The 47,702-nt window shown below is 56.5% G+C and carries 39 protein-coding genes; 17 read left to right on the top strand and 22 right to left on the bottom strand.

Features of this window, described 5'->3' with window-relative positions:
- Positions 1–179: 179 nt before the first annotated feature.
- Positions 180–1,286: a LacI family DNA-binding transcriptional regulator gene (locus tag VNX88_14425; protein HWY69863.1), complete on the bottom strand. Its 1,107-nt coding sequence runs from the start codon at positions 1,284–1,286 to the stop codon at positions 180–182.
- A gap of 463 nt (positions 1,287–1,749) precedes the next feature.
- Between VNX88_14425 and VNX88_14420 the strand changes: the two genes are divergently transcribed.
- Positions 1,750–5,319 (top strand): TonB-dependent receptor, encoded by a 3,570-nt coding sequence (locus VNX88_14420; GenBank protein ID HWY69862.1) that lies wholly within the window; start codon positions 1,750–1,752, stop codon positions 5,317–5,319.
- 27 nt (positions 5,320–5,346) lie between these two features.
- Complete coding sequence (locus tag VNX88_14415; GenBank protein ID HWY69861.1) at positions 5,347–6,885, top strand: hypothetical protein; 1,539 nt, start codon at positions 5,347–5,349, stop codon at positions 6,883–6,885.
- Between the two features lie 106 nt (positions 6,886–6,991).
- On the opposite strand, the gene VNX88_14410 is transcribed toward VNX88_14415, so the two are convergent.
- Entirely contained in the window at positions 6,992–8,269 is a 1,278-nt protein-coding gene (locus VNX88_14410; protein ID HWY69860.1) for a glucoamylase family protein, read from the bottom strand.
- A 265-nt stretch (positions 8,270–8,534) separates the two neighbouring features.
- On the opposite strand from VNX88_14410, the gene VNX88_14405 reads away from it, so the two are divergent.
- The 4 genes from VNX88_14405 to VNX88_14390 all read left to right on the top strand — a co-directional run bounded on the left by VNX88_14405 (position 8,535) and on the right by VNX88_14390 (position 13,503).
- Positions 8,535–8,834, top strand: a complete 300-nt coding sequence (locus VNX88_14405; protein ID HWY69859.1) for a hypothetical protein — start codon at positions 8,535–8,537, stop codon at positions 8,832–8,834.
- A 222-nt stretch (positions 8,835–9,056) separates the two neighbouring features.
- On the top strand, positions 9,057–10,271 hold the full coding sequence (locus tag VNX88_14400) for a S41 family peptidase (GenBank protein HWY69858.1): 1,215 nt from the start codon (positions 9,057–9,059) through the stop codon (positions 10,269–10,271).
- Positions 10,272–10,435: 164 nt separating this feature from the next.
- Positions 10,436–12,706, top strand: a complete 2,271-nt coding sequence (locus tag VNX88_14395; GenBank protein HWY69857.1) for a PBP1A family penicillin-binding protein — start codon at positions 10,436–10,438, stop codon at positions 12,704–12,706.
- Positions 12,703–13,503 carry a PASTA domain-containing protein gene (locus VNX88_14390; protein HWY69856.1) on the top strand — a complete coding sequence of 267 codons (801 nt, stop codon included), beginning with the start codon at positions 12,703–12,705 and terminating at the stop codon, positions 13,501–13,503. The genes VNX88_14395 and VNX88_14390 overlap by 4 nt, the downstream gene beginning before the upstream one ends.
- 91 nt (positions 13,504–13,594) lie before the next feature.
- Here VNX88_14390 and VNX88_14385 read toward each other — a convergent pair whose 3' ends face one another.
- Positions 13,595–14,023: a VOC family protein gene (locus tag VNX88_14385; protein HWY69855.1), complete on the bottom strand. Its 429-nt coding sequence runs from the start codon at positions 14,021–14,023 to the stop codon at positions 13,595–13,597.
- Between the two features lie 142 nt (positions 14,024–14,165).
- Positions 14,166–14,861 (bottom strand): hypothetical protein, encoded by a 696-nt coding sequence (locus VNX88_14380; GenBank protein ID HWY69854.1) that lies wholly within the window; start codon positions 14,859–14,861, stop codon positions 14,166–14,168.
- Positions 14,862–14,963: 102 nt separating this feature from the next.
- Between VNX88_14380 and VNX88_14375 the strand changes: the two genes are divergently transcribed.
- Entirely contained in the window at positions 14,964–16,469 is a 1,506-nt protein-coding gene (locus tag VNX88_14375; protein ID HWY69853.1) for a hypothetical protein, read from the top strand.
- 23 nt (positions 16,470–16,492) lie between these two features.
- Here the strand turns inward: VNX88_14375 and rsmB are convergent, their stop codons facing one another.
- From rsmB to VNX88_14360, 3 genes are all read right to left on the bottom strand, one after another.
- The gene (gene rsmB, locus VNX88_14370; protein ID HWY69852.1) at positions 16,493–17,806 is read right to left on the bottom strand and encodes a 16S rRNA (cytosine(967)-C(5))-methyltransferase RsmB; all 1,314 of its coding nucleotides are present in this window, start codon (positions 17,804–17,806) and stop codon (positions 16,493–16,495) included.
- A 4-nt stretch (positions 17,807–17,810) separates the two neighbouring features.
- Positions 17,811–18,746 (bottom strand): methionyl-tRNA formyltransferase, encoded by a 936-nt coding sequence (gene fmt, locus VNX88_14365; GenBank protein ID HWY69851.1) that lies wholly within the window; start codon positions 18,744–18,746, stop codon positions 17,811–17,813.
- A 90-nt stretch (positions 18,747–18,836) separates the two neighbouring features.
- Positions 18,837–19,217, bottom strand: a complete 381-nt coding sequence (locus tag VNX88_14360) for a hypothetical protein (GenBank protein HWY69850.1) — start codon at positions 19,215–19,217, stop codon at positions 18,837–18,839.
- Between the two features lie 157 nt (positions 19,218–19,374).
- On the opposite strand from VNX88_14360, the gene pgeF reads away from it, so the two are divergent.
- Positions 19,375–20,280, top strand: a complete 906-nt coding sequence (gene pgeF / locus VNX88_14355) for a peptidoglycan editing factor PgeF (GenBank protein HWY69849.1) — start codon at positions 19,375–19,377, stop codon at positions 20,278–20,280.
- A gap of 6 nt (positions 20,281–20,286) precedes the next feature.
- Here the strand turns inward: pgeF and VNX88_14350 are convergent, their stop codons facing one another.
- Together VNX88_14350 and sppA are read right to left on the bottom strand one after the other, a co-directional pair.
- Positions 20,287–20,622 carry an HU family DNA-binding protein gene (locus VNX88_14350; protein HWY69848.1) on the bottom strand — a complete coding sequence of 112 codons (336 nt, stop codon included), beginning with the start codon at positions 20,620–20,622 and terminating at the stop codon, positions 20,287–20,289.
- Positions 20,623–20,706: 84 nt separating this feature from the next.
- Entirely contained in the window at positions 20,707–21,618 is a 912-nt protein-coding gene (gene sppA, locus VNX88_14345; protein HWY69847.1) for a signal peptide peptidase SppA, read from the bottom strand.
- A 257-nt stretch (positions 21,619–21,875) separates the two neighbouring features.
- Here sppA and VNX88_14340 point away from each other — a divergent pair, with 257 nt between their 5' ends.
- Complete coding sequence (locus tag VNX88_14340) at positions 21,876–23,066, top strand: alanine--glyoxylate aminotransferase family protein (GenBank protein ID HWY69846.1); 1,191 nt, start codon at positions 21,876–21,878, stop codon at positions 23,064–23,066.
- 263 nt (positions 23,067–23,329) lie between these two features.
- Entirely contained in the window at positions 23,330–24,949 is a 1,620-nt protein-coding gene (serA, locus tag VNX88_14335) for a phosphoglycerate dehydrogenase (GenBank protein HWY69845.1), read from the top strand.
- 66 nt (positions 24,950–25,015) lie between these two features.
- On the opposite strand, the gene hslV is transcribed toward serA, so the two are convergent.
- From hslV to VNX88_14270, 13 genes are all read right to left on the bottom strand, one after another.
- Entirely contained in the window at positions 25,016–25,645 is a 630-nt protein-coding gene (hslV, locus tag VNX88_14330; GenBank protein ID HWY69844.1) for an ATP-dependent protease subunit HslV, read from the bottom strand.
- A gap of 122 nt (positions 25,646–25,767) precedes the next feature.
- Positions 25,768–28,224, bottom strand: coding sequence for a glycogen/starch/alpha-glucan phosphorylase (locus VNX88_14325; protein HWY69843.1), 2,457 nt, complete (start codon positions 28,222–28,224; stop codon positions 25,768–25,770).
- A 166-nt stretch (positions 28,225–28,390) separates the two neighbouring features.
- A complete protein-coding gene (locus tag VNX88_14320) occupies positions 28,391–28,816 on the bottom strand; it encodes a hypothetical protein (protein HWY69842.1) in 426 nt (141 codons plus the stop codon).
- A gap of 240 nt (positions 28,817–29,056) precedes the next feature.
- Positions 29,057–29,719, bottom strand: coding sequence for a phosphate signaling complex protein PhoU (phoU, locus tag VNX88_14315; GenBank protein HWY69841.1), 663 nt, complete (start codon positions 29,717–29,719; stop codon positions 29,057–29,059).
- A complete protein-coding gene (gene pstB, locus VNX88_14310) occupies positions 29,716–30,477 on the bottom strand; it encodes a phosphate ABC transporter ATP-binding protein PstB (protein HWY69840.1) in 762 nt (253 codons plus the stop codon). The genes phoU and pstB overlap by 4 nt, the downstream gene beginning before the upstream one ends.
- On the bottom strand, positions 30,477–31,340 hold the full coding sequence (gene pstA, locus VNX88_14305; protein ID HWY69839.1) for a phosphate ABC transporter permease PstA: 864 nt from the start codon (positions 31,338–31,340) through the stop codon (positions 30,477–30,479). The genes pstB and pstA overlap by 1 nt, the downstream gene beginning before the upstream one ends.
- Positions 31,333–32,352: a phosphate ABC transporter permease subunit PstC gene (gene pstC / locus VNX88_14300; GenBank protein HWY69838.1), complete on the bottom strand. Its 1,020-nt coding sequence runs from the start codon at positions 32,350–32,352 to the stop codon at positions 31,333–31,335. Before pstC ends, pstA begins: the two co-directional genes overlap by 8 nt.
- Positions 32,353–33,002: 650 nt before the next feature.
- A complete protein-coding gene (locus VNX88_14295; protein HWY69837.1) occupies positions 33,003–34,862 on the bottom strand; it encodes a hypothetical protein in 1,860 nt (619 codons plus the stop codon).
- A gap of 822 nt (positions 34,863–35,684) precedes the next feature.
- The gene (locus VNX88_14290) at positions 35,685–36,674 is read right to left on the bottom strand and encodes a hypothetical protein (GenBank protein ID HWY69836.1); all 990 of its coding nucleotides are present in this window, start codon (positions 36,672–36,674) and stop codon (positions 35,685–35,687) included.
- Between the two features lie 165 nt (positions 36,675–36,839).
- The gene (gene purN, locus VNX88_14285; GenBank protein HWY69835.1) at positions 36,840–37,484 is read right to left on the bottom strand and encodes a phosphoribosylglycinamide formyltransferase; all 645 of its coding nucleotides are present in this window, start codon (positions 37,482–37,484) and stop codon (positions 36,840–36,842) included.
- A gap of 193 nt (positions 37,485–37,677) precedes the next feature.
- Positions 37,678–38,736, bottom strand: coding sequence for a phosphoribosylformylglycinamidine cyclo-ligase (gene purM, locus VNX88_14280; protein HWY69834.1), 1,059 nt, complete (start codon positions 38,734–38,736; stop codon positions 37,678–37,680).
- Between the two features lie 49 nt (positions 38,737–38,785).
- Positions 38,786–39,523: a signal peptidase I gene (gene lepB / locus VNX88_14275; GenBank protein ID HWY69833.1), complete on the bottom strand. Its 738-nt coding sequence runs from the start codon at positions 39,521–39,523 to the stop codon at positions 38,786–38,788.
- A 409-nt stretch (positions 39,524–39,932) separates the two neighbouring features.
- The gene (locus tag VNX88_14270; GenBank protein ID HWY69832.1) at positions 39,933–40,379 is read right to left on the bottom strand and encodes a PilZ domain-containing protein; all 447 of its coding nucleotides are present in this window, start codon (positions 40,377–40,379) and stop codon (positions 39,933–39,935) included.
- A gap of 328 nt (positions 40,380–40,707) precedes the next feature.
- On the opposite strand from VNX88_14270, the gene argR reads away from it, so the two are divergent.
- From argR to argH, 7 genes are all read left to right on the top strand, one after another.
- Positions 40,708–41,148, top strand: coding sequence for an arginine repressor (argR, locus tag VNX88_14265; protein HWY69831.1), 441 nt, complete (start codon positions 40,708–40,710; stop codon positions 41,146–41,148).
- Complete coding sequence (argC, locus tag VNX88_14260; GenBank protein ID HWY69830.1) at positions 41,148–42,185, top strand: N-acetyl-gamma-glutamyl-phosphate reductase; 1,038 nt, start codon at positions 41,148–41,150, stop codon at positions 42,183–42,185. Before argR ends, argC begins: the two co-directional genes overlap by 1 nt.
- Positions 42,182–42,970: an acetylglutamate kinase gene (gene argB / locus VNX88_14255; GenBank protein ID HWY69829.1), complete on the top strand. Its 789-nt coding sequence runs from the start codon at positions 42,182–42,184 to the stop codon at positions 42,968–42,970. The genes argC and argB overlap by 4 nt, the downstream gene beginning before the upstream one ends.
- Complete coding sequence (locus tag VNX88_14250; GenBank protein HWY69828.1) at positions 42,967–44,244, top strand: aspartate aminotransferase family protein; 1,278 nt, start codon at positions 42,967–42,969, stop codon at positions 44,242–44,244. The genes argB and VNX88_14250 overlap by 4 nt, the downstream gene beginning before the upstream one ends.
- A complete protein-coding gene (gene argF / locus VNX88_14245) occupies positions 44,241–45,266 on the top strand; it encodes an ornithine carbamoyltransferase (protein ID HWY69827.1) in 1,026 nt (341 codons plus the stop codon). Before VNX88_14250 ends, argF begins: the two co-directional genes overlap by 4 nt.
- Entirely contained in the window at positions 45,259–46,482 is a 1,224-nt protein-coding gene (locus VNX88_14240; GenBank protein ID HWY69826.1) for an argininosuccinate synthase, read from the top strand. The genes argF and VNX88_14240 overlap by 8 nt, the downstream gene beginning before the upstream one ends.
- 2 nt (positions 46,483–46,484) lie before the next feature.
- The coding region (argH, locus tag VNX88_14235) for an argininosuccinate lyase (protein HWY69825.1) at positions 46,485–47,702 on the top strand (1,218 nt) is incomplete at its 3' end.

Raw genomic sequence — 47,702 nt, 5'->3', positions numbered from 1 at the left:
TGGACTCCGCTTCGTGACCGAAAATCTTAAATCGGTTGCCCGAAACCTAAATAGCTAACTCCATCGAGAAACACAACCGCAGCGGCTAAAGCCTGATCAATCCGAAACTTCAAACGGCACGGCTGAAGCCGGTGCCCTTCCTAAGACTAATTTGGACAGCCCTGCAGCATGCTGCGTCTCTACCTTGCCTTGCGCGCCTCAGCCGCTGCGATCTCTCGCAATCCCTCAAAACTCTCGATCGGCGGAGCCGCCGTCGACTCGCGCACGATCAATTCCGGCTCTACGGCGATCACTTTGTGATGTTCCGTGCCGCGAATTCGTTTGAGCAGCGTCTCGGCGGCGAGTTCGCCCATGCGACGTAATGGTTGGCGGATCGTGGTGAGGCGCGGGTTCTGGAAGGCGGCGCTCTGGATGTCGTCAAAGCCGATCACGGAGACATCGGCTGGGACTTTCATTCCCGAATCGAGAAGCGCGCGGATGGCGCCGATGGCGGAGATGTCGTTGAAGGCAAACATCGCGGTGAAGTGGCGGTGCTTTGCCAGCAAGGACTTGGTCACGTCGTATCCGGGCTCTGGGGTAGGGGAATCCGCCTGGAGCTGTGTGACCAGATTGGGATCGATTGGCAGGCCCAGCTTGCGCGCGGCGTCGCGGATCGAAGACCAACGTGTCTCGGTATCAGAGCTGAATGGCTGGCCCTTGATGAAGGCAATGCGCCGGTGTCCGAGCTGCAAGAGATGTTCGAGGGCGAGCACTGCGGCACGACGGTGGTCGAGTACTACGTTGGTGATGCCGGGCATCCGGCGATGTCCGGAGACAACGGCTGTGGGAACCTGCGGGATAAATGGCAGCTCCGTGGTATCGACGGCGATGATCCCTTCCACCAGGCGATCCATAAACAGCCGCGGATATTGCTCGAGCAAATGCGTCTTATGGCGATGACTGACCACAAAATAGAAGTAGCCGGCCTGGAGCAGATAGTCCTCGATGCCGGCCAGCACCAGCGCGGCATAGCCTTCGCTTACTTCAGGGACGAGGACGCCGATAGTAAACGTCTGCTGCTTGCGGAGAGAGCGGGCGACAAAGTTGGGACGATAGTTGAATTTGGCGGCAGCGGCGAGAATGCGTTTTCTTGTCTTTTCGGGAAAGCGCGTTGCCCTGGGTGTCGAGTTCAACACCATCGAGACAGCGGCGGGGGAGAGTTTCAGATACTTCGCGAGACTGCTAATTGTTACAGGCGCATTCTGTTTGGGCTGCGCGGTTCGTCGTGTTTTCTTTCGGCGTTGCATGTGTGTGTGATCGGTGCCGGTCACTGCTCAATTTGCTAAGCCTGTCATCCTGAGGCCCGATGTTAGCCGAAGGATCTCCCGGAATATGTCGGACTTGATTGTCGCATCCTGGCCTTAGGCCAACGATTATCGTGTAAGAGCCAGGACGCAGCAATTACGTTCTACATATTCCGGGAGATCCTTCGGCTAACATCGGGCCTCAGGATGACAGTCGTTAGAGGGCAATTCCATTGTGAACACTGTTGTAATGTTTACAAAACTTGCGCCCAGCAGATTTGGCGCCGCTGCATTAGGCCACGTTCCCTCCTGAAACACCAGCCCACACTTTTGTCGCCCCCGGCTTGACTTCGATTGTGCACCAGTGCTAAAAGTTGCCGTTTCGGTTAATCGTTTAACCAAAATACGTAGTTCCTGATTACGAACCTACGCGTGAATTAGCTTCGCGTCCCTCCGGAGGTTGAGAATGTCCCGTTTGCGTACGATCTTTTTGGCAGCGATTTGCCTCTGTATCTCCGCCCCTGCTTTTGCTCAGTTCAACGGCTCGATTCAAGGAACGGTACAGGATACCTCTGGCGCCGTGATTCCCGGTGCAACTGTGACTGTTACTAACCAGGCGACGGGGGTGGCGGCCACGGCAACCTCAGACTCCTCTGGTCTTTATCGAGTCGACCACCTGCCGCCGGGGGCATACACAGTGAACGCAAGTGCGACCTCCTTCAGCCCGGTTACTAGTGGCGTGGTGCAGGTACAGGCGGAGTCGCCGCGGGGATTGAATCTCACAATGTCGGCAGGACCGGCAACTGAGCAGGTGACAGTCACCGGCGGAAATGATCTGCTTCAGACCGAGACGGCCAATAACCAGGCAACGATCGGCACACGCGAAGTGTTGGAGATTCCCGAACAGGGACGCGACCCATACGAGCTTCTACGAACCATTCCGGGAGTATTTGGGACTGGAGCGCGTTCCGCCAATGGGAACTCCGCTAATCTTCCGCAGCAGGTGGGGCCAGGGCAGTCAAATAGTCAAATCTTCCAAACAGAGAATCAGGTTCAGGTAGTGGCGAATGGCCAGCGCGTGAGCGCGAATCACTATCTTGTCGATGGCGTTCAGGTGGACAGCCTGGGGAATGGTGGCGCTGCGGTTATTACGCCTAACCAGGAATCAGTGTCGGAAATCACTGCGGTGGCTGGAAGTTTCGATGCTGAGGATGGTCGCAACTCCGGACTCATCACGAAGACAGTTTCCAAGAGCGGCACAAACCGCTTGCATGGAAGCGGAGCGATCCTCTTTCAGGACCCGGGTTTCAACGCGTTTAACAAGTTCTACGGTCCTACTCCGGCAGCCGGAGCGAAGCCGATTACCTGTAACAGCGGCACCACTCAGTTCATGATCGTCGCCAGCCAGTGTCCGGAGAGAAGTGAGCAGAAGTACCGCCAGTTCGCGGGCAGCGCCGGCGGACCAATTATCAAGAACCACTTATTTTTCTTCTTCTCCTATGAAGGTGTGCGCCTGCACAACACGGTGCTGCAGCGTTCGGTGACCCTGGAAACTCCGCAGTTCGAACAGTACGTAAAGTCGACAAATCCGAACAGCCTCGCGGCGAAGATCTTCGGCCTGTCGGGAATTGCGCCGCGCATTTCGAGCACAACCAAGACGGTGGACTGCTGCTCGCTTGATGGCCGCGCGGTAGGTACCTGGTATCAGCCCGGAACAGCAGTTGGGCAGGCAATTGGTAATGGGCCGGACGGGATTCCCGATTGGGGAGTCTTCGATCTGCGAATCCCAAACAGCTCGAACGGCAATCAGTACAACGGGCGCATGGATTACAGTGCGGGCAAGAACCAGTTCTTTTTTGGGACTTACTACACGTTGCTCGATAACCTAAACGGTGCTGTGCGGCCGACCCAGGATATCGCATTTTCACCCGACAACTGGACAGCCGCGATTGGCTGGACCCGCGTTATCAGCAACTCACTGCTGAACGATGTTCGGGCAAACGTCACCCGCTTCGCCTTCAACCAGGAAACGAGCAGCGGGACGACTAACTTCGGATTGCCGCAAATCGGCATCTTCGATTTCGATGCGAATGGTTTTGGTGACCAGAGCCGAAACGGGAACTTGGGAATCATTGCTTCCGGCACCACTCCGGGCAAGTTGGCCGAGAACACTTACGACTTCAGGGACACACTCACCTGGGTAATTGGCCGCCATGCTCTAAGACTTGGGGGAGATTACATTCGGGAACAAAATAATGACGATGAATCCGGTTTTTCTCGTCCTTTCTATCAATTCCGCGGACTACTGAATTTCGCGAACGATGCATGCTGCTTCAACGAGCAGGTGGGCGTGAATCCGCGGACCGGCGGACCTGAAAATGGCTTGCGCCACTTCCGAACCAGCGACTATGCGGTCTTCGCCCAGGATACGTGGAAGATGCGGCCAAATCTGACCCTCACGCTGGGTTTGCGATGGGAATACTTCACGCCCCTCAAAGAAACAGACAATTTGCTGACGAATTATGTCTTCGGAGGCGCGACAACAGGCGCGGGTGGTCTGACCTGCATTAATTACTTCCCAACCGCATGTTCCGGTAGCGTAAGACCGGCGAACGAGTTGTACAACGCTGATCGCAACAACTTCGCTCCCAAGCTCGGTTTTGCCTGGAGTCCGTCCGGTGGTGGAGGCAATCTTGTACTGCGCGGGGGATTCGGCATCTCCTTCAACCGCGACATGGGAATTGTCTTCTCCAACACTCGTCAGAACACTCCTTTCACCGCGGCGGCGCAGGCCTGCTGTTTCTTCGATCCTGGACGGATTCAGGGTCCGCCACCGGGCTCGAACATTCTGTATGCCCTGGGCTCGAGCAACTCCGCATTCAGCTTCCCCGCCAATCCCGGATTGGCATTTGGTGTGGCCCCGGATGGCGCGCTGTGCGGCAATCCGGCATGCACAACGACCACGAAAACGGATCTATTTGCCTCGTTGCCGGATGAGCCGAATCCGTATGTGTACTCCTACTCTCTGGAGATGCAGGAAGGATTTACAAAATACGACGTGCTGAAGATCGGTTATCACGGCAGCCGCACTCGCAAGCTGGTGCGCACGATCGACGTCAACCGCATCACCCCAGGCGATACTTTCGACGGCAATATCGATGAGGTGAAAAACAAGAGTGCGAATGGCATCGCGTGTGGTGCATCGAATCCAGCGTGTCCAACGCCGGTGGCGGTTGGCAACAATCGCTTCGGCAGAGTCTTCTTCCCGCTTCCCGATGTGAACGCGAGCTATGACGCACTGATTACCAGCGTTACTCATCAACTCAGCCATGGTGTCAGCCTCTCGGGCTCGTATACCTGGAGCCACACCATCGATACCGCTTCGTACGACATCGGCGGCCAGCAGTTTGAGCCGAGCAATCCGATATTGAACAAATCGGACTCGGACTTCGATTCGCGGCACTACTTCCAGTTGGCTGCGGTATGGGACTTGCCGATCTTTCGTGGGCGGCATGACACCGTAGGCACGCTGTTGGGCGGTTGGCAGATAAGTACCATCGCCACTCACAACACCGGCTTTCCCTTCACGGCGGCGATCGGGAGCTGCAACACTTCGGCAGACCGCAATGGCGACAGCTTCTGTCCGGACTACCCATTCGCTTACTTCGGCGGCGCGATTCAGGATCCGTCGAAGCAACAGTTCATCAATGGCATATTCCCGAATCCGAAGGCCGAGTTCGACGTGACCACACCAGGTCCTGGCTGCCGCTGTCGCAACCTCTTCCGCGGTCCGGGCTACTCTGACATTGACTTGTCGCTGGCAAAGAGCTTTTCGTTCGGGAAATTGCCTTTGGTCGGCGAAGGCGCTCGCATACAATTCCGCGGCGACGCGTTCAACGTCTTCAACATACTAAACCTGTCGAACTTTGCTCCGGCTACGGCTCCAACTGACATCATTAACACGGGCCAATTCGGGAAGGCGAACAGCGCGTTTGCCGGCAGAGTGATCCAGCTTCAGGCAAAGATCCAGTTCTGACGGATTCTTTTTAATGGGGCGGCAGATATGATCGCCGCCCTACTTGTACTCATGAACAGGCACGTGACTACAAAACTGCTTATCCCTCTATTACTACTCGTTGCGGAGACTGTCGCCGGGCAAGAACAGCCTTCGAATCCGGCGAATGAGCTTGTGCGTGTCGATCTCTCTGCTCCTACTACTCCATTTCCGCATTTCTGGGAACAGATGTTCGGCGCGGAGCGCGGTAACGTCTCGATGCGTGAGAGCTATCGGCGTGATCTGGACTGGACGCGGGAGATCACTGGATTTAAGTACGTCCGTTTCCACGCCATCTTTCACGACGAGAATGGCGTGTATGACGAAGACGCGCAGGGCAATCCGGTCTACAACTTTTCTTACGTCGATCAGATCTATGACGGGCTACTGGCGCATGGAGTGAAGCCGTTTGTTGAACTGAGCTTCATGCCGAAGAAGCTAGCTGCTTCTCCCGTGCTGCATGCCTTCTGGTACAAGTTTTCTCCCGCGCCGCCAAAGGATTACGGGAAGTGGGATGCGCTGATCACGGCCTTTACACAGCATCTGGTCGAGCGCTATGGCCTGGATGAAGTAGCGCAGTGGTACTTCGAAGTTTGGAATGAGCCCAATCTCGACTTCTGGGCAGGCGAACCAAGACAATCGACGTATTTTGAGTTGTACGATCACACCGCGCGGGCGGTGAAGGCCGTGAGTCCGCGATTGCGTGTCGGCGGTCCTGCGACGGCGCAGGCGGCATGGGCTGAGCCTTTTATTCAGCACGTCGTGAAGGCCAATGTGCCTGCTGATTTCTTTTCGACCCACGTTTATGCCAATGACAAAGCCGAAGACGTCTTTGGCACGCACGAGAACATCCCGCGCGACCAGATGGTTTGCCGCGCGGTAAAGAAAGTTCATGACGAGATTAAAGCCTCGCCGAAGCCGAACTTGCCGCTGATCTGGAGCGAGTACAACGCGAGCTACATGAATGAGCCGCAGATCACCGATCAGGTCTTCATGGCTCCTTGGCTTGCCGACACCATTCGCCAATGCGATGAGCTAGTCGACGTTATGTCGTACTGGACCTTCTCTGACGTTTTTGAGGAACAAGGCGTGGTGAAAACGCCTTTCTACGGCGGATTCGGAATTATTGCTGCCGGAGGATTGCCTAAGCCGGCGTTCAACGCTTTCAAGGTCCTGCACTTGTTGGGCGACCAGCGGCTGCCACTTAGTTCCAATATGGCACTAGCCTCTACCAAAGAAGGTAAACCGGTGCTCGCCGCCTGGAATCTCGTTTTGCCCGGAGCTACCGGAGCAGCGAAGAGCGTGACGTTTCAGTTTTCCGGACTTACCGGAAGGCACATTGCCGTGATCTATCGTGTCGACTCTACTCATGGATCTCTGCTGGACGCGTATGCGCAGATGGGAAGTCCGAAGTACCCGACGCGCTCGCAGATTGTGACGCTGCAACGAGCTGCGGCGCTGCCCGAGCCTGAGCGTCGGCAGATTACAGACAATCAATTGAGTTTGGATTTGCCGGCCCAGAGTTTGGTGGTGGTGGAAGTGAAGTAGGTATCGAAACAGGCACCGAGAAGAGCGCACACGAAGGTCACGGAGGCAACTTAGAAGGTCACAAAGAATCTTCGTGACCTTTGTGTCCTTCGTGTTCACCTTGTTTTCAGTGCTGTTCTGACCTGAATCCCACCGCTTTCATCGCTCGCATAATCTCTTCGTTGCGCATAAACACTTTCCACAGGCCCTCGTTGCGCAGATTCTCGGCCATCAGGAGCATGATGCCCTGATCGATGCCGAGGACCTCAGGATCATACCATCCCGTTTTGGGATTAAAAGCGTCGACGAATCCGTAGCGCGTCCAGGCCTTTGGATATCGGTCGAAAATGGTCTTAAGAACAAGCTTGCAGTCATCAGCAAGGAAGACCAGTGATCCTCCCGCTGCGCAGGGAACAACGCTGCCGTCGATGGGTCCCATTTCAGGCGGACCTCCCCACACAACATAGCCGTGCTCGGAGTCGGAGGCGGTGATTCCCCACAGCTCGTCGCTGTACCAGGGATACTTGTCGCGCAGGCTCAGGCAGAAGCGTCTGTGAGCGAGGGTGGCAATCCGGGAATTCTCGAAGTAATCGGCGTGAGTGTCTCGCTTGTGACGAAAGTCGATCCAGGCATGGGCTGACTGATGAATGAATAGAGGCGCTGGTGCGCTGATGTAGCGCAGGTCGCCGTATTCGTAGATGGGTCGAGTCCAGGCTTCCCAGGAAGACGGCGGAATGGGATGCGTCGGGGATCCGATCGCCAGGAGATACATCCCCTTCAACTCGGAATATGAATCCCAGCGGGACGGAAGAAAGCCGATTTCGGGCTTGAATCCGTGATCGAGTGTTTCGCCGCTATTCAGCATCCACTTCCAGTCCACACGCGCGTAGATCTCGGTGGCGAGTTGGCGGATCGGCTTGGAATCGAAGTAGGCGCGCGTGTGCAGGACCCCAAGCAGCAACAGTGCCGTATCGATGGACGAAATCTCAGAACGGAATGCGCGCTCGGCCGTATGCATATCGACGAAGTGATAGAAGAAACCGTGCTCGTGCGGCATGCGGCGGGCCAGAAATTCAAGTGTCTGCTGCACTCGACTCTGCGCTTCGGACCGTTTCAGGAAACCGTTGGCATGGGCGATGCACATGCCGCTCAGGGCAAAGCCAACTGCTGCGATGCTCGAGACCGTGTGCGTGTCGGGTCCGGTATGCCGGGCTCGGTCTTTCACCAGTCCGGTTGCCGGATCAGCTTGTTCGTACAAAAAGAGGCACGCACGGCGCTCGATTTCGACCAGAAGGTCATCGACGGTGTCGCGCTTCCTTGAATCCGCGCCTAGGTGTGGCAGGAGAAGTGAGTAGCCAAGGCCGCAAAGGCTGCTGCGGAGAAAATCGCGCCGGGTAAAGGGCATGGCAGAGGAACTAAATCAGCTGCGGCCATTCCGATTCCCATTCGCGCTGGAAGTCAACGCAGTTCAGGGTGAATCGGAAGCGTCTTCCCAGTCTAACAGCGTGAAAGCTGATCACCTCGAGGGGCCAGGGGAGCTTCAAGGTGTTTTCGTGCTCTTGCCACGTGGATTTCATGACAGCTTGGGCGAAGCGCGCTGCGATAATCTTCTCCGGATTTGATCTCGCATAAGCCGAGCACACGATATCGCCAGTCGCGTCTACCTCGAAATGGCGAAGGACGTAAACGCGATGCTGCTCCAGGGCGAAATCGGCGAGGTTTTTCATCGCGAGCGTATGTGCCGCACTTACTTCCCATCTTTGCACGCATTTGTGAGCACGAAAGTCCAAGGGAAACGCGGCAAGCAACAGCAATGGAGAATCACCGGTAAGGCTGTGCGGACGACCGCACAGCTGGTTGTGCAAGAGACACCGCTATCTCCCAGCCTGGGTCCGAAGAGCCGGGAGTTGGGTTTGGATGGCTATCCCCGGGACCTGAAGCACCAGCAATTCCCGGTCGGCCAACAGTAGAGCAACCTCTATCCACAAGAGCAGCTTAGGGTTAACGACATCCCAGCCAAATATGAACTGAGCACCAACTCGACTGTTGGCCCTGATTCGTACTCGTCAGCAGGGTACGTCTAAAGTGCGTAAATGCAACAAAAAAGGCTTTGAGACGGGGGCTGCAAACAGAGCATCCAAAGCTATAATCGCATTGTGAGCGGCGGCCTATCGCGCTTGCCAGAAGGTCTAATGTCGAAGCATTTGAAGATTGGTCTCCTTTCCCTCTCGTTCTTAATCGTTCTCCTGGTTGTGCTTGGTGGACTAGGTGTCCACGCGGCCAGCAGTAACAATGACGGCGCCTACCGCCAGCTTGGCGTGTATAGCGAAGTCCTTTCTCGCATTCGGACGGAATATGTCGAGGAGCCGAACTTCTCGGCCGTCACCAGCGGCGCTTTACACGGGCTGCTGGATTCACTTGACGCCAACTCGAGCTACCTGAATCCGGAAGAGTACAAGTTCTACAAGAACCACCAGAACGACGGCCACGCGAACATCGGAGCGACGGTGTCGAGGCGCTTCGGTTACGCGGCGGTAGTATCAGTGCTTCCGGGTGGACCAGCCGACAAGGCTGGCGTCCAGACGGGCGACATTATTGAGGCGATCGAGGGCAAGAGCACGCACGAGATGTCGCTGGCGGCCGTCGAGGAACAACTCGCCGGCAAGCAGGGATCGAACATTGAATTTGCAGTTGTGCGTCCCGGCAAGGCTGAGCCCCAGAAGATTACGATCACGCGCGACAACGTCGTGATCCCCGGCACGACTGACAAGATTCTGGAAGACGGGATCGCGGACATCCAGCCGGTGACTCTCACCAAAGGCAAGGCACAGGAAGTAGCCAACAAGATTCGCGAAGAGCAGAAAAAGGGCGCGAAGAAGCTGATCCTCGACTTGCGGAACGTCTCTCAGGGTGACGCGACCGAAGCGGCTTCCGTCGCCAATCTCTTTCTGAATCACGGGACTATTACGTATCTGCAGGGTCAAAAGTATCCGAAACAGACGCTGATTGCTGAGCCACAGAAGGCAATCACCACCCTGCCGCTGGTTGTGCTTGTAAATCGCGGAACTGCAGGACCCGGCGAGATCGTGGCGGCGGCGATCCTCGACAACAATCGCGGCGACGTGGTGGGCGACAAGACCTTCGGCAGCGGTTCGGTGCAGAAAGTTATCGACATCCCTGATGGCTCAGCGCTGATCCTGTCAGTCGCGAAGTACTACACGCCTAGCGGCAAAGCGATTGAAGATAACGCCGTGACACCCAACGTTGTGGTAGCCAGCAACCTCGACGATGCATTGTCGGATGACGAAGATGGCGCGGCGGCGCCAGCTCCGCAGGAGAAACCGAAGCAGCAGAAGGATGACGATCAGCTTCGGCGCGCAATTGAAGTGTTGAAGGCTAGAAGCTAGTCAGTTGGTTAGGAGTTCCCAGAGCGCCAGATAAGCATCTGGCGCTTTTATTTTGCGGCCATTCACTGTTGGCTTCACCGGCTAGCGGGCGATTTTCCGCCACCAACCTGGCCCTCGCTCCGCGATAATAGGCAACACAGCTCCTAAGACGATTCGCGAGTTGTATGCACGTTGAAACCAATCCGCCTGTTGAGCAGGAACACGACGAACAACTTGCCCTCACGCCAAAGCAGACGGCTGGCAAGATTGGGTTCCTCTTCCTGGCATTGATCGCCGCTACAGTTGGTGTGCTTTGCGGCTTGCTGCTCGTCTACTCAACCGACCTTCCACAGATCGACGAGCTCGAGCACTACCGTCCCAGTTCTATCACGGAGCTTTACGACGATCAGGGACGGCAGATCGGATCGTTCGCCCTGCAGCGCAGGGTTATTGTCACTTATGACGATCTCCCCAAACTCCTGCGAGATGCCGTAATCTCCATCGAAGACAAAGACTTCGAGAAGCACTGGGGAGTCGACGTGTGGAGAGTGCTCGGAGCCGCTTATCGTGACTTCCGCTCCGGGGGACGCGTGCAGGGCGCATCAACCCTGACGATGCAGCTCTCGCGCAACCTGTTTCTCTCCGCCGACAAGAATTTCGGACGGAAACTTCAGGAAGTCATGCTCGCTATCCAGATCGAGCGGAGATTCACTAAGCCGCAGATCTTCACGATGTACGCTAACCAGATCTTTTTGGGCCATGGCGTTTATGGGTTTGAGGCCGGCTCGGAGTACTACTTCAGCAAACACGCTCGCGATCTTACGCTCGAAGAGGCATCGTTGCTGGCGGGGCTGCCGAAGGGACCATCCGTATATTCCCCAATTAGGAATCCCGAACGTGCGCTGCATCGCCGGAACATGGTGATTAACGCGCTGCTCGAAGATGGGAAGATCACTGCCGAAGAGGCCGCGCTGGCTAAGTCCACTCCCATCCGGCTGCATCTTCAGAGCGCGCCGAATTCCATGGCTCCGTATTTTGTCGAGGAAGTTCGACGCTACCTCGAATCAAAGTATGGAGCCGACGAGGTCCACGAAGGCGGACTGCGGGTTTACACCTCGCTAGATCTTGACTATCAAAGGATGGCCGAGCGCGCGATACTCGACGGTCTCGCAGCCTACGAACATCGTCATGGCTGGAAAGGTCATCTCCAAAACATCTCCAGCACCGGCCAGACGGTCTCCAGCTACACAGACCCAGATTGGGACCAACCCATCGAAGCCGGTAGCTACGTGCACGGACTGGTCATTGCCGTAAGTCCGGGTGTTGCCATTGCGAAGCTTGGCAGGGTCAACGGTCTGCTCACCGCGGCCGACATCGCGTGGACCAAGCAAAAAGATCTGCGCGCAGTGTTGAAGATCGGAGACCAAGTCTACGTTCACGTTACGGATATCCCGCCGCCCAGACCAGATGGAACGAGCCCACCGCTGCACGTCACTCTCGAGCAGGAGTCAGGAGTGCAAGGCGCTTTGATGGCCATCGAGAACTCTACCGGCGACGTAAAAGCGATGGTGGGAGGACGCGACTTTGACGTGTCAAAGTTCAATCGCGCGACCCAGGCGCTGCGGCAAGTGGGATCGTCATTCAAGCCCTATGTCTACACCGCGGCCATAGATCGAGGCGCGAAGCCGGACGATACCATTCTCGACGCGCCTGTGAGCTTCACGAATGCATCGGGCGTATGGGCGCCCCATAACTATGACAACAAGTTCGAAGGTCTGGTGACGCTGCGCCATGCCCTGGCGCAGTCACGAAACGTTCCAACCGTGAAACTCGCGGCTCAGATCGGAATGCCGACCGTGATTTCGTACGTCCGAAAATTTGGCATTACCTCCAAAATGGAGACCTATCTTCCGGTCGCTCTGGGTGCTGCAGAGGTTACGTTGCAGGAGCAGGTCTCGGCCTATAGCGCCTTCCCCAACGATGGTGTGCGCGTCATTCCCCGCTACATTCGACGAGTTGTGGACTACGAAGGTCACTCACTCGAGGAGAATTATCCGGAAGTAAAGGATGTGATCAGCGTGGACACAGCGCGCACCATGACCGACCTGCTACAAGGCGTGATGCTTCACGGCACGGCGGCCGCTGCCGGAGCAAGGTTGAAGCATGCTTTGGGCGGAAAAACCGGCACTACCAACGACTTCACCGACGCCTGGTTTATCGGATTCTCACCCTCGATCACCTGCGGCGTCTGGATCGGCTTCGACGAAAAAAAATCATTGGGCGAAAAAGAGTCAGGGGCGTTGGCTGCTCTCCCAATCTGGGAACGGCTCATGCAGGTTGCGCTAGTCGAGCATCCTGAGGAGAGCTTCCCCGGAAAGCCTGCTCCTCAATCCCCTGTAATCAAGGCCCAGAGCACGACAGTTCATTCGCAGGCGGCCTCCGTGGTCTCCCGATGACTGCCGATAAACGAGAATGGCGCATCATCAGGCTCTTGCGGCTCATCACCCGCTCGCTCATTCTTCTGCTGATTGCGCTCTTCTCTGCACTCGCGGCCATGCGGTTCGCTATTCACGGACGTGAGGCGCGCGTCCCAAACGTGAAGGGATTGCCGCTGTTCCAGGCGCAGGAGGCTGCAAATCACGCCGGTCTCACCATATTTGTCGAGGATAAGTTCTACAGTTCCTACGTCCCTGAAGGCAGCATCATCTCGCAAATCCCGGTGACGAACAGCAGAGTGCGCCGCGGAGGACGTATACGCGTCGCCGAGAGCATCGGACCGTTGCGTGTTTCCATTCCCGATTTGGTCGGCCAAACCGAGCTTGCCGCAACTCTCAATCTGCGGCGTCGTGGACTCGATGCGGTCACGATTCCTGGAGTCCCAGTTTCCAATGTGTCACCGGATCAGGTGATCGCACAAGTGCCCGCCGCAGGCGCAACGGAATTCACCTCGCCGAAGGTAAGCCTGTTACTCGCCCAGCCGCCCAAGACGCCCGAATACGTAATGCCCAATTTTGTTGGCCGCCAACTAACCGAGGCCAAAGAGAAGATCGCCCGTGCAGGATTGCAGCTTGCCAGCGTAGCTGTGGTCGGGAGAGCCATCGTGCCCAACCAGGAAGGAAGTCCTCCCGGCGCTCTAGTCCCTTCCCCGACACCTACGACAACTCCCACCTGGGGAACCATAGCCGCCCAGAGCCCGCCCGCTGGAGCGCGTATAACGCCAGATTCGCAGATCAGGTTGTCGGTCACGCAGTAGGCAGGGATAGCCCTTTGATTAATCCGAGAGGCAAACCAGGATTTGCCCAGCTTGTCGTTACTCCCGCTTACCAGTGGCCAGCTCGAAGCCGTCAGGATTTAAGGTCGCTCCCGAAACAGAGTCTATAGCCGTTGCAGTCCTCGACATCGAAGTCGCGGTTTCCATAGGGCTGATCGCAGATATCTCGCGCGATCTTTATTCCCTTGGTTTTGAACTCGCCATATAACGCATCGGCGTCTTCTACCCAGATGTAAGCGTCCCAGGCATCGCCATTAGGAACAGCCTTTCCGTTCGGACGCATTAGACCGGTCTTGCGAAACTGGCTGAGCATGATGATGATTCCGCCGCGCGTAACCATGCAGAATGCCGGCGGATCTCCCCAGAAGCGCTGGTAGCGGAAGCCTAGCTTGTCGCGATAGAAGTTTGCGGTCATTACTACATCGTCAACGATGAAGTACGGTGCGATGGCCCAGCGGGACCGGGTCGCCGTCGGTTCTGAAGGTGTGATGTTGTCGGACATCGGTTTGCCTTCTGTATCTGGAGCACGCGGATTGCTCAACCTGGCGGTTCAGAAATTCTTGGATTGGACCGCTCGCTAAGAACAGCAACGAATCTAACAGACGTTCACAAACAGTTCGCAACCGATGTGCAGTGTTTGGAAATTAATTGTGAGGTCTATCCCCAGATTCGCCTAACACCATGGTTCGGTACATACGCTGCACTAGATCTCGTTGCTCTGGCGTCATAGGACCGTCTTCCTTCAAACCCATGGCTTTGAGTGAGCGCCGATAGACTTCTTCGCGCTCCTGCCTGGTGAGTCCTTTAGCTTGCTTCGGATCCAACATTTTGAGGCCGTTCGCCTGCATGCGTGCATCGTCGGCTGCGCGTTCACGAGCTTGCTGTTCTCTCTTCGCTTGATCGGTTTCTCCAAGGGTGTGAATTTCGGAGCGCACCACGGTTGCTCTTTGGCGAGTTTCTGGCGAGCAGACGGTTAAATTCTCGATCAAGTTCATTGTGTCTTCGGCATCGAGGAACGACATCGTATGGTCTGCAGCAGCATCACGAACCGGAGCAATGGCGGCTTCACATTGTGACGCCAGCGCAAACTGCGCACCCACGTGTAGATCTATATCCGCCAGCAAGTTGACCAGAATCGGAATGTCGGACGGACTCAGCTTTCTGGAGAGTGCTTCCATGGATTGCTCGTTATATCCGAGTCCGTGAGCACCGAGGTGGCGGCTGCTAAGGATAGCCTTGCGGACTCGGCGGGCAGCTTCATTTTCCGCTTGTGGAGCTTGTGCGTGCGCGGCCAGGCAGAAGCTCCCTAAGACGATCGCTGATAGTAAGCGCTCTTTCACAGTGCCATTCTAGGCTGCGTCGACGAATGTCAGTTGGTACTTCGGTACAATGGCTGCGCGTACCCTGAACGTGTACTGAATTGCGATTATGGTTGGCGAAATATGTGGCGATTGTTTCTGGCAGGTCTCATCACATATGCCTCTTGCCTGACTGCTCAGGAGGCTCACTCCCACGGTGTGCCGGAGAAGTTGGGAGAGGTGTCGTTTCCTGTCTCGTGCAATCCTGCGGTTCAGCAGCAGTTCAACCGCGCAGTTGCTTTGCTTCACTCATTCGCTTACGCTCCGGCAGAGACTGCCTTCCGCGGCGTAGCAAAGCAAGATCCTCAGTGTGCGATGGTTCACTGGGGCATCGCCATGACGCATTTCCATCAGTTGTGGGAGCCACCACTTCCTGCATCCGAAATTCCCGAAGCGAAAAATGAAATCAAAGAAGCTCAACGGCTGGGATCTGGTTCGGAACGAGAGCGAAAGCTCATCGCTGCACTTAGCGTTCTCCTGGATGATGCGAGTGAAGCGCAGTACCGCCGAAGAGCGATGAAGTACCTGGATGTGATGAGCGCTTTGGCGAGAGACGAAAGAGAGAACCTCGAGGTCCAGGTGTTTTATGCGCTGGCTCTTCTGTCAACCGCGTCACCTGCAGACAAGACGCACGCAAATCAAAAGAAAGCAGCGGACTTGCTCGAGCCTCTTTATCGGGCTCATCCACAGCACCCCGGAATCCCGCATTACCTCATCCATGCCTACGACAACGCGGAACTCGCTTCCCGCGGTTTGGCTGCCGCGAACGCATACTCGAACATTGCGCCTTCGGCTCCGCACGCCTTGCATATGCCGTCGCATATTTTTACGCGACTTGGGTTGTGGGATGAGTCCATCGCCAGCAATCTTGCGGCACGGGAGGCGGCTCATCAGCAGGGAGACGCCGGCGAAGAGCTTCACGCGATGGATTACCTCGTCTATGCGTATCTTCAAAGTGGACGCGACACACAAGCCGCTGAGGTCATCAAGCAACTGGGAAACAAGGGCACGCTGACCGGAGGCTTCAAGAGTTCCTACGCCACAACCGCGATGCCCGTACGCTATGCCATTGAGTTAGGTCGATGGGAAGAAGCCACCGCCATCACCGCCACAGCTGGAAGTCCGCCGGAAGTGACGGCCGTCGCAGTTTGGGCTCGCGGGCTCGGACTTGTTCGACGCGGCCGTATCGAGGAGGCTCGCGCGCAAGTCGATCGTCTGGCGCAAATCGAAAGTCAGCTGCGCTCCTCGGGACAAGACTATTGGGTTGCGCAGACAAGAATCCTTGGGCGGGGACTCACGGCCTGGTGCGCTCAGCAGCAGGGCAAACCCGACGAAGCCCTAAGCCTCATGCGCCAGGCTGCGGATGAAGAAGACGCGGTTGAAAAGCTTCCGATAACTCCCGGGCCAATCGTTCCCGCTCGCGAACAGCTAGGGTCGTTACTGCTCGAGCAGAAGCATCCCGACTTGGCACTGAAAGAGTTTCAGGCGGCACTCGTGAATGCTCCTGGACGGTTAGGAGCGACACGTGGAGCTTCGCAAGCGGCTGAACTTCTAAAAGGAAAGAATGCCCGCGTGGCGGCCGTGGAATAGAGCGCGTGACGTCGCAGGCGGTTTTACGCCTGCTCCAGTATCGCGGCGAAGAATCCGTCACAAGGATGAATTCCCGGAACGGTACGCAGGAAATCGACTTTTACGATAGCGCTAATCGCATCCGCTCGAATCAATCCCTCCTGGGACAGTTGCTCTAGTCGAGTTTGGACAGGAATCGGCCGAAAAGCCGTGTGCTCCGCGAGAAATCTACTGATCACCTCTTCGCCCTCCTCGGGTTCGAGTGAGCAGGTGGAGTACACGATGGTCTTCGCCGACTTGGCGGCAGAGCTCAGAATTTCAAACTGCAATTGTCCCAACCGCGGAAGATCCTCAGGCTTGAGGCGCCACTTGATCTCCGGATTGCGCGCGAGTGTGCCCGTTCCGGTGCACGGCAGATCGGCGATGATGCAATCGAACTGTCGGTTGAATGGAAGCTGGCGAGCGTCGGCTGCGAGGATGGCAGCTAGACCGGTGAGTGTGCGCATGAGGCGGACGCGATGAAGATGCAAATCCATGGAGACCACCAAGGCAGGCGGATTTTGTTCTGCAGCGATTGCACTCTTGCCGCCCGGAGCAGCGCAACAGTCCAGAATTGTCTTTCCCTGAGCGAGCAGCGCGACGAGTTGTGAAGCCTCGTCTCGTATGGCCAGTCGCCGCTCATGGTAGGCGCGCGTTTGGGTTACATCTCCCGTCGTCACATGCCAGGCGGCATTGATCAGCGTTGCTGGTTCAAGCGAGATGCCGTCGCGGGAAAGTTCTTCGATCACTGCGGGAGACGTGGTGCGAATTGTGGTTTGCGGACGCTTCTGATTCTGCTCGCAGATCGCGCGGGTGGCCTCCTCGCCATAGATCTTTGTCCAGCGCTCTACCAGCCACGCGGGATGCGAATAAATAGTAGCGAGATCCCTGCCCGGCTGCTGCTGCGATGAGCCGAGAGTCTCTTTGGAAAGTTTGCGCAGGACAGCATTGGTCAGAGGAGCTGCGGAGCGCTTGCCGTGCTGCTTCACGAGCTCCACGCTTTCGTTCACAGCCGCTCGCGAAGGAATGCGGTCCAGATAAAGCAGTTGATAGGCCCCGAGCCGAAGGGCGAGCTTCACTTCAACATCGAACTTCCCTACGGACTTGCCCGCCGTGGCCTCGACTACTTGATCGAGCTTCTGCTGCCAGCGCAGGACTCCCATAACAAGTTCCGTCGCGAGACCGCGATCGGAGCTGTTTAGACGAGCGAGTAAGTTGGAATGCAGCAGCTCCGCTGCATAGGAATCATGGGTTTCGACGCGTAGAAGCACGTCAAATGCGGCAGTGCGCGCCGGCGAGATGCGCGCCGGTGACGGCACTGGCTCACGCTCCCAACTTTTCGCCGGCTTGTGGACGATAGCCGCGGACGAAATCGGCAGCTGTCATACGGCGCTTGCCTTCAGGCTGAACTTCGAGCAGTTGCAGGGCGCTGTTCTCTCCGCAGACGACGAACAGTTGGTCCTGATCGACGAGTAGCTCGCCCGGAGTCTGAGTTCCAGAATAGGAATGCACTTTGGCGGAAGTAATTCCCAGCTTCTTGCCCTTCAGGATCGTATAGGAACCCGGCCACGGCTGGAATCCACGCAGGCGGTTGTAGATGCGTTGAGCGGAGGACTTAAAATCTGCCTGCCCGTCTTCCCTTTTCAAAATGGGGGCAAGCGACGCACGACTGTGATCCTGCGGCTGCGGCTTAATGCTTCCTGCCTCCAGCTTTCGCAGAGTTTCCACCATCAGCTCTGCTCCGAGTATCGACAAACGCTGACCATAGGTGATGGCGGTGTCGTCTGGGGCAATGGCCAGTTCGCGTTGAAGAAAAATGTCGCCGGTATCGAGTCCTTCGTTGAGCAACATGCTGGTCACACCGCTAACTTTCTCGCCCTCAGCGATTGCCCACTGAATCGGCGCGGCCCCACGATACTTTGGCAGAAGCGATCCGTGAAGATTGATGTTGCCATGCTTCGGTAGCGCCAACATCCACGGAGGAACGATGCGGCCGTATCCTACGACGATGATCGCGTCCGGTTGAATCTTCTCCAGCAGCGCGCGAAAGTCAGCATTGTTCTTGATTTTTTCCGGCTGTTCAATTGGCAAGCTGTGCCGCTGGGCGGTGTGCTTGACCGGTGATGTGGCGAGTTCCAGTCCGCGCCCTTGAGGCCGGTCCGGCTGCGTAACTACTAAAGGAATCTCGTGACCGTTGGCAAGCAGAGCTTCGAGCGTGGGAACCGCGAACTGCGGAGTGCCGCAGAAGACGAGCTTCATTAGCTTTTAAGCTAACAGCTACCGGCTGCCAGCTACTAGATCAAACCCGGTACCTGTGGTTGCTGGAAGCTAGGAGCAGGTAGCTTCTTGTTATGCTTCCACTCGCGGCATCACGGGGATGGCACTTGCGCTCTTGAACTTTTCCATCACGGCATTCAAGTGATCGAGCGTCTCATCGACCGAGAGCGTGTACATTTCGCGGCCATTGTCGTATCCGGTCTCGATTGCCGATTTCAGATAGTGTCCCGCGATCTGAATGGCGAGTGGATCGGTGATGGCTTTGCCGGTCTGCTCTTTGTATTTGACCCATGCGAGATGAGGCAGGGCAATCCAGACTGACCGCCCGTTGGCGAGGAACTTGATGTCGATGGCATCGGCATGGCGAGTGGCGATGGCTACAACGACGGCCTGATAGGTGCCGTGAATCTGTTCTCCAGACCAGCGATCAGTAGCAGTGAAATCGTCGTACATGGCAGAAGAAAAAGAATATCACGCGGATTTTTCAGCGTGGTTTGTGGCACAAGCGCCCTCGCCTGTGTTGATTTTGGGCAGAGCCACAGCCGAGGGCGGCTGTGCCACAAGTCCTATCTCACAGCTTCTGTGCTTCCGGTCCCATTTACAATTGTGTGTGCCTCCCACTGCAAGCACCAGGAAAGCGCCTAAGCGGCGTTCTATTTCCGAAATCGAGATCATCCGAGCCGCGAATCTCTCTCAATTTCCGCGTATCGTTCACGGATTTAGTACTCGCGGGGGAGGCTTCTCGGAAGCATATGGTGGCGGCCAGCTAAATCTTGGCTTTACACCGTCTGACAATCGGCAAACGGTAGAACGCAATCGTCGCGCCTTCATTCGTGAACTCACCGGAAAAAGGGAACCGCCACAACTGGTTACGTTGCGACAGATTCACTCTGGTGTTGTACGCATCCTGAAGAGCAGAGATCGTGTGCCTTCAAGTCCGCTGAAAGGCGATGGCGTCGTTAGTAGCCACCGGAACGTGCTCCTAGGCATTCAGGTTGCCGATTGCGTGCCGGTGCTCATCGTCGATACGAAGCGAGGAGCGCTTGGGGCATTCCATGCCGGATGGCGCGGGACAGCCAAGCGGATTGTAGAACGTGGTGTCGGCGGCATGCGCGCCGTTTTCGGATGCCAGCCCGCCGATGTGTACGCCGCCATTGGTCCCTGCATTCACTCCTGCTGCTATGCCGTGGGGGACGAAGTCATCGACGAGTTTCGTTCACAATTCTCCTATGCCGACGAATTGTTTTCAGAGGTTTACGACCGCGATCCGATCAAAGAGAAGTATCCGTTGTTGTTCCTAACCGCACGAGCCCCGGGCCATAGCAACATCGGTCCGCAGAAGCACCTCGACCTGGTGGAGGCAAATCGTCGGCAACTCCTCGATGCTGGAGTGCCCGAGAGCAACATCCAGGCAGCAAAGGAGTGTGCGTCGTGCCGCACCGATCTGCTCTTTTCACATCGTCGTGAGGCAGGTTATACGGGAAGAATGATGGGCATGGTTGGACTGCTTGGCTGAAAGAGCTTAGCTGTGAGTGGGTTCCGTAGTTGGTGTGTGTGTAACGGCTCCCGCTCCGTTAGCCTGTTCGTGGTTCACCAAGTCCTTTAATTCCTTGCTGGGTTTAAAGAATGGGATCTTTTTGGCGGGAACTTCGACTCGGTCGCCTGTCTTGGGATTACGTCCAACGCGGGAATTGCGTTGACGGGTACGAAAGCTGCCGAAGCCGCGAATCTCGATCTTGTCGCCGGCACGTAACGAATGGACGATGCTATCGAAGATAGTTTCCACGATGACTTCGCTGTCCCGGCGCGTAACGTCAGTAATTCGGGCAACTTCTTCGATCAGATCGGCTTTCGTCATAAGTTGTACATTCCACCTGAGATGCGGCATTCCGTCAAGTGTTAACCGCGACCCTGGAACATGAATTTTTCTGGTTGCGCCAGCTTAGCGCCAAAGATAGAAAAATCCAGGATTGTTGGTTTGTAGCATTCGCGCCTGGGCCGGAAGAAGCTGGCTAACGTCGCCGAAAAGGATGTCGGCCAGCGTCCGCTTCTTCTCTTCTGGGTGCACTAGGGAAGGTTCCCCACGGATACCAACTGCCTTAGCCGTCTCGTCCACGGCATTTTGGAACCCGCCAAGCTGGTCGATTAACTTCAGGCCGATCGCCTGCTCACCGGTCCAAACACGGCCGCTGGCCATTCCCTTCACGTTATCAACCTTCATCTTTCGGCCATCTGCCACGTCCCGAATGAACTGTCCATACATCTCGTTGACCAGGCTCTGCAGATACGCCTGCTCGGCGGGAGTCATGTCGCGAGCCGGGTCGCCTGCATCTTTGAGTTCGCCCGCAGTGAAGATCACTTCCTTGAGCTTGGCCCAACGTAGAAGGTCCCCGTAATTGATCCACTCGGCGATTACGCCGATGCTCCCCACAATGCTGGCGCGATTGGCGTAGATCTTGTTCGCCCCAGACGCGATGTAGTACGCCCCGCTGGCGCCGACGGTCTGGATAGAAGCGACGATCATCTTCTTCTTTTGATCGCGAATGCGCTTTACCGCGTCGTACATCTCCTGCGAAGCCGCTGCGCCGCCTCCCGGAGAATCGATTCGCAGGATGATGGCTTTGACCGACGAGTCGTCTCCGTATTTCTTGAGCTGATCGACAAATGGCTTTGCCTGGAGAATTACACCCTGAACGTCCAGGACGGCGATTTTGTCGCCGCCAACGTCGAATCCGGAATCATTGCCTCGAATGCTGAAATACAGCAGAGAAAATATGAGCAGGGTAAAGACGAAGAAGGCTCCGCCTCCGATCACAATCCACAGGAGCGTGCGCGGACGATTCTCGTCAGGCATATGCGAAAAGTGTAGCACTCCATGAGACACAGTCGGCATAGCGCCAACCCAGCATGCTGCGTCTCTACTGGTCCTGCGAAAGCGTGAAATCAATTCTTCTAATAATCCGCAAAAGATTTTTCGATGATTTTGTGCGCCAAAGCTGCATTGTCAGAAGGCGAAACAGCGTCGGCTCACCTTAAAATAGAGAAATGCTAAAGAAGGTCCGCCTTTTTACTCCAGGTCCTACTCCACTTTTGCCTGCCGCGCAGTTGGCAATGGCAGCAGCTGATATCCACCATCGCACGCCTGAATTTCGAGCGTTGTACCAGCGTGTTCTGGCCCAACTAAAGGACTTCGTTGGCACGAAGAACGACGTCATCCTTATCTCCTCCTCAGGCACGGGGGCGATGGAGGCGGCGGTTTCAAATCTCACTTCTCCGGGAGATCGCGTGCTCGTACTCACGGCAGGCAAGTTTGGCGAGCGTTGGGTGAGTTTGGCGAAAGCTTTCGGATGTCAAGTGGAGACCGTGACCGTTCCGTACGGACAAACGTTCTCGATCGAGGAGGTTCGGGCGAAGCTGAAGCCGGATGTTAAGGCGGTCTTTATGCAGGCAACAGAGACTTCCACGGGCGCCCGCCACTGCGTGCAAAGTGTAGCTGCACTGACGAAGGACACGGACGCGTTGCTTGTGGTTGATGCCATTACGGGACTCGGCACTACTCACTTCGATGTGGATGCCTGGGGCATCGACGTAATCATCGGCGGCTCGCAAAAGGCGGTCATGATTCCACCTGGCCTTGCTTACTGTGCCGTGAGCGAGCGCGCCTGGAAGCGCATGGAGACCACCAAGAATCCGCGCTACTACTTCGACTTGCGTAAAGAAAGGAAGTCCGCGGCCAAGGGCGAATCGGCCTATACACCCGCTGTGGCATTGATTGCAGCGCTCGGCGCTGCGTTCGATTACATCGCTGCTGGCGCCGGTGGGGACATCGTTGCTGGTCGGGATGCGCTCATTCACAACGCCGAAGTCGTAGCAGAGATGACACGCGCGGCCGTTCAGGCGCTCGGGTTGAAGCTCTTCGCGGCGGTGGCTCCGGCTGCGGCGGTCACAGCAGTGTACGCGCCTGAAGGTACCGATTCGGGAGCTGTGGTAAAGGGATTCAAAGAGCAGTTTGCCGGTGTGCTTGCGAATGGACAAGGCGAAATGAAGGGACAGCTCTTCCGCATCGCGCACCTTGGATTCTTCGACTACCTGGACACCATCGCGATGATTGGCGGACTGGAGCACGTATTGCAGCCGATCTTGGGGCGAGATCTTCTAGGCGTAGGTCTCAAGGCTGCACAACAGGTCTACGCCAAGCGTCGCGGCACTTCGCTCGCGCAGTTGCTGGAGTTAGATGGGCGCTGCTCGTGCGGGCGCCCAGTGGACGAGTGTTCGTCGACGTTGACGGCAGTCGGCGCATAGAAATTACGACACTAACTACAACTGTCATCCTGAGCCTTCTGTTGGCGACGGATCTCCCGGAATGTGTCAGGCTTAATTGCTACACCAGGGCTCTTACACCAGGAGGTTCGGGCCGGAGGGCCGGGAGGCAGCAATTTAGTTCGGTGCATCGCGGGAGATCCTTCGCCAACGGAAGGCTCAGGATGACAGATTGAAAGAATTGAGCTCCTAAAAAACAACATCAAATTGCGGCGTCCGTTCTCACCATCTTCATTCAGGAACTCATGAAAATTCTTATCGCAGAAAAAGTATCTCCAGCAGCACTTAAAGTCTTTCGCGACGAGCCCGACTTCGAAATTGTTACGAGTGAACAGATGGGCGACTTGATGACCGCTGTTCGCGACGCCGACGCTCTCGTCGTCAGGTCTGCGACGGATGTGAATGCCAAGTTGATCGACGCGGCGCAGAAGCTCCGCGTAATCGGTCGCGCCGGTGTGGGAGTAGACAACGTCGACACCGATGCCGCGACGCGCAAGGGCATCGTGGTAATGAACACGCCCGGCGCCAATGCCATCGCAGTCGCTGAGCACACTCTCGGTCTCATGCTCTCACTGGCGCGATTCATTCCACGCGCCGATCAAACAACGCGAGCGGGAAAATGGGAAAAGAAATCCCTGCAAGGCACGGAGCTGCGTGGCAAGACACTCGGCATCGTCGGTCTCGGGAGGGTTGGAGTCGAGGTGGCCCGGCGCGCGAAGGCTTTCGGCATGAAAGTCATTGCTTACGATCCGTTTGTCTCACAGCAACTGGCTCGCGATCTTGAGCTTGAGCTCTCCAGCCTCGACGACCTTTACGCGGCCTCCGACTACATCTCGCTGCACGTTGGCTTAACGCCGCAAACACAGGGCATGATCAACACTGCCGCGCTAGCGAAGATGAAGAAAGGCGTCCGCCTTGTGAATTGTGCGCGCGGTGAATTGATCGACGAGGCTGCTCTGCTCCAGTCGCTCAATTCAGGACACGTAGCTGGTGCGGCACTCGATGTATTCACTCAAGAGCCGCCGAAGGAAAATCCGCTGCTCGCCGCTCCCAATGTGATCGCGACTCCGCACATCGCTGGCTCGACCAACGAAGCGCAGGAACTAGTGGGAGTGCAGATCGCCCTTCAGGTAAAGGAGTATCTCAAGCGCAGCGTCATTCAGAACGCCGTCAATGTGCCTTCCCTTTCTGACGAAGAATATGGCGAAATGCATCCCTACATTGAGCTCTCGGAGAAGTTAGGCCTGTTTCTCGGCCAGCTCAGCGAAGGAAATGTCGAGAGCATCACCGTTGGGTATCACGGAAAAGTTGCTGATTGGAAGACGGCCTTGCTGCGCAACTCCGCGCTCAAGGGGACCCTCAAGCAAAGTATCGATAGCGTGAATCTGGTCAATGCTGTCTCAGTTGCCTCTGAGCGCGGTATCCAAGTGCAGGAGCAGAAGAAGCCGGACGACACGAATTCCGGTAATGTGATTTCACTTTCTGTACGCACTCATCAAGGTGAGCATCGCGCGCGCGGGGTCGTACTGCATGGACGCTCGCCGCGGCTGCTCGATCTTGATGGCTTCCATGTCGAAGCTCCGCTTGAGGGTCATCTCACCATTTTGCGGAATCGGGACGTGCCTGGAGTTATCGGCCAAGTGGGAACCGTTCTTGGCAAAAACGAGATTAACATCGCTAACTTCGCTTTGGGGCGCAGCGATGCTAGCGCCAGCAGCGCGGCCGTGAGTGTCTCGGCCGGAGCTGCGTCGGTTCGGGCGGAAGCTATGGCAGTGGTGCAGACTGATCAGGCGGTCACACCGAATGCGTTGGAAGAATTGAAAAGAATCTCGGCGGTGATCAGCGTGCGGGCTGTGCAGATATGACGTAGCGCAGCAACGCTCGCGTGCATTCAGAGCTGCGTCCACAGCCGAGCCCGGCTGTGTGACGGGTTATCTGGGCGCGCCGTCTTGCCCAACAGCGATCGGCTGTGGCACTCCTGCCAGTTCCTCGTAGGTGATCCGATCATTGGTGAAGATGCAGATTTGGCCTGCGATCTTCATCGCTTCTTCAGCGATCGTCCGCGCCGGCAACTGCGTGTTGTTCATCAATGCGCGTGCTGCGGACAGGGCATACGAACCGCCACTTCCTATTGCTGCGATTCCCTCATCTGGCTCAATGACATCCCCAGCGCCACTTATAAGAAATGTTTGACCGGGGTCAGCAACGATCAGCAGTGCCTCCAGATTGCGAAGGATCTTGTCGGTTCGCCAGTCTTTGGCGAGTTCTACCGCGGCGCGGCCCAGGTTTCCGTGATATTGCTCCAGCTTGGCTTCGAAACGGCTGAAGAGAGAAAACGCATCGGCGGTTGATCCTGCGAATCCTGCAAGAATCTTGTCCTGGTAAAGCCTGCGAATTTTGCGGGCGTTGTGCTTGATCACGCCTTCACCGAGCGTGACCTGTCCATCGGCGGCCATGACGACCTTGCCATCCCGTCGCACACAAAGAACAGTTGTTGAACGGATCCGGGGAGCTTTTCTAGGACTTGTGGGCGTTGTTATCGTGCGTAATGACTTCTTCATTCGATACGAAAATTATAGATGGAAACGAGTCCGTCGGCTTTCAGCCCTCATCCAACCCCATGCTTAGGGAACCTCAGGCAGTTAATAGGCGAATGTCGATAGCAGACGGCGGATAGCGTGCCCTACACTGCCGCCAAGTGCCAAATATCTCGCGAGTATTCGACTATCGTCCGGTCGCTGGAGAACTTGCCCATGCGAGCTACGTTCAGCATGGCACGGCGCGACCAGTTTTCGCGGTCGCTGAAGTCGCGTTGAGCGCGCTCGTGAGTCTCGATATATGACGGAAGATCGGCAAGATGAAAATAGCGGTCGCGGTAAACCATAGTCTCGTACACCCAACGGAAGAGGCCGAACTCGTTGGGGCTGAATCGGTCTGAGGAGAGCACGTCGATTACACGACGGATGCGCGGATCGGCGTCGTAGATTTCGCGCGGCTGGAAGCCTCTCGCCTGGCGATCGGCGATCTCCTCGGCAGTCAGTCCGAAGATGTACATATTGTCGCTCCCCACCCTCTCCAGCATCTCGATGTTGGCGCCGTCGAGCGTGGCCATCGTAAGCGCGCCGTTCATGGCGAGTTTCATGTTGCCCGTTCCGGAAGCTTCCATTCCGGCGGTGGAGATTTGCTCACTCAAATCGGCGGCGGGAATGATGATCTCGGCGAGCGAGACGCGGTAGTCGGGAATAAAAGCGATCTTGATCTGCTCGTTGACGCGCTTATCTGCGTTGATGGTACGAGCGACGTTGTTGATCAGCTTAATGATCTGGGTAGCCGCGATGTATGCGGGCGCGGACTTACCGGCAAAAATGTAAGTTGCCGGAGTCGGGAGCGTCTCACCGTCTTCGGTGACGCGCAGATAGTCATACGTAATGCGCAGCAAGTTCAAAAGCTGACGCTTGTACTCGTGAAAGCGTTTGATGTGCACATCGAACATCGACTCAGGATCGACGAGTACTCCCGTGGACTGAGCGATCACTTTCGCGAGGCGCTGCTTGTTTTCGCGCTTGATCTCGCGGAACTCAGAGCGAACACCTGCGTCGTCGGCCGCCGGCTCAAAGCGTCTAATCTGATCGAAGTCGAGAATCCAATCTTCACCGATCGCGCGATTCAGGAGATCGGACAGCCCCGGATTTGCCTTCAACACCCAGCGACGGTGCGCCACGCCATTCGTCTTATTGTTGAAGCGCTCAGGGAACATTTTGGCGAAGTCGGGTACAAGCGTCTTCTTGATGAGTTCGCTGTGCAACTCGGAGACGCCATTCACAGAGTGACTGCCCACGATTGCTAATAGCGCCATTCGCACTTGCTTCTCGCTTGCTTCTTCGACGATCGACATGCGTCGTGTGCGCTCGAAGTCCAGCGGATCAGACTGAACCACCTTCATCAGAAAGTCATGATTGATGTTGAAGATGATGTTCATGTGCCGCGGGAGCACGTGTTCAAGAAGCGGCAGCGACCACTTCTCCAGCGCTTCGGGCAGGAGCGTGTGATTGGTGTATGCGAGTGTTTCTTGCGTGATCGCCCATGCCGGCTTCCACTCCATACCGTGTTCGTCGATCAGCAAGCGCATCAACTCGGGTACGGCCAGAGCCGGATGCGTATCATTCATCTGAATCGCAATCTTCTGAGGAATCTGGTTGAGATCGTTGTTATCCGCCAGGAAGGCGCGGAGTATGTCGCGCAGAGCGCACGCAACCAGGAAGTACTCCTGAAGGAGTCGAAGTTCCTTACCTGACCTAACCTGGTCCGAAGGATAGAGCACACGAGAAATGTTCTCGCCGGCAATCTTTTGTTCGACGGCGCGAATGTAATCGCCACGATTAAAGATCTGGATGTCGAACTCCTCCGATGCATGTGCCGAGAACAAACGCAGATAGTTCACCGTGCGACCGCCGTAGCCTGCCACGGGTAAGTCGCTGGGAATCCCGACTACTAGTTTCTGATCGGTCCATTGCGCAGTTCGCGCGTGCGCATCGCAGCGGCCATAGATGGGGACGTGCACTGACTGATCTGGTCGCGGTATCTGGAGAGGAGTTCCGTGTTTTTTCCAGCGATCCGGCTTTTCACGTTGGTAGCCGTCCTGAATCTCCTGGGTGAACATGCCGTACTCGTAGTCAATGCCGTATCCGAAGCCTGGCATGCCTAGCGTTGCCAGCGATTCGAGAAAGCACGCCGCCAGACGTCCCAGGCCTCCATTACCCAAGCCGGTATCGGCCTCAGCTTCCAGCGCTTCGTTGAGGTCTATGCCGTGCTCAGCGAGCGCCTCGCGGCAGAGTTCGTTGAGTTGGAGGTTGCACAGGTTGTCGCCTAGCACCCTGCCCATGAGGAATTCCATCGATAAGTAATACAAGCGCTTGGCACCCGTTGTGCGATAGCGCTCTTCGGTCTCTAACATCCCGTCGATCAGGCGATCCCGAATCGCAAGCGCCAGCGGCCGCAGTATGGCTTTCGGACTGAGGTCTACGCGGGATTGTCCGAGCGTGTAGCGAATGTGTTTCAGGATCTCTTTCCAGAGTTCTTCCGAAGACGAGAAACCTGGACGGAGGGCTGGACGGACGGAGGTCGTCAAAGATGAATGCATCAAGAAATCCTGTGGGTTGTGGCCACCATGAATGTAAACCGCGAGAAACTCAGGAGCAACCAGCAGTGATTCTGGCTTAAGTAGATGCGAGGAAAGTACGTTATCCCAAGAGAAATCTGTTGAAGGGTCGAGATTAGGGCCTTAACTGGAATCAGCTTGGCGTGGCTCAGGCTGCGTCAGCCCGAGTGCCCTGAAGTATCTTATCTCCGCGTAGATCTCGCTCAAGTTGGCCGTTGGCCAGGGCATCCATGGTACCGGAGAGTCTACGGTGCATCTCCTCACTGCGCGAAAGTACTGATTCCAGCTGCTTCAAGAGAATTTCTGCCCGGCTTATCAGCTCCTGCATCTCGGCAGCTGCAGTGCCGACGGTGGCGAGCGGCTCGACACCTGAGGACATCGCTTGCCTCACAGGACGGCTATCCAGCCACTGATCCAATTCAGTGGAGAAGGCCAGTACTGCGCTGTGATCCCTTCCTGATGGCCGATGCACGGGAAGACCCAGATGCGCTTCCCAGCGCTGGACAGTACGTACTCCTCGCCCAACATAATTTGCGATTTCCTTCCACGAATTCAGGATCTTACGTTCGGCCATGTCGTCACTTCCTCTCGCAGCCACTTTGGTGAGGTCCCAAGGTTCTAGAAGAACCTTCTACTTACCTTCTCACAGCATCCATGTTTTCGCGCAGTTTCGTCAACTGGTGCGATCAGGCGCTAGTTTCTGCGATTATTCGGTTAACTATATGAAACAAGATAGGTTATTAGGGAAACTGGCACATCTGGACGCACCCCTATATAACTCCGTTATTAAGGATAACGGAATGGAAGGACCGGACTAGCTAACGCCGTGATGGCGAACGTCGGCGCCACGGACCCAAAAGATGACATCTTCCGCGATGTTCGTGGCATGATCGGCAACACGCTCAAGGTTGCGGGCTATGATGAGAGCGTCGAGCGCCTGTCGCGTCAACGTTGGGTTGTCTCGCATCACGTGGGTGAGCGCCTCGAAAGCTTCGCGATTGATTGCGTCCACAACGTCATCACGCTCGAGTACCTGCTGAGCTAGTTCGGCATTCTCCTCGATAAAGGCCTGCAAGGATTGATGGACCATTGCCGCGGCGATCGAGGCCATCCGGGGAATATCTACGGGAAGGTCGGCGACCGGGAACTTGGATAAGTCAAGGACGCGCTCAGCGATGTTTACCGCTTGATCACCGACACGTTCCAAATCAGCATTAATCTTGATTACGGCAAATAGAAATCTCAGGTCGATGGCCATGGGCTGTTGCATGGCCAGAAGATCGACCGCAATTTCGTCGATCTCGCGCTCCGAGGCGTTAATGGCCTTTTCGTCTTCCAGGACCTTCTTGCACAGTTCGACATCGCGAGTCGCATAAGCGTGAATGGCACGGTCAACGGCCTGCTCCGCCATACCGCCCATGATCAGCAGACGCTGTTTTAGTTCATCAAGTCCCTGGTGGAAACGAGTACGCGTCATCCAAACCTGCCCGTAATATAGTCCTCCGTGCGCTTCTCGGTCGGAGTGGTGAAGATTTTTTCCGTTTTATCGAACTCTATCAGCTTTCCCAAAAGAAAAAACGCGGTAAATTCCGCTACGCGCGCTGCTTGCTGCATGTTGTGAGTCACGATGACTACGGTGTAGTTCTCTTTCAGTTCGAAGATCAAGTCTTCAATTTTCGAAGTCGAGATCGGGTCGAGCGCCGAAGCCGGTTCGTCCATCAGAAGAACATCGGGCTCAACGGCAAGTGCGCGCGCAATGCAAAGCCGCTGCTGCTGTCCGCCGGAAAGGCTGGCCCCGGATTTCTTCTTCAGGTCGTCTTTCACTTCGTCCCAGAGCGCGGAACTGCGCAGAGAGTTTTCGACAATCTCGTCCAGTTTTTTGCGGTTGTGGAATCCGTTCAGCTTCAGCCCAGCCGCGACGTTGTCGTAGATGCTCATGCTAGGAAACGGATTCGGCTTCTGAAACACCATGCCGATGCGCCGACGAACATCTACTGGCGCTACTCCTTCGCCATAGACATCCATGTCCTTGACTTGCACTTTGCCCTCGGCGCGGGCGTCGGGATTGGTTTCGTGCATTCGATTCAAACAGCGAACAAAAGTGGACTTGCCGCAGCCTGACGGCCCGATGATGGCGGTGGCATGGTTCGGAAGGATGTCCATGTTGATGCTATGGAGCGCTTGATGTTTTCCAAACCAGGCGTTCAGATTTTCGACCTTGATGCCGACGCCCATTAGTGAGCACCCCCCGCAAATCCGCGACTGGCCACCCAGCGAACGGAGGCGCTGGTTGCAACGATGAGCACGATCAGCACTAGTGCACCTGCCCAGGCGAGACGATGCCATTCGTCGTATGGAGAAAGTGCGTACGTGTAGATCTGTAAGGGCAGAGCCGCGATAGGTTGAGTGAGCTTTGTGCTCCAGAATTGATTGCCTAGTACTGTGAATATAAGAGGAGCGGTTTCGCCACTAACACGCGCGAACGCTAGCATTACACCGGTTATGACTCCAGACATCGCCGTGCGCAGCGTGATCGACATCGCCGTGCGCCATTGCGGGATTCCCAAGCCGAGCGCAGCTTCGCGAATGTTACTGGGCACGAGGCGCAACATCTCTTCAGTGGAGCGGGTAATCGTCGGGATCATCATAATCCCGAGCGCTACACCGCCAGCGAAAGCGGAGAAGTGGTGGTGCAAAACCAACATGGCATAAACAGCCATGCCGATCACGATCGATGGCACGCCATTTAGAACGTCGGCGGTGAACCTGACAAGTCTGCCGAATTGTCCTCGTGAATACTCCGATAGGTAGATTCCCGATCCGACACCAAGTGGCACTCCGATGGTACTTCCAACCAGAAGAATGACGAGAGATCCAACAATCGCATTGGCCATTCCGCCCCCGGGTTCACCTGGACCACCGGCGGGAATGTGCGTAAAGAAGTCCAGATTGAGAGACCCGATGCCGCGAATCACCAAGTAGATAAAGATCGCTGCCAAGGGCAGCATGACCAAAAGGACGCAAGCCACCGCAAGTGTGGTTGCAAACTTGTCCGCAAGCCGCCGATGCCACTGGATCCTTGGCGTCGCTTCAGGCACTGGCCCTCCGTGGAGTGCCACGCGTGACGCTCCAGACCAGGAGCTGCGCAAAGATGTTCACGATGATGGTCACAAAGAACAGGGCAAGTCCGATCTCGATGAGCGCGCTCACATACAAATCGTCAGTCGCCTCGCTGAATTCATTCGCGATCACGCTCGCCATGGTGTAAGCCGGAGCAAAGAGTGATTTAGAAATCTCCGGACGATTGCCAATCACCATGGTGACAGCCATCGTTTCGCCTAGGGCGCGCCCCAGCCCAAGAATGATTGCACCGGCAATGCCAGCTCGCGCGTTGCGCAGCACGCCAACCCTAATCATCTCCCAGCGCGTGGCTCCAAGCGCGAGAGCCGCCTCCCGCTGCTGGTGAGGGACCGCTGTCAGCACCTCGCGAGTGATTGAGGAGATGATGGGCACAATCATGATCGCGAGAATAATGCCGGCGGTTAACATGCCGCCCCCGTACATCGGACCCGTGAAGAGCCCAGTCCAGCCGAGCGTCTTCGCCAGTATTGGTCCAACATATTTTCTGAGCAGTGGAAGGAGCACGAAGATTGCCCACATTCCATAGATCACCGAAGGTATGGCCGCCAGTAGCTCCGTCAGATATGACAGGATTCCACGCAGCGAGCGAGGACACATCTCGGTGATAAAAATCGCGACGCCAAGACTCAAGGGCACGGCAATGACCAAGGCCACTAGTGATGAGACCAGCGTTCCGTAGATGAAGGGTAAAGCCCCAAAACTTCCGTTTACCGGGTCCCAATCGCTGCCAGTGAAGAACTTCCAGCCAAACTGATGGAGGGACAGGCTCGATCCCTTGATGAGTTCCATCAGGATGAACGCGACGATGGCTAGAACACATGCGGCGCACAACCAAACCAACCCCTGAAAACTTGTGTCCGCCATTCGGCTTGTCTTGCTACTACGGCGCGGCACCACGCGCAGGTGTTCGCCTACCGCTCCAGGATTTGCGGCGGACCCCATAGGTTGTTGCGGCTGGGTCACGGACATTCAGCCTACGCTAGCAAAGCTGCGTGAATGCTGTATTAAAAGACAGTAGATCTTCAAATGGCGCTGTTTATCGGCAAATTTTCGAGAAAATCAGTAGTTCAGTTTGATCGCGAACTGGAATACTCGCGGGTCTGACGCGTACTGGTAATGGTACCGAAGGCTGACGTTCCGAGGGTTCCGCCGGCTGCTCGAAGGCTGGCGTATTCGTGAGATTGAATACTTCCGGGCGGAATTCGGCATCCAGACGCTCTCCAATGCGGGTGTGTTTGCTGAAAGATAAATCCCCATCGCGATAGGCTGGACCGCGGACTGGGTTACGCGAGCTGTTTCCGAGCGTGAACTGAGGAGCTACTTGAAATGCCGCGGTATGAAAAAATGCTGCGGCGTCCGCTGCGACGAATCTAAGTTCGGAACTGCGAGTACGTTCGGCCGTTGGACTCCATATCCGGCGAAGGAATTTTCCGGGTCTTCGATTGGGCTTCAACCGGGGAATCTGCGAGTGGCAACAACGCCCTCGCCTATGTTGACTTTGGGCAGCGCCACAGCCGAGGGCGGCTGTGCCACAAAGCTGCCGCTTCAATATGTGTGCGAGAAAAAAGCCGGTGGGTTGCGAGCCCACCGGCAATGGAGGTGTTGCGCTTTGGACAGTCTTACGGCAGGTAATAGCGGAGTGCAGTAAAGAACATATTGAGATTCGCGGTCGGCGATCCGCCGGTTCCGCGCCACGTCTGCTTATTCAAGTACGAGTACTGGAAGCTCTGGCGGAAGCGGCCCTTTGGCCCGCGGTAGAAGTCGTACCAATATCCGACGGATAACTCCTGGACGTCGCGAGTGTCCGGGCTGCAGTTGGCGGGATTGGTTGTGCTGCTTGCTGGTGTGTTGATGGCGCCGCCTACGGCTATTGTTGCTACGTTGCAGCCCGTGGTTGCGGCAGTGAAGCGCCCATAGCCCTGGCTCCCGGCAGCGTTGTATAGCTGGCGCTCGTCATAATCTCCCCCATAGTAGCCATAGACTTCCAACTTCGGCGTGGCGTGCAGCTCCAGACCAGCCAGAGCGGACCCGCCACGGATTGGTGCGAGCGTTCCGTCGGCTCTTGTGGTCACATCGGCAAGAGTGTCGTCGCCATAGCGGCCCACTCCGTCTCCGCCAAGGATATGGAAGCCAAGATCAAGCTTCTTGGGGACGATAGCGAATCGAGAGTTAAAGCCGAGTCCGCCGGCAATCGTGGTGTAGTTGAACGCGCCGACCCCGCTGGCGGCAGTTCCCTGGTTGGCCGCGGTAGCGTTGGGATACACGCGATCACGGAATCCGCGCAGGATGCCGAATACTTCGTAGTGTCCGAATCCTGGCTCGAATGCGGCCTTAATGATGAAGTCAGGCAGATAGTTGTAGCTGTAATTTTGTTGAGCAGTGTTGCCGCCGTTGTTATAGAGACCGCCGGTGTTTCCAGCCTGCTGGTAGATAAATGTACCGGCCCCTGCGCCACCCAGGTTCAGCGTCTGCGCCTCTTCCACCGCACCGCCGAGGAAGAACTTTCTTTTCGTGCCGAAGCTCTTGGTCACTCGGAACCCAAACTGACGCGCCCAGGTGAAGCCCGAGGTATATTGCGGGTCGATAGTCTGCGGCAATACTTCGGTCCGGTTGGCGAGTCCACTGCGGGTCTCAGTTGCCAGGGACCACATCTGGCCGCCGGTGATGGTCCAGCCGCTGGCCGATTCAGCCTGCGCGAATGCCTGGCGTTGGCGGAAGGTGTAGCTGTTGCTCTGGTTGTCGTTCGAGGTCACGCCCGCCGATAGGAAATCACCTTCGTAGTAACCGCGTCCAGTCCAGTTCCCAATCTTTCCTTCAGCAAGTATCGCCAAACGTGATTGCCGTCCGCTGAGATTGAGTTCACTGATATTCGCGTTTGGAGCGCCATTAAATGGACCGCCGGTGAGCTGCGTATTGATGTCCGCACCCATGCCCTTGTCGCGCCACACGGAAGCCGCTTCAAGGAAGCTTCCGGTGAAGCTGATACCGATTCCCTTGAAGCGAATCGCGGCTGGATTTCCGAACTCGTCATTTACCCGCTTTTGCTCGCTCTGGATCGTCTCCGTCAGATTCTGATCGTTCGCTTTCAACGCGCTGACCGTATCGCTAAGAGTCGCAACCTGCGTCTTTGAATCGCCAATCGTAGAAGCAGCCTCTGACGCTCTTGCGGACGCCTCTGCAGCTTTGGCATTCGCGTCATTCGCGGCCTGGTGGGCTAGCTGAACCTGCTGATCGCGGGCGGCAAGCTGGGTCTGCAATTGACGAATCTGTTGCTGCTGCGTGGTGAGCATATCGCGCAGCTCGCGCAACTGCTCGGCGGTCGTATCCGCAGCGGCTGCGGGTTTCGCCGCGCGGCGAGTTGTCGTTTTCCTGGTCTTCGATTGAGTGCTGGCAGTGCTCTGAGTTGTACTTGCGCTCTGTGCTACCAGCATGCCGCTCGAAAGCAGGCACACTAACGAACTTCGAAGCAACGCTTTCATTCCTTCTCCTTCGCCAAAAAAATGTGAGTCTGTGGATGATTCGCTTCACCGCGATGCAAAAGACTGCTGGCGAGACTTCGGTGTCAGCTCGCCTGAATTTTGAGCGAGTTCCATAGATATTGGGGGAGTATGAATGCGCAGTTACAGAGAAGTGAAAAGCTAGTGAATCGGGGTTCCGAACTTCAGGAGTCTGCGTCATTACTACTCCGTTTGTTTGAAAAAATAAAAAGCCCATCAGCGGTGGATGGGCTTTGAAGACTCATCGGGAACTGCTACGAAAGTCTAGGAATGCACCTCCACACACGAGCGCACGCTGATCACAAACAACACGTGCTCGCGATGGGCAGGTCAAACATAAGGCCACTAAGCTACTGGACAGACGTTTTGCATGTCAATCAAAGAAGGACAGATGACTCATGCAGACAGATCTTTTCGGAATTGGGACGAAGCGCAAGCGGTCAAGGCCAACTCGAACCGCTAGGCGGACATGCTAGATGGGCGCGGCTGAGGCGCTCCTTTGGCAATTGTAAGTTTGGCATTCAGCCCCGTCCGCCGAGCGAGTCCTCGCTAAACGCGAGCACGGCGCCGCGCGGTGATCCAGCGGGTCGGTGAACCGGGAAGCCAAACCCGGACCTCGTAACGTTGGATCGTACGCACTCCACGACCGGTGTAGGCGGAGATTTCTTTCCAGGAGTGTAGTACCCGGCGATTTGGGAGTAAGTGGTGGCGGCCATTGGAGAGCCAGGACGGGCTTGTGGCTGGGTCGCAAGTTAAGGAACAAGGCCAGACCCGAGGTGAATCTGGCCTTATTTGTGCTCGCTCTTACCGAGGGTTCTCGTCACCTTTGGCCATGGTCTTTGCCGTTTCGGCTTGTTCATTATTGTTGCCGTTCGTCTTGGACGAAGCTTCCGCCGCAACCTTCGCCGGCTCAGACTCAGCCTTGATCTTTACCGAGGCCAGAATCTTCTCCAGCCTGGCAAAGTCGTCCTTTTTCTGGACCTGCGTGCTCTTTGCATCTGAGCTGACTACAATGTTCTCGCCTTCCGCCTTCTTCTCGCCAGATTTCACCGCCAGGGTGAACTCGTAGCAAGAGCTGATCTCCCCAGATCCGGGCACGAAGCGATGGTAGTACTTCGCATTTCCCTGATCGGTTTGGCGGTTTAGTTCAGAGTATTCGAACCCGTGCAAGCTCACTCTGGAGATGGACATCGCATCTGCCTTCTCCGCAGTCGAATTGTCCAATTTTGACGCTGACTCGCCCGCGAACTTTCCGCACTGCTCCGCGGTCAGACCGTTGTGGACGCTTACCGCGAAGAACTCGCTGGAACCCTTTTGCTCCTTTGTGTTGCTGGGGAGCTCAAGCATGGTCACCGTCGTTCCGCCCTGCTGCACAAAGTTCATCGGTAGCCACTCAATTCCGATGGCTTCGAGTTCCGCCCGCTGTCCGGTTTTCAGAGAAGACTTGCGTGGATAAGCGAGGGAGAAGCCGGAATCGGCGTCAGTGTAGAGAAGCGTGCGAGGCAGCTTCCGCACTGGACCTTGTACCGACTTCTTCTTCGCCGTCTCCGGCTGGCTTACTGGGACTGGTGCCACACTGGGAACCGCGGCGACCGGCGCGGTCGCGACAATTTGATTGGAAGAATTTTGCGCGTTCTGGGCTACGGGTTTCGATTTGGAACACCCAATAGTTCCCGCTGCGAGTTCCAGGACCAGCAAAGCAGCGAACACTTTCGTTGCCGCCTTGCCACTCGGAGCCACCCTGATTGCGGCGCGCTCCATTGACTTTGAGATAGAGCTCTTGAACTTTTTCACCTGATCACCTCCGCTGCTTGCGCAGTCATCCACGGAAGGGCAGATCAGTATCCATTTCCAAGCTCGCTGATTTCAGAGGGAGTTAGCGGAAGCGCGAAGCGGAGGATGCGTATTCAGGACAACACAGTGTGTGGAATGGGACACGAAGGACGGCGGCACTAAACTTCACACGGCTTTCTCCGTGTCTCCATGCCTCCGTGGTGAGACAGGTTTGCTCAAGTACCGCCGCCCAACAATCTCGTAGTCCCCGCTGAGCACCATGCGGATGGCTTCGCTGTATGCAATGTGTTCCTGTTCCAAAATGCGCTCTGCCAGGCTGTGCTCGTCGTCATCGGGCGACACTGCAACTGAGCGCTGCGTGACAATGACCCCGTGGTCGAGGTTTTCATCGACGAAGTGCACAGTACACCCGCTGATCTGCGCGCCGTATTCGAGCGCCTGGCGTTGTGCGTCGAGTCCAGGAAACGCCGGCAGTAACGAAGGGTGGATGTTCAGTACGCGATTGGGAAATGCTTCGAGAAATACCGGCGAGATCAGGCGCATGTATCCCGCCAGGCAAACAACATCAACCTTGTGCTCGCGCAGGCAAGCGACCACGGCAGCATCGTGCTCCGCGCGTGGGAGTCCCTTGCTCTGGATTACGTGTGCGTTAAGCCCGCGTTGCTCGGCTGCTTGCAGTCCGGGTGCATAAGGCTTATTTGAGATAACGACTGCGATCTCCGCGCCGGGAATTTTTCCCGCTGCTATGTTGTCGGCTATGGCGATGAAGTTAGAACCGCGTCCGGAGAGAAGAATGCCGAGTCGTTTCATTTCAGGATTTTTCACCACGGAGACACGGAGGCACCGAGAAAGGCAAAAAAGAGCCTCAACGAGTTTCGAGTCTCAGCTTTCAACGCAAAAACAACGGACCTTGCACGATCAAACCTCGCCGAGGCGAGACTTAGGACTTGAAGCCCTCTTCAGCTTTTCTCCGTGTCTCAGTGTCTCCGTGGTGAAAAGTGCTTCAAGAGTAGATAACTTTGCGATCGCCCTTAACGATGCGCCCAATCGTATAACCCTTTTCGTTAATGCGATCCAGAATGCTCTGCACTCGTTTGAACTTCTTCGGCGGTACCACCAGGATCATGCCGATTCCCATATTGAACGTGCGCATCATCTCTTCCTGATCCACGTTGCCCAGCTTCTGCAGATGTTGGAAGACGGGTAGTACTGGCCACGATCCGAGTTGAATGTTCGCCGCCGTACCTTTGGGTAATACGCGGGGCAGATTCTCTGTGATTCCACCGCCAGTGATGTGAGCCATAGCCATAACAGCCTCGGCCTCAATCAAACGGCGCAGGATAGGCCAGTAGCTCTTGTGCGTGCGCATTAGCTCGTTGCCGGCCTTGTTTTTGATCTCGCTGACGAACGTTTCCGTCGTATAGCGCGCTATTTCGAAGAAGAGTTTGCGGGCTAGAGAGTATCCGTTGGTGTGAAGTCCGTTCGACGGAAGGCCAACGATCACGTCACCGATCTCCACTCGCTCGCCGGTGATAATGCGATCGCGTTCAACGACGCCAACGATGAAGCCGGCGATGTCATACTCCCCGTCGGAGTAGAAGCCGGGCATCTCTGCCGTCTCGCCACCGATCAGAGCGCATCCATTCTGCTTGCACGCATCTGCCAGGCCCGATACGACCTTCTCCGTCACCTCGGGATCAACTTTTCCGCTGGCGAAATAGTCGAGAAAAAAGAGCGGCGCGGCTCCTTGTACGGCGATGTCGTTCACGCAGTGGTTCACGAGATCGCCGCCCACGGTATGGTGCAGGTTCATCTCAAAGGCGACCTTGAGCTTAGTGCCGACCCCGTCTGCGCTCGAAACCAACACGGGATCCCGGTATTTCTGGCCGAGCGAGAACAATCCACCAAAGCTGCCGATGTCGCTGAGAACGCTGCGATTGAAGGTTTTTTGCGCGAGATATTTAATGCGCTGCTTGGCACGGTCGGCGCGGCTGATATCTACGCCGGCCTGAGAGTAGGTAGCGGGTCGGCGATTCGTCTTCTGGGCTGTCGATTGGGCCAAGCAGTCGGGTCCTTCAGGTGGTTTGCGAGGACGGGAAACGAAAAGTGTATCACTTGAGGCAGAGGAGCATGCCCGTCCGGCGCCAGCGAACTTGTGTTACATGACTCAACGCCGACGCATAAAGCTGCACTTGATGCAGCCAATTCGGATCAAGCCACTCGGAACTGGGCGCATCGTAAGACCAGAAAATCATGAGCGGCTCGCCGACAACACTTGCCACCTGGATCGGTCCCCAATAGCGGCTGTCCTCGGAGTTATCGCGATTGTCGCCGAGTACAAACAGCGATCCGGCCGGAACACGATACGGTCCGATGTTTTCCTGCCACGTCCAGCGTCGGTTGGGACGCACACGCGCGTAAGTCTCTCGCGATCGGATGCCATTTACGTAGAGCACGCCACCATGAAGGGCAACAACATCTCCAGCTCCGGCGATCACGCGCTTGAGATAAATCTCTCCCGGTTCTACCGGACTACGAAAGGCGACGATTTCACCCGGCTGGGGAGTTCGCAACTGGGGCAATCGGAGCTGTGTGAACGGCACATGCGGACCATAGGGCAGTTTGAGCATCAGCAGATGATCTCCGACCAGAACCGTCCCTTCCATCGACGCCGTCGGCACCATTCCCAAGTCGAGCACAAATGAGAAGGTGAGAAGGAGCGCAACGGTGATCCAGAAAAGCGGCTTAGGAACGCGCGCGATCCACCGGCGGCGTTTCGATCCAGTGTCAGCCGGAGGCGAAACCGGGCCCGCCGATCGCAAGTCCAAAGCTACAGATGTGGCGCTCAAAGAAAGCTCCGGGGAGATCGCTCAATTGTGAGCTGCGCAACTGGAGCTTGGAATAAGGAGTTGCACTTACTTCCGTGACAGAGGATCAATTGCAGCAGTTACAAAAGTGAGCGTCCGGCTAGGGAGAATGCGAAGAATCGACTATCGAAATCCAGAAACAGGCAAAACAACAGGGGAATTTTCGAATTCGATCTCGAAATCATCGAATCTTGCCCGAAATTCACAAATTTCGTTCAAAACCCAGGAATTAACAGGGAATTCTGTGGATTTCTACGCAAGCGATTATCTGCAAAGCACTTCGTATCGTTTTCGCGCGGATTCAGAAAAATAATAGGGAAAGATCAGGGATGCTCTGTTCGCTACGACGACGTTCTCCCCACAGCCTGTGGAACTCTGCTACGAAGTTTGTCTACTTCGAAGGAGGCGTGCGTCGCTCGCGCCGCCGTCTGTCCTGTCCTCCGCGAGCCACAATCCGTCGCTCGCTCGTCCGGCGGTCGGTGATGCGGCGGTCGACCTCGGGCCAGGTAAGTTCCGGCATGGCCTGGATGCGATCTACAGTGGCAGCAACGCCATAGCGTCCCTGCGATCTTTCATCTTCGACACGGTTTACGGTCGCGCGGCAGCAGACCCACTTTGCCGCCTCACCTGTGATTTCTTTGGGCAGGATCATCACGATATCGACCTCGCTGCCTTCGCTCACCTTCGTCGAACACTCCAGGAATATGCCAGACTGGCTTAGGTTCAGCGCCTCTGCCGAAATGTTGTCCTCACCTGCGTGTACTTTGGCAGGAACCTTCATCTCCTTCCGCGGTGAAGTTCGCTTTTCCTGCCCTGTTTCCTGTCCCGGTGCGGCCATGGCGTGGATCTCCTGTTTTTGAAGGTGGTTGAGAGCCCTCTCCGGTCCCAGTGATCAGCTGAGAAATTGTTCACTGGCTTCCGATCTATTCAAGGAGAAGCTTAGTGAAGCGACACCCAACTCCCTCCGCATTAAACAAATCGCAACAAATGAGTTTTGCTGGAGCTGCCGCAGGATACGCCAGTTTCCTGCCGAAGTACACACAAGTTAAAGCTGACCCGGGACTTAACGGAACCTTGCTGGGCACCAAAGAGGGCAAAAATTTGCCGAAACTATTTGACACAACAGGAGTAGAATATTTATACATAGTGATGCATATTAATGCATCATGTCCAAGCTCACGAGGCAACAGTTGATTTTGCAACTGATTGAAAACGGAAAGGTCGCAAGCCAGGAGGAGCTGAGGCGCGCTCTTGCGCGCCAGGGGCAGCAGGTCACCCAAGCTACCCTCTCGCGCGACATCCACGAGCTTGGAATTATCAAGACCGGCACCGGCTATTCCCTTACCGCGCAGGCAGCAGGTGAGGCAGGGCTTCCCTCCGCTGAGCGACTGGTTCGGGAGTTTGTGCTGGGCGTCCACGAGGCCCAGAACCAGCTTGTGGTCAAGACCAGTGTCGGCAGCGCCCAGCCCGTTGCGGCAGCGCTCGACGCTGAAGGCTGGGAGGAGATGCTGGGAAGCATCGCCGGCGACGACACCATCCTGATTATTTGCGAAGACAAACAACACGCGCAGCGTCTGGCGAACCGCATAAGGGAGATGCTTGCTTAGTGAGCGCGCAACTCCAGACCGCGGTCGTTGGCGCGACCGGTTATGCCGGATTTGAACTCGCGCGCATTCTCGGACGGCATCCTCGCCTAGCGAAACCTTTACTTTTATCTCGCGAGTCCGGAAACTCCGCCGACCTGACTGAGTACTACCCGCACGTGCTTGGGAACGGCCAACTGCGCGTGCATCCGTTCGACTGGCAGAAGCTGAGCGACAGCCAAGTCGATCTGCTCTTCCTCGCCACTCCGCACGAGACCTCGCGTGAGTGGGCTCCTGAGGCCCTCAAGCGCGGCATGCGCGTCGTTGACCTCAGCGGTGCGTGGCGATTGAAGCAGGAATCTCATCTCGCGATTTACCGCTTTCATGATGCTGATCCGGCAGTGGCTAGCACGACTGCCGGTAAGGCCGTGTACGGACTGCCCGAACTCCGCTCGCAGCAAATCTCTGGATCGACGCTTGTCGCGAATCCGGGCTGCTATGCGACCTCGGTCATCGTCGCACTGGCTCCGCTGGTTGCTGCGGGGGTTGTCAATCGCAGCGCAGGGATCGTTTGCGATTCCAAATCGGGAGTTTCGGGTGCGGGCAAGCAGCCTACGGCTACGACTCACTTTGTGGAAGTAGCCGATAATCTCTCGGCGTATGGCGTCTTCACACACCGGCATCTCGGAGAAATCCTTGAGCAGCTCAATCTGCAGGACGACGAGCTGACGTTTACGCCGCATCTGCTTCCCATTCCGCGTGGAATTCTTTCGACGACCTACGTGCGGCTTGAACAGGCGATGACTCCCGCGGAAATCGAGTCGATTTACGCCACGTTCTACGTGGGAAAACCTTGGGTTCGCCTCTTTGGCACCAAGCTACCGCAGATTCGCTATTCGCTGCACACCAACTATTGCGATGTGGGATTCAACCTGAGCCCCGATGGCAAGCGCTTGGTCATAGTCTCGTGCCTCGACAACCTCATGAAAGGCGCTGCCGGCCAAGCGGTGCAGAACATGAACGTGATGTTCGGTTTCGATGAAAAGGACGGCCTGAATTGAAAGTTGTAGTCAAGATCGGCGGCGCGGCGCTCGACAACAAGGAACTCGTGCACAAGTGTGCGCGTGCCATTGTGGAACTCGCCGACGGCGAGCATCACCAGGTAGCGGTCGTGCATGGCGGCGGTATTGAGCTTACGCGCACGTTGCATCAGTTGGGCAAGGAAAGCAATTTCGTAAACGGTCTGCGCGTTACCGACTCGGAAACGCGGGACGTTGCTCTCATGGTTCTGGCCGGCAAGGTGAATAAGGCTCTTGTCGCCGAAATCGGCGCGCTGGGTAAGGCTGCCATCGGCATTTGCGGCGCCGATGGTCTAAGCTTTCGCGCGCGCAAGAAGAAGACGAATGGTACTGATCTCGGCTATGTCGGTGAAATCTGCTCGGCCGATCCGCGCTGGATCGAATCGATCTGGAACGCAGGCGGGATTCCCGTCATTTCCAGCGTTGCTCTCGGCACCGACGGCGAGTACTACAACGTGAATGCCGATCAGACCGCCGCTGCGTGTGCAGTGGCCTGCCGCGCGCATGCGCTCATCTTCCTTACCGATGTTGCCGGTGTGAAGAGCGCTGACGGATCGGTGATTCGCTGGCTGCAGATGAAGCAGATCGAAGACCTCGTGAAAACTTCCGTCGTGCGTGGCGGCATGCTTCCCAAATTGGAAGCGTGCCAGGAGGCGCTGCGCCGCGGAGTAGGTCGCGTACGCATTCTTCCGGCGAGCGAAGTCGCGCTGCTTCCGGACTTCTATACCTGCAAGATCGACTGTGGCACCGAGGTGATGGTGGCATGAAACTGGCCGAAGCAAAACAGAAGGAAGGGCAGCTTCTGTTGCCTACCTACGATCGAGTTCCGCTGTTGCTCGAGAGCGGCAAGGACGTCTATCTCTATGATGCCGACGGCCGCAAGTATCTCGACTTCATCACTGGCATCGGCGTGAATGCGCTGGGATACGGCGATCGCGCGGTGCTGAAGACGATCGCGAAGCAGTCGGCCCGCCTGATTCACTCGTCGAACCTCTTCTACCACGAGTTCACCGCGCCTCTCGCTGAGCGGTTGACGCGGATCTCCGGCCTCGATCGGGTATTCCTCTCGAACAGCGGCACCGAGGCTTGGGAGGGAGCGCTCAAAATTGCTCGCGCCTACGCAAAGAAGAAAGCACCCACCGGATCGGAGCCTAAGTGGCGGGTGTTGGCGATGGAGAATTCTTTCCACGGCCGCACCTATGGATCGCTCTCGACCACAGGTCAGGCAAAATATCGCGATCCGTATGCACCGGTTCTTCCCGGCATCGAGTTTGTCACATTCAATGACGTCGAGGATCTGAAACAGAAGTTCAACGACAGCGTCTGCGCGGTTGCGATTGAGACGGTGCAAGGCGAGGGTGGCATCCAGCTCGTATCCAGCGAATTTCTGGAGACCGCGCGAGCGCTGACTGCAGGTAGCGGTGCTCTGCTCCTGATCGACGAGATTCAAAGTGGGCTCGGGAGAACCGGAAAGTGGTTCGCTTATCAGCACTACGACATCAAGCCGGACGTGGTCACCATCGCGAAGCCGATCGCTGGCGGCTTGCCTCTTGGCGCGCTGCTGACCACGAATGAAGCGGCCAGCGCTCTTAAGCCAGGCATGCACGGCACTACCTTCGGTGGTGGTCCGCTGGCATGTGCCGTTGCTTGCACAGTGATCGATCAAATCGAGAAGAGGAAGCTAATCAAGTCCAATCGCGAGTTGGGCAAGTACTTCGTCAAGAAGCTCGAAGCGCTCAAGAAAAAGCACAAATCGATTCGCGAAGTGCGCGGTCTGGGCTTGATGGTCGCGGCCGAACTCACTTCCGCTGATTTGGCCAAAGCAGTAGTTCCGGCAATGTTGGAGCGCGGGGTGATCATCAATCGCACCCACGAAACTACGCTGCGCTTTCTACCGGCATACACGATCGCGAAGAAGCACATTGATGAAGTAGTGAAGTCGTTGGAGGCAACACTCAAGCAGCTCGAGAAGCACTACATCCAGAAAGAAGCGCCAGTGTCCCCGGAAGGTGAACTGGTTGCGCAAGGGAGCACACATTGAGCACACGACCCGTAACTCAGATCCCGGTAAGCCCGATGCCAGAGATGCAATCGTGGTGTGAGGACCTGATTTCCATCAGCGATCTCGGTCCGTCAGGAATTAGCTCCGTACTTGATTTGGCGGCCCTCATGAAAGCGCGTCCCGTGGACTTTCGCGGAGCTCTCGCGGGTAAGCAAGTAGTGATGTTCTTTGAAAAGCCCTCGCTGCGCACAAGGCTCACGTTTGAAGCTGGCATCACCAGCCTGGGCGGACACGCGTTCTTTGTCGATCAGACAGCCTCGCGCATCGACGCGCGCGAAAAGCTCAGCGACATCGCTCATAACCTCGAGCGCTGGGTCGATGGCTTGGTGCTGCGCACGTTTGCTCACTCGACTGTCACCGGAATGGCCGAGCACGCGAGCATCCCTGTGATCAATGCGCTCAGCGAACTCGAACATCCCTGCCAGGCGCTGGCTGACTACCTCACGCTTCAGGAAAAATTCGGCGACCTGCGCAACGTGACGCTCGCTTACGTTGGCGATGGCAACAATGTGGCGCATTCCCTGATGCTGGCGGCTGCATGTCTGGGGAGCACGATCCGCGTTGCTACTCCCGAGGGCTATAGCCCGAAGGCGGAGATCGTGAAACAAGCGAAGAAAATTGCTTCGACAACCGGGGCAACGATCCAGCTTCTCACCGACGTTCAAAGAGCTGTCAACGGCGCCGACGCGATCTACACCGACGTTTGGGCGAGCATGGGCCAGGAAAATGAAGCGGCATCCCGCAAACAGATCTTCGGCGGGTACCAGGTGAACGACAAGCTCTTTACCCACGCCGCGCCGGACGCGATCTTTATGCATTGCCTGCCCGCGCATCGCGGAGAAGAAGTCACGGATGCCGTAATCGACTCACCGCGTTCGGTAGTCTTCGACCAGGCCGAGAACCGGCTGCATGTCCAGAAGGCCATCATGCTGATGTTGCTCGGCGGAAATGCACCGCGTATTTCCGCCGGCCAGAAGAAACCAAGGAGAGTTCATGCCTGAGAAAGTTGTACTTGCTTATTCCGGAGGACTCGATACCTCCATCATCATTCCGTGGCTTAAGGAAAACTATGCCTATGACGTGATCGCCATGGTTGCGGACGTAGGACAGAGTGAAGACCTTGATGCCGTCGTCGCCAAGGCTTATAAGACCGGCGCTTCGAAAGTCGTCGTACGCGACATGCGCGAGGAGTTCCTCACCGATTACGTCTTCCCGGCCATCGCGGCCGGAGCGGTTTACGAGCACAAATATCTTCTGGGCACGTCACTCGCTCGTCCGGTGATTGCCAAGCATCAGGTAGAAGTTGCGCTCGAAGAAAACGCTACTGCCGTTGCACACGGATGCACGGGTAAGGGCAACGATCAGGTGCGCTTCGAGCATGCGTATCAAGCGCTCGCTCCGCAGTTGAAGGTGATCGCGCCCTGGCGCGAGTGGGACCTGAAATCGCGTGAGGACTGCCTCGCTTACGCCGAGAGCCGCGGAATTCCCGTCGCAGCGAGCCGCGAGAAGATCCATAGCCGCGACCGCAACCTGCTGCATATCAGCCATGAAGGCGGCGAACTCGAAGATCCAGCCAACGCTCCTTTGGAGACGACATGGCAGTGGACTAACTCTCCGCAGACCGCGCCCGACAAAGCAGAGCAGGTAGAGATCGGATTCGCCCATGGTGTGCCCGTTTCCATAAACGGGAAGAGCCTCGCTCCTGTTGCGCTGCTTGAAAAGCTGAACGACATCGCCGCGCGCAACGGTGTGGGTCGTGTCGATCTGGTCGAGAACCGTTTCGTCGGCATCAAGTCACGCGGCTGCTATGAGACTCCGGGCGGCACGCTCATCCTCACTGCTCATCGCGAACTCGAAGCGTTGTGCCTCGATCGCGATTTGATGCACTTCAAGCAGCAGCTCGCGCTGAAATATGCGGAGCTCGTCTATTTCGGACTTTGGTTCACGCCGTTGCGCGAATCGCTCGATGCATTCGTAAGCAGCACGCAGAAAGAAGTCACAGGCACTGTGGGATTGAGCCTCTACAAAGGCAATGTCTCTGTTACTGGCCGCAAGTCGGAGTACTCGCTCTATCGGACTGATCTGTCGTCTTTCACCATGGGCGAAAGCTACGACCAGAAGGACGCTGCCGGCTTTATCCGCATTCTTGGGCTGCCTGCGCGTTCACGAGCCATCCTGCGCAAAGCTACTCCTGAAGAGGAGGTTGTGTCGGCGTGAAGATGTGGTCGGGCCGGTTCCGCCGGCCGCTGAATCCGGAATTCGAGCAGTGGCAGCGGTCGTTTCCCTTTGACAAGCGACTTCTGCCGCAGGAGATCGCGGCCAGCGGTGCGCACGCTCGTGCGCTTGCTGGCGTCGGCGTTCTTTCTCCGACCGAACTGAAGTCGCTGCTCGACGCGCTTGCGCATGTAAAGCATGCCGTGGAGAGCGATCCGCGATTTCTCGAAGATAGCGAAGCGGAGGATGTTCACCACTTCCTCGAACGCCGGCTGGTCGAACTCGCAGGTGACGTTGGCCTGAAGCTGCATGCTGGACGTAGCCGCAATGAGCAGATTGCTACCGATCTGCGCCTGTTCGTGCGTGACGCGATCGATCAGCTTGGCCTCAAGCTTGTCGAGTTTGTGGATGTAGTTACCGAGAAAGCCAAGGCAGCCGGAAAATCGGCGATGCCGGCGCACACGCATCTGCAAGCCGCAGAGCCTGTGCTGGTCGCGCACTGGCTGCTCACATATTCGGAGATGCTGTTGCGCGATCACTCACGCCTACAAGACTGCCGCGCACGGCTGAATTTCTGTCCTTTGGGATCTGGAGCAGTTGCAGGAGCGACGCTCCCGTTGGATCGGCAAGCTATGGCCGCGGAACTCGGGTTCACTGCTCCCACAGCCAACAGCATCGACGCGACTAGCGATCGTGACTTTGCGATTGAGTTCGTACAGGCAGCTTCGTTGCTCGGCATTCACCTGAGCCGCTGGGCGGAAGAGATGATTCTCTTCTCCACACGTGAATTCGGATTCGTGCGCTTGCCCGAAACTTACTCGACGGGCAGCAGTGCGATGCCGCAGAAAATGAATCCCGATGCCTTGGAGCTGATCCGTGGCAAATCGGGAAGGCTTGCCGGAGCAGCGACCTCTTTGTTGATGACCGCAAAGGGTCTGCCGCTTGCCTACAACAAAGATTTGCAGGAGACGCAGGAGCCGGTGTTCGAGACGGCTGATACATCTTTGCAGTGCGTACAGACTGCGATCGGCTTCTTGCGCGACTGCGAGTTCGACTTCGCTCGCATGGGCGCTGCTGCCGAGTGTGGGTTTATGAACGCCATGGCCGCTGCTACCTATCTTGCTGCGAAGGGAGTTCCTTTCCGCACGGCCCACGAGTGTATCGGTAAGGCCGTAAGTGCTTGCCTCGATCGAGGCTGCGAACTGGCTGATTTAAGTTTGGAG

The sequence above is a fragment of the Terriglobales bacterium genome, from assembly GCA_035567895.1.
Taxonomy (GTDB): Bacteria; Acidobacteriota; Terriglobia; order Terriglobales; family Acidobacteriaceae; genus Gp1-AA112.
Note: the sequence above shows the minus strand (reverse complement) of the source record. Positions and strands in the feature narration are given on the sequence as shown.

Excerpts from the sequence above, each read along its gene's own strand:
- hslV (HWY69844.1), bottom strand. The coding sequence starts at position 25,645 with ATGAAGAAGTCATTACGCACGATAACAACGCCCACAAGTCCTAGAAAA.
- serA (HWY69845.1), top strand. The coding sequence starts at position 23,330 with ATGAAAATTCTTATCGCAGAAAAAGTATCTCCAGCAGCACTTAAAGTC.
- VNX88_14250 (HWY69828.1), top strand. The coding sequence starts at position 42,967 with ATGAAACTGGCCGAAGCAAAACAGAAGGAAGGGCAGCTTCTGTTGCCT.
- pstC (HWY69838.1), bottom strand. The coding sequence starts at position 32,352 with ATGTCCGTGACCCAGCCGCAACAACCTATGGGGTCCGCCGCAAATCCT.
- VNX88_14375 (HWY69853.1), top strand. The coding sequence starts at position 14,964 with ATGTGGCGATTGTTTCTGGCAGGTCTCATCACATATGCCTCTTGCCTG.
- VNX88_14360 (HWY69850.1), bottom strand. The coding sequence starts at position 19,217 with ATGTACGACGATTTCACTGCTACTGATCGCTGGTCTGGAGAACAGATT.
- VNX88_14420 (HWY69862.1), top strand. The coding sequence starts at position 1,750 with ATGTCCCGTTTGCGTACGATCTTTTTGGCAGCGATTTGCCTCTGTATC.
- VNX88_14400 (HWY69858.1), top strand. The coding sequence starts at position 9,057 with ATGTCGAAGCATTTGAAGATTGGTCTCCTTTCCCTCTCGTTCTTAATC.
- VNX88_14320 (HWY69842.1), bottom strand. The coding sequence starts at position 28,816 with ATGGCCGAACGTAAGATCCTGAATTCGTGGAAGGAAATCGCAAATTAT.
- VNX88_14395 (HWY69857.1), top strand. The coding sequence starts at position 10,436 with ATGCACGTTGAAACCAATCCGCCTGTTGAGCAGGAACACGACGAACAA.
- fmt (HWY69851.1), bottom strand. The coding sequence starts at position 18,746 with ATGAAGCTCGTCTTCTGCGGCACTCCGCAGTTCGCGGTTCCCACGCTC.
- VNX88_14390 (HWY69856.1), top strand. The coding sequence starts at position 12,703 with ATGACTGCCGATAAACGAGAATGGCGCATCATCAGGCTCTTGCGGCTC.
- VNX88_14240 (HWY69826.1), top strand. The coding sequence starts at position 45,259 with ATGCCTGAGAAAGTTGTACTTGCTTATTCCGGAGGACTCGATACCTCC.
- phoU (HWY69841.1), bottom strand. The coding sequence starts at position 29,719 with ATGACGCGTACTCGTTTCCACCAGGGACTTGATGAACTAAAACAGCGT.
- VNX88_14405 (HWY69859.1), top strand. The coding sequence starts at position 8,535 with ATGGCGAAGGACGTAAACGCGATGCTGCTCCAGGGCGAAATCGGCGAG.
- VNX88_14415 (HWY69861.1), top strand. The coding sequence starts at position 5,347 with ATGATCGCCGCCCTACTTGTACTCATGAACAGGCACGTGACTACAAAA.
- VNX88_14385 (HWY69855.1), bottom strand. The coding sequence starts at position 14,023 with ATGTCCGACAACATCACACCTTCAGAACCGACGGCGACCCGGTCCCGC.
- VNX88_14350 (HWY69848.1), bottom strand. The coding sequence starts at position 20,622 with ATGACGAAAGCCGATCTGATCGAAGAAGTTGCCCGAATTACTGACGTT.
- VNX88_14340 (HWY69846.1), top strand. The coding sequence starts at position 21,876 with ATGGCAGCAGCTGATATCCACCATCGCACGCCTGAATTTCGAGCGTTG.
- pstB (HWY69840.1), bottom strand. The coding sequence starts at position 30,477 with ATGGGCGTCGGCATCAAGGTCGAAAATCTGAACGCCTGGTTTGGAAAA.
- VNX88_14325 (HWY69843.1), bottom strand. The coding sequence starts at position 28,224 with ATGCATTCATCTTTGACGACCTCCGTCCGTCCAGCCCTCCGTCCAGGT.
- sppA (HWY69847.1), bottom strand. The coding sequence starts at position 21,618 with ATGCCTGACGAGAATCGTCCGCGCACGCTCCTGTGGATTGTGATCGGA.
- purN (HWY69835.1), bottom strand. The coding sequence starts at position 37,484 with ATGAAACGACTCGGCATTCTTCTCTCCGGACGCGGTTCTAACTTCATC.
- VNX88_14270 (HWY69832.1), bottom strand. The coding sequence starts at position 40,379 with ATGGCCGCACCGGGACAGGAAACAGGGCAGGAAAAGCGAACTTCACCG.
- VNX88_14425 (HWY69863.1), bottom strand. The coding sequence starts at position 1,286 with ATGCAACGCCGAAAGAAAACACGACGAACCGCGCAGCCCAAACAGAAT.
- argR (HWY69831.1), top strand. The coding sequence starts at position 40,708 with ATGTCCAAGCTCACGAGGCAACAGTTGATTTTGCAACTGATTGAAAAC.
- VNX88_14410 (HWY69860.1), bottom strand. The coding sequence starts at position 8,269 with ATGCCCTTTACCCGGCGCGATTTTCTCCGCAGCAGCCTTTGCGGCCTT.
- VNX88_14295 (HWY69837.1), bottom strand. The coding sequence starts at position 34,862 with ATGAAAGCGTTGCTTCGAAGTTCGTTAGTGTGCCTGCTTTCGAGCGGC.